Source organism: Clostridium sp. SGI.024, from assembly GCF_050315195.1.
GTDB lineage: Bacteria > Bacillota > Clostridia > Clostridiales > Clostridiaceae > Clostridium.
Genome location: NZ_JBNPON010000026.1, coordinates 1 through 40,790, shown reverse-complemented (window position 1 = coordinate 40,790; position 40,790 = coordinate 1). Strand labels below are relative to the sequence as shown.

Sequence of the window (40,790 nt, the reverse complement as noted above, 5' to 3'; positions counted from 1 at the left end):
CTTATAAATCTAATATACTATTTTCTTGATCTTAAAAAGCTTGGAATATTTACACTATCAGTTTCAATATCTAATAGTGGGTCCACCTTTCTTGATTGCTCTGTTGTTGATGTTTCAACAGTAGCTTTTTCTTCCTTTACTATCTTTTTTTCAAAAATAGGTTCATGATTTAACAATTTATTATTATCTTCTTCAAATCCAGTTGCAATTACAGTAATTCTGATTTCATCTGTTAAAGTTTCATCAATAACTGCACCAAATATAATGTTAGCATCTGGATCTGCTGATTCTCTTACTATATCAGCAGCTTCATATACTTCTATTGCACCTAAATCCACACCACCAGTAAAGTTAATAATAACACCAGTTGCTCCATCAATTGATGTTTCTAAAAGTGGAGATGATATTGCTTGCTTAACTGCATCTTGTGCCTTGTTATCTCCTGTACCATGTCCAACTCCCATGTGAGCTAAGCCCTTATTTAACATAACAGTTTCTATGTCTGCAAAGTCAGCATTAACAACCCCTGGAATAGTTATTAAATCTGATATAGCTTGAACACCTTGTCTTAATACATCATCTGCTAACTTAAATGAATCTAAAAGTGTTGTTTTCTTATCTGCCATAGATAATAATCTTTCATTTGGAATAATAACTAATGTATCTACAGCTTTCATAAGATTCTCTATACCCATTTCAGCATGTCTCATTCTTCTTTTACCTTCAAATGGGAATGGTTTAGTTACAACTCCAACTGTTAATATGTTCATAGATTTAGCTATTTCAGCTACTATAGGTGCTGCTCCAGTACCTGTTCCGCCTCCCATACCAGCAGTTATAAATACCATGTTAGCTCCCTTAATAGCTTCAGCTATTTCTTCTCTACTTTCTTCAGCAGCCTTTTTACCAATTTCAGGGTTTGCACCTGCACCAAGTCCCTTTGTTAATTTTTCTCCAATTTGTATTTTAACATTAGCATGTGATAACATTAACGCTTGTTTATCTGTATTAACAGCAATAAATTCAACATTTTTTAGCCCTTCAGCAATCATTCTATTTACGGCATTACCACCGCCGCCTCCACAACCAATTACCTTAATATTGGTTAATTCTTGCATATCTACTTCGAAATCTAACAAAATAATTCCTCCTTTAGAAAATAACTACTAGTAATTTTTCTACTTTGTCTCTTTTCATAATTTCAAACTCACTAACTATATACCGACTTATACATTAATTTTACATCATATTATACCTTTTTAACAATACTTTAATAAACAAATAATAAAATTTTTGTTATTATAAGTAAATGTTTGCATTATTTTGAATTTTTATATTGTTGATAAAATATTTCTTACCATTTTAAAATTTATGTAATATCCAGTAATATATACTTACTTCAGTAAAATTCCCAAAATTTCTTCAGTTATATTTAATATAATTCAATTACAATTTTATCATCTACAATAAAATAACTCAACCTTTTAATAAAATTATAATATTTTATTAAATAGCATTAGTATTTTAAAATAACTTATAATGATATATTCAACAAATAATTTAAATTTCCTTTCATTAGCAAATGATTATTTATTAAAAAAACAGAGTTACCTCTGTTTTTATAACATCATTATTCTTTTTATTGTCTCACTATCTACTGAATATGTTAATGCCGTTTCTTCTGTTATGCTACCCTTCTTAACTAGATCTGCTAAAGCCATATCCATAGTTTTCATTCCATATTTTCCACCAGTTTGAATTGCAGATTCAATTTGATGAGTTTTTCCCTCTCTAATTAAATTCTTAATTCCAGGGGTTGTTGTCATTATTTCCAGAGCAGCTATTCTTCCATCATTATTAACCAATGGTACTAATTGTTGAGAAATTACACCTTGTAATACCGCAGCTAATTGAACTCTAATTTGTTGCTGTTGATGAGGTGGAAAAACATCTATTATCCTATCTATAGTTTTAGCTGCACCAATTGTATGTAGTGTGGAGAATACTAAATGACCAGTTTCAGCAGCAGTTAGTGCAATTGAAATTGTCTCTAAATCTCTCATCTCCCCTACAAGTATTACATCTGGGTCTTCTCTTAAAATTGCTTTTAAAGCATTTTGATAGCTTTTACTATCTTTACCTATTTCTCTTTGATTAATAATGCATTTGTTATGCTTATGCAAGTATTCTATTGGATCTTCTAAAGTAATAATATGAGCTTCTCTATTATTATTTATTTCATTAATCATAGCTGCCAAAGTTGTACTTTTCCCACTTCCTGTTGGACCAGTTACAAGCACTAAACCTCTTTGCTTTTCAATTATACTCTTTATTATCTTTGGATGTTTTAATTCATCTAATGTAGGTATTTTTAATGCTATTACTCTTATTGCTATTGCATCACTATTTCTTTGTTTGAATATATTTACTCTAAACCTTCCAGTCCCTGCAACTGAATATGATGTATCAATTTCACCATTAATATCATACTCTTGATATTTGTCTTCTAATATTTCTTCTGCAAAACTTTTTAATGCTATTGGAGTTAACTTTTCTTCTCCAATTCTTAATAACTTACCATTAACTCTAATAGTTGGTGGTAATCCAACAGTTAAATGCAGATCTGATGCTCCTCTAGTTATTGTTTCTTTTAATAGTTCATTTAGCACATAAATCACTGTTTACCCCTCCATGTTGCTCTTTCTCATCTTCTTAGTTATAATTCGATATTTTTCTTTACATTCCTTCTTTTAAATATACATTATTTTTATTTATTTTATAATATTTATTTATATGACAATTCTTTCTTTAATTTCTTAAGAGCTTTTTTCTCTATTCTTGATACATAGGACCTTGATATTCCTAATAAAGCAGCTATTTCTCTTTGAGTTCTACACCTACCATCAATAAGCCCATATCTCATTTTTAATATTGCACCTTCTCTTTCAGTAAGTGAAATACCTATTTTATTGTATAATTGTTTAATTTGAATATTATTTTCTACTTTTTCTAATACAGAATCTTTATCACTACTTAACACATCGATTAAACAAATTTCATTTCCTTCTTTATCCACACCAATTGGATCTTGTAAAAAGACCTCATTCTTTTGTTTCTTATTATTTCTAAAAAGCATTAATATTTCATTTTCTATACATCTAGATGCATAGGTAGCAAGTCTAGTACCTTTGCCCACATCAAATGAATCTATAGCCTTTATGAGTCCAACTGTACCTATAGATATTAGTTCATCAATATCTTTATTTGGAAAATTATATTTCTTTACAATATGAGCTACTAATCTTAAATTTCTTTCTATTAATATACTCTTAGCTTCTTTATCTCCATTTTTTAATAATTTTAAATAACGTTCTTCCTCTTCTTCATCAAGTGGTTTCGGAAATGTATTATTGCCTGTAATGTAACCTGTTAAAAATATTGAATTACATAGTAGCTCAATTATATTAGATAAAAAAAACACAGAACTTCCTCCTAGTAGTGCTTATTATATAATATGATAAAATTCAAAAATATTGCTTTAGTTTTTAAATTTATTATTATATAAATATCACTATATAAGTTCTGATAGTAATTCTATGGTTTTATATACATCTATAAAAGTTTTTATAAAGTTTTCTATTGTTTAGTAAATTCAGTTACTATATCTCTAAAGATTGGTGCTCCAGTATTTCCTCCACCTAATTCTCTTCCATCTGGATGCTTATTACCAATATTAGGTGCAATAACAATTATAGTATATTTTTTATTATTTAGTTCAAAAAATCCAGCAAACCATCCATGATTTATCCCACCATGTCCAGTAGAAGTTCCTGTTTTTCCACCTATATTTACACCATCTACCTTTGCCTCAAATCCAGAACCTTCCCATATAACCTTAGACATAGTTTCTTGTGCTAACTTAGAAGCTGTATCACTAAAAATCCTTTTTCCACTTTCCGTTAAAGATTCTATTTGGTTATCATCATCATCAACAATTGATTCAACTATACTTGGTTTAAAATACACACCATTGTTTACCACTGTGTTATACAGACCTGCCATTTGAATAGGTGTAACCATTATTGTCTGTCCTATTGATATGTTATTCATACTATTTTCAAATGTAGGTTTTACACCTTTTGCTTCCTCTCTGTTCTCACCCTTTAGATTTAGTACTGGATTAAATAAGCCCATTTTGCTTAAGTAATCTATCATATCACTATAACCTATTTCTCCTCCAACTTTTGCAAAAACATCATTACATGAAACTTTTAAAGCATCCTCCACTGAAAGTAGTCCATGTGCATAAGGTTTTCCATCTTTAGAACATATTTCTCCAGTACATAAGAATTTATCTGTAGTACTAATAAGCCCTTTATCTAAAGCTATAGTTTCTGTAATAACTTTGAAAATTGAACCTGGTTCATATCCTAATTGTCCAATTCCTAAATTTACATTAGCTTGACTTTCATCTTTTTGAACCATAGCTCTTATTTTTCCTGTATCTACTTCTGAAACTACAACTCCTACATTTTTTAAAAATGAATATTCATCTTTGTTCAAAATATTTCTAATTTTATCTTCCCAAATAGAATCTATTGTTAATTTTATATTTTTGTTATTTAATAAAGTTACTTCCCCATCTCCATATATAGATTTGTCATTTAAGTAAAATTTAGCTACTGGATAATTATTCTCTTTTAAATATGAATTTAATGTATATTCTAATGAATTCTCTATAGTATTATCATCCTTAATATTAGATAAAATATTATTCGTTTTCCATGCCTCTTTTCTATCTACTTCATCATAAACATAAGTATAAATACCTTTTACATTACTTAATTTATTTATTTTATTATAGGTATCTTCACTAATTGTATAATATATTTTACCTTCTTTTTTCATAACATCTGAATAATTAAAATTCGAATCTTCACTCTTCATTATAAAATTTAAGGCCATTAAATCTTCTAAAGTCTCTTCATAATTATTAAGCATAAAAGGCTTTGTATCTAAAACTAAAATATATTTTTTGTCATATTTCATTAAATCTTTTCCATTAGTATCAAATATTCTGTATTTCATTTGGGATAAGTTTTCAGTCTGATAATTTTCTATTTCTCCTCCAACTATAAGAGATGGATGTACTTGTAAAAAAAATAATTTAATAATTAATGCAAGAACAACTATAGAATATATACTATTTATTATCCATATTCTATTTAATGAAATATTATTTTTTATTTTCATAAAAAAACACCTCCCTCGGCTAAATTCTAGCCTCAAAAGGTGTCTTTTATACAATTATTCTATTTTAAAATATCCTTAATTTTTGATACAAGGATATCTATTGCCACTTTATTTTGTCCGCCTTCTGGAACTATAATATCTGCATATCTTTTTGTTGGCTCAGTAAACTGTAAGTGCATTGGCCTTACCACTTCTAAATATTGATTAACTACTGAATCTACAGTTCTTCCTCTTTCATTTATGTCTCTAACTAATCTTCTTAATATTCTTATATCTGCATCTGTATCTACATAAACTTTAATATCTAATAAATCTCTAAGTCTTTCATCTTCAAGAACTAAAATTCCTTCAACGATTATTATACTTCTTGGTTCAACTCTTACTGTTTCTTTTGCTCTATTATGACATGAAAAATCATAAATTGGTTTTTCAATTGCAATTCCATTAATTAAATCATTTAAATGCTTAATTAATAAATCATTATCGAAAGCCTTTGGATGATCGTAATTTGTTTTAATTCTTTCCTCCATAGATAAATGGCTTTGATCTTTATAATACATATCTTGTTGTATCATAGCAATACACTCATTTGAAAAACTTGAATATATCGCATCAGCAATACTACTCTTACCTGACCCAGTACCACCAGTAATTCCAATTAGTATTGGCTTATTCATTATAGTTCCTCCTTCTTATGTCTAAAGCTCTAAAACTTTCTTACCTTTTATTAACATATCTTTTTCCTTTAATGGAGTATCAACTTTTGCTTTAAATATCATATGTGCTCTATTAGCTACATTTGTATTTGTTTTTTTCTCCACATCAAACATCTCGTTAAGCTTAACATTAAAGTATGGTGTATGCGCTCTTAAAACTTCTACCTCATCACCTTCAAAAACTCTATTTTTTTGTAGGATAGTCGCTTCCTTCGTTTCTTCATCATAGCTTTGAACTATACCAACAATATCATAATCTCTTATATATGATGAAACATCATAAGTTTGTTCTCCCATTTTTCCAAAGAAGAATCCTGTGTGATATTGTCTATGACTTATTTTTAATACAGTATCTAGCCATTCTTGTTTAAATTCATATCCTTCTGGATTATCACAGTATGCATCAACAGCTTCTCTATATGCTTTTACTGTTGAAGCAACATAAAATTCATTTTTCATTCTTCCTTCTATTTTTAATGAATGAACTCCACTTTTAACTATTTCTGGTATATGTTCAATCATACATAAGTCTTTTGAATTCATTATATATGTTCCGTTATCATCTTCTATTATAGGATAATATTCATTAGGTCTTGTTTCTTCAACTATATAATATTTATATCTACATGCATTAGAACAAATACCTTTATTTGCATCTCTACCTAACATATAATTAGATATTAAGCATCTTCCAGAATAAGCTACACACATTGAACCATGTATAAACACTTCAAGTTCACAACCTTCTGGAGTATTTTCATTTATTTCAGTAATTTCTTTTAATGTAAGTTCTCTCGCTAATACGATTCTCTTAACACCTTGTTCATACCAGAACTTTGTTGCCATCCAGTTTGTAATATTAGCTTGTGTACTTAAATGTATTTCTAAATTTGGTGCTGCAGTTTTAGCTGCTGCTACTATTGATGGATCTGCTACTATTATTGCATCTACACCTAAATCATATAATCCTTTTATGTATTCTTCTACACCTTTTAAATCATGATTTCTTGGAAATACATTCATAGTTACATATAATTTTTTTCCTCTATCGTGGCAGTATTTTATACCTTCAGCCATTTCTTCATTAGTAAAATTATCAGAAAAGGCTCTTAAATTTAATCTTCCTCCACCTATATATACAGCATCTGCTCCAAAATCTATTGCTATTTTTAACCTATCTAGACTTCCTGCTGGTGCTAAAACCTCTGGTTTTTTCATGTATTTACCTCCTTTTAGTCACTGCAATTCCATCCCCCATTGGTATTACAGAAGTAATTAAATTTTCATCCTTAGATACTAATTCTAAGTATTTTCTCATTCTCTTTACTATAGTTATTTTTCTCCTCTTTATTAAGTCATCACATGCAACCATTCCTCTAAAAAGAACATTATCTGCAACAATAATGCCCTCTTCATCTAATAACCTAAGACAATTAGGCAAAAAATGATTATAATGCCCCTTACCAGCATCCATAAAAATTAAATCATATTTCCCATGTAAATTTTCTAGAACTTCAAGGCAATCCCCTTCTATGATTTCTATTTTATCTTCTAATTTATATTTTTTAAAGTTTTCTCTAGCATATGTTATCATATTTTCATCTCGTTCAACAGTTGTAATACTTGCTTTATTTCCTGTTGCCTCACACATTAATATAGCTGAATACCCAATTGCTGTACCAAGCTCTAGTATTCTTAATGGTTTTTTCATACTAACTATAAACTCTAAAAATTTTGCAGTTTCTTTTTGTGCAATAGGAACCTTATTTTCCTTTGCAAAGTCTTCTAATTCCTTAAACTTATCAGTTCCTTCAGGAATTAAATTCCTAATATATTCTTCCATATAATCATAAGTTATTCCACTCATGCTAATCCTCCAAATACTAAGTTAATAAATTAATATCCAAGTTCCTCTAATTTATTCATAAAGTCAACATCACTATTAGTAAAATAATGAGTTTGTTCATCTTGAAGTACATAAAATAAATAATTTGTCTTTTCTGGTTTTAATGCTGCTTTAATTGATTCTAAACCTGGATTAGATATAGGTCCTATAGGTAAACCATAGTTTATATATGTATTGTATGGAGAATCTACTTCTAAATGTTTTTCTAAAACTGTTTCTACATGTTCACCTAAAGCATAAATAACTGTTGCATCTATTTGCAGCCTCATACCATCATTTAATCTATTAACTATTACAGATGAAATTAAAGGTCTTTCACTATCTACTCTTGCTTCCTTTTCTATAACCGAAGCTATAGTAACAACAGTTTCGATATCATCTGAATTAATTTTCGTATTAGTATCTTCACTAGCTTTTTTTAACATTTCTTCAAATCTTGAAACCATTTTAGTTAATATTTCTTTAGGTTTTTCTCCAACTTTTAATAAATATGTATCAGGAAATAAATATCCTTCTAAGTTATATTTCTTGCTACTATCAATCTTAACATAACTTGGTAACTCATATTCTTTAATTGCTAAAAGAAAATCATTCTTACTACAAATACCTTCTCTTTCAAGTTTTTCTGCTATGTCTTCTATTGTATATCCTTCAGGAATAGTAAACTTAACAATATTTATTGAAGACTCATTAGTTAATGTTTCTATTAACTCATCTAAAGAAACACTTTTATCTATTACATATTCCCCTTGCTTAATATCTATATTTTTACCTAAAACCTTAACATATAGTTTTATAAATGGTACTCCTTTAATCTTTCCTTCTTCAGATAAAGAATTTATAATACTATAAAAACTATCTCCTTCATTAACTCTTATTACTATGTTCGAATCATTCTTTAAAGGCTTATTAATTATAATGGCAAAAGTTAATAAAAAGCTTATAAATATAACTAAAATTATTATTATGGGAATTATTTTTAAACCTAGTTTTCTCATAAAAACCCCCTACATAGAAAGTAAATAGCCTGTTTAGACTATTTACCTTATTATAATACTTTTTTTTTAACTTATAAAGAATTTTATCTATTTTTTGCTTCTGCTTGCAATTCTTCTTCTTTCAGCTGAGTCTAATACTCTTTTTCTCATTCTAATATTTTCTGGTGTAACTTCAACTAATTCATCTGCATTAATAAATTCTAGACATTGTTCTAATGTCATTTGTCTTGGTGGAGTTAGTTTTAAAGCATCATCAGAACCTGATGCTCTTGTATTAGTAAGTTTTTTACCTTTACATATATTTATATCTATATCCTCTGCTCTTGAACACTCTCCTACTATCATACCTTGATATACTGGAATTCCTGCTCCTATAAATAAGGTACCTCTTTCTTGAGCATTGAATAAGCCATAAGTTATAGCATCTCCATCTTCAAATGAACATATTGATCCTCTGCTTCTTCCTGGAATTTCTCCTTTAAACTTATCATATCCATGGAATACATGGTTCATTATTCCATTTCCCTTTGTATCAGTCATAAATTCATTTCTAAATCCTATTAATCCTCTTGCAGGTACAATAAACTCAAGTCTAGTATATCCATTAACAGCAGAAGTCATATTTACCATTTCAGCTTTTCTTGGTCCTAACTTTTCCATAACAGGTCCCATAAATTCTTCTGGAACATCTATAGTTAAATATTCCATAGGCTCTAACTTCTTACCATTTTCTTCTCTGAATATAACATTTGCTTTTGAAACTTGGAATTCATATCCTTCTCTTCTCATAGTTTCAATTAGTATAGATAAATGTAGTTCACCTCTACCTGAAACTTCAAAGCAATCTGATGAAATTTCATTTACTCTCAAACTTACATTTGTTTCTAATTCCTTTAATAATCTATCTCTTAAATGTCTTGAAGTAACAAATTCACCTTCTTTTCCAGCAAAAGGAGAATCATTTACCATGAAATTCATACTTAATGTTGGCTCGTCAATTTCTACAAATGGTAATGCTTCAGGATTTGTAGCATCAGCAATAGTTTCTCCAATATTACAATCTGGAATACCACTTAAAGCAATTATGTCCCCTAAAGATGCTTCTTGTACATCTTCTCTATTTAGTCCGTTATATGTAAATATGCTGGATACTCTATAATTACTTGTACTTCCATCTTTTCTTACTAAAGCAACTTGTTGGTTTTTCTTTACTGTTCCTCTGTGTATTTTACCAATTGCTATTCTTCCTACATATTCGCTTGTATCTAAAGTAGTTACAAGCATTTGTAATGGTCCCTCTATATCCCCTTTTGGAGGTTCAACATTTTCTAGTATTGTCTCAAATAGTGGTGCCATATTTTCATTTGTATCTTCAACATTATATCTTGCAAATCCTTCTCTTGCAGAAGCATAAATTATTTTGAAATCTAATTGTTCATCATTTGCTCCAAGTTCAATAAATAATTCAAATACTTCATCTATTACTTCTTCTGGTCTTGCATTTGGTTTGTCTATTTTATTTATAACTACTATTGGTTTTAATCCTAATTCTAAAGCCTTCTTTAACACAAATTTTGTTTGTGGCATTGGTCCTTCATAAGAGTCTACTACTAATAATACTGAATCAACCATTTTAAGAACACGTTCAACTTCTCCACCGAAATCAGCATGCCCTGGAGTATCTACAACATTAATTTTTACTCCATTATATGTTATTGCTGTATTTTTAGAAAGAATTGTAATTCCTCTTTCTTTTTCTAAGTCATTTGAGTCCATAACTCTTTCTTCAACTTTTTCATTGCTTCTAAAAACATGACTTTCCTTAAATAAGGCATCAACTAAGGTTGTCTTACCATGGTCAACGTGAGCTATAATAGCAATATTTCTAATATCGTCTCTACTAATTAAATTCATTTATTTTCCTCCGCTATGTTTTTTATATAATGTAAACCTATAAATTATTTTTTCCAAAATAAAATTGGATACGCAAGTATCCAATTTTCAAAAAAATTATTTAAACTATACTTATTCTAAGGTTATTATTAAGAAATGTCAACCTCTAGATTATATTTCCATTATAATTGGTAATATCATAGGTTTTCTCTTAGTTTTTTCATAAAGATAAGATCTTAGCTCATCTCTTACTTTAGACTTTAAACTAGCCCAGTCTGTTATATTACTTTCTTCACATTCTCTTAAAACATCTCTAACAATATCTTTAGCCTCGTCCATCAAACCTTCTGACTCTCTCACATATACAAAGCCTCTAGAAATTATATCTGGTCCTGCTATTATTGAATTATTTTCCTTTGATAATGTTACGACTACTGTCAATATACCATCTTGAGATAAATGTTTTCTATCTCTTAATACTATATTTCCAACATCACCTACACCTAATCCATCAACAAAAACTTGACCAGCATTTACTGTGCCATTTTTTCTTATAGAATTTCTATTAACTTCTATTACTCCACCATTTTCAGGTATTAATATATTTTCTTCTGGCAATCCTAAAGCTACTGCTAGTTCACCATGTTGCTTTAAGTGTCTATATTCACCATGAACTGGAATAAAGAACTTAGGTCTTACTAAACTTTGCATAAGTTTTAATTCTTCTTGACAAGCATGGCCAGAAACGTGTATTTCTGCTAATGACTTGTATATAACTTCTGCTCCTTTTTGGAATAATTGATTTATAACTCTTGAAACCAACTTTTCATTACCAGGTATTGGTGTTGCAGAAATAATAACTGTATCTCCTTCAACTATATTAACCTTTCTGTGTTCAGAGTTTGCCATTCTTGTAAGTGCTGACATTGGTTCCCCTTGGCTTCCTGTAGTTATTATAACAACTTTTTCATTAGGATATTTATTAATTTGATCTATACTTACTAGTATATCTTTTTCAAATTCTAAATATCCAAGTTCAGTAGCTACAGTCACTATATTTTCCATACTTCTTCCTGATACAGCCACCTTTCTATCATATAAGCGTGCTGCATCTATTATTTGTTGTATTCTGTGGACATTGGAAGCAAAAGTAGCTATTATAATTCTTCCCTTTGCTTTAGAAAATAATTTTGCAAAACTTTCTCCTACAACTTTTTCTGACATAGTATATCCTGGCTTTTCAACATTAGTTGAATCTGCCATCATGGCTAATACTCCTCTTTTACCTATTTCTGCGAATCTTCCAAAGTCCATAGGTTCTCCATCTATAGGAGTATAATCTATTTTGAAATCTCCTGTGTGTAATACAACTCCTAATGGAGTGTGTATTGCAATTGCAACTGAATCAGCTATGGAGTGATTAGTTTTAATAAACTCTACAGAAACTGAATTCAATTTAATAACATCTCTTGGTTTTACTCTTATAAGTTCTGTTGAACTTAATAATCCGTGTTCCTTTAGCTTTGTTTCAACAATCCCAAGAGTTAATTTTGTTCCATATACTGGCACGTTTAATTGTCTTAATACATATGGTAGTGCCCCTATATGGTCTTCATGACCGTGTGTTAAAAATATCCCTCTTATCTTATCTTTATTTTTTAATAAATAACTTATATCTGGTATTACTAAATCAATACCGAACATATCTTCATCTGGAAATTTAAGTCCACAATCTATAACTATTATATCTTCTTTATATTCTATAACAGTTATATTCTTGCCTATTTCGTTAATTCCACCTAAAGGAATAATTCTAACTTTTGCCTTTTCGTTTTTCAATATGTCCCCTCCTTCTTCCTAAATTATGTAACTTAAAGATATCTTATTGCAAGCTATCTCTTCATCCACTATTTTTTATTTTCTTCCATTTTACTTTGACACTTTCTACAAATACCAAAGAATTTAACACTATGGTCTATTATTTTAAATCCATAAGACCTTTCAACTTCTTCTTCAAGTTCATCTAAAAGATCATCTTGAACTTCAATTACACTTTTACATTCATTACATACTAAGTGATGATGTCTATGCCCCTCATTTTTACGAGCTAATTCATATCTACTACATCCATCATCTAAGTCAAGTTTACATACAACTCCCAACTCTTCTAATAAAATTATAGTTCTATATACAGTTGCAAGACCTATTTCAGGGCAATTTTTCTTTACTTCATCGTATATTTCCTCTGCTGTTAAGTGCTCGCCTTCTTTATCTATTATAGTATCTACAATAGCTCTTCTTTGAGGAGTTAGTTTATATCCCTTTTGCTTTAAATCTTCCTTTAAAACATTAAAATCTATAGTGTTTGAATGTTCCACAGACAACATACCCCCTTTTACATTATTTTTAATATATTTCAAAAACTACTCTTCGTCTGAAAAAATAGTATCATATGCTTCTTGAACTGCAGCAAGTTCCACTTCATCATCAATAGGAATTAATAAATCATCTCCGTCTTCATCTACTCCTACTTTTAATGCAAATATATCTTCTTCAGTATAATTATCATCATATACTATAACATATTCACTTTTTTCTTCTGTATCTGGATTTACCATATCAAAAAATGCTACAACATTTAATTTAACTAAATTGCCATCTTCATCATATAATTCTAATTGTTTTAAATCTTTATTCATAAAAATCTCCTTTTTTTATAATTGTAATTTTCACCTTAACAGTTGTCAATAATAATTTTCAATTGATATTTAAGTATTATTTCATACTTAATCTATCTAAATATCCTTGAAGGATATAAGTAGCAGCTATTTTATCTACTTTTTTTTTTCTTTTATTCCTTGATAAATCCGCCTCTAGCATAGCTTTATGAGCTGCAACTGTGGTTAATCTTTCATCCCACATTTCAACTTTTAAACCAGTATATTCTTTTATTTGATTTGAAAATTCAAGAACTCTTTCTCCTGACTCTCCAATACTTCCATTCATATTCTTAGGTAATCCTATAACTATAGTCTCAACAGAATACTCTTTACATATTTTTTTTACTTCTTCAAGGTCACTTTCTTTCTTAGTTCTTCTAATTGTAGATATTCCTTGAGCAGTCCATCCTAATGGATCACTTATTGCAACTCCAATAGTTTTTGATCCAATATCTAAACCTAATATTCTCATGTATTACTCCTTAAAAATTAAAGAGTGCCCGAATAAACGGGCACTCTTTATTTTATTTCTAAATAAGATTTTATAACTTCCTCAAGAATTTCATCTCTTTCAAGTTTTCTTAGTAAAGCTCTTGCTCCGTTGTAGCTTGTAATGTAAGAAGGGTCTCCTGAAATGAGATATCCAACTAGTTGGTTAACTGGATTATAACCTTTCTCTTGTAATGCATTATAAACATCTGTTAATATTGATTTTGTTAAATCACCTTTGTTGATGTTTAAGTTAAATTGCATTGTTGCATCTAAGTTATTATTCATATAACTGCTGCTAATTGCAGCCCACCCCCTTACTTATATTTAGTTAATTTCTTCTAATAATAGTATATCATTTATTTGAAATTATATTCAACCTTTATATCTATTAAATATATTATAAACTATATTTTCTTAAAAGTACACTATTTTACCAAAGATTCTATTACAGAATAAGTTTTTTCTATTGCACTATTTATATTTTCAGGATTCTTTCCACCAGCTTGAGCCATATCTGGTCTTCCTCCTCCTCCGCCGCCAACTACAGCTGCTACTTCTTTAATTATCTTACCACAATGTATACCTTTGTCTAAAACATCTTTTGTTGACATTGCTATTAAGTTTACTTTTCCACCTACATTACTAAATAGCACAACTACTCCGCTTGAAAGTTTATTTCTAACCTTATCAGCAAGATCTCTTAAGGAATTTCCATCTATATCTGCCACTTCATATACAGCAACCTTTACTCCTTTAACTTCCTTTACAGAAGCTATAATTTCATCTTCTACTCCTGATGCTAATTTATTCTTAAGTTCTAGTATTTCTTTTTCTTTCTCTTTAATTTCTGATCCTTGAGATGCTATCTTCTTAATTACATCTTTTTCACTACACTTAAGAACACTACATGCTTCTTTTAATAATCTTTGCTTTTCTTCCATATATTTTATTGCATTAATACCAGTTACAGCTTCTATTCTTCTAACTCCTGCTGCTACACCTGCTTCAGATATTATTTTGAATAATCCTATTTCTCCAGAATTATGAACGTGCGTACCTCCACAAAGTTCCTTTGAGAATTCTCCTACACTAACAACTCTAACTTTATCGCCATATTTATCATCAAATAAAGCCATAGCTCCTGAATTTCTTGCTTCATCTAAAGTCATTAAATCAGTATTAACATTAAATACTTCCATGATTTTAATATTAACTAGATCTTCTATTTTTTGTATTTCTTCTTCTGATAATGCTTTAAAGTGTGCAAAGTCAAATCTTAATCTTTCATCATCTACATATGAACCAGCTTGATTTACATGTTTACCTACTATTTGCTTTAAAGCTTCGTGTAACATATGTGTTGCAGTATGATTTTTTGCAATATTACTTCTTCTTAATATATCTATTTTAAGGTTTGCATCTTCATTTATTTTTATATTTCCTTCAGTAACTTTTACATAATGTATAGTTTTTCCACCAACATTTTTCTTAGTGTCATATACATATGCTTCCCCACTAGCAGTCTTAATAGTACCTTTATCTCCTACTTGACCACCCATTTCAGCATAGAAAGGTGTCTTTTCAGTTACTATATAACCTTTATCACCTTTTGATAATTCATTTACAAAATCATTATCATTTGCTAAAACAATAATCTTTGAATTCACTTCAATATTAGAATACCCTATAAATTCAGTATTTATTGAAGCTTCTATCTTATTTATTGGGCTTTCATCACTTCCCATATAAGAAGATTCTCCTCTAGCATTTCTAGCTCTTTGTCTTTGTTCTTCCATTTCTTTTTTGAAAGAATCATGATCAACCTGCATGCCTTTTTCTTCTAATATTTCTTCAGTTAATTCAATTGGGAATCCATAAGTATCATATAATTTAAAGGCCTTTTCTCCTTTTAATATTTTTTCCTTTGCAGCTTCCATTTCTTGAATATAATCATTTAATATAACCATTCCCGAATCTATAGTTTCATTAAATCTTTCTTCTTCTAAAGAAACGATCTTTTCAATATACTCTTTATTTTCTTTAAGATTTGGATAAGCAGTTCCATAATTTTCAACTACAGATTCAACTATTTCAGTTAAGAATAAGCCTTTAATTCCAAGTAACCTTCCATGTCTAGCTGCTCTTCTTAAAAGCCTTCTAAGAACATATCCTCTTCCTTCATTACTTGGCTGAACTCCATCTGAAATAAGCATAGTTACAGATTTAACATGATCTGTAATTATTCTTAAAGATATATCCTTTTGAGGGTTTTCTCCATATTTTACTCCAGAAAGTTCTGAAACCTTATTTAAGATATTTTTAACGGTATCTATTTCGAATATATTATCTACACCTTGCATAATTGTAGCAATTCTTTCAAGTCCCATTCCTGTATCAATATTAGGGTTTGATAATTTATTATAGTTTCCTTCTTCATCTTTATCAAACTGAGTAAATACTAAATTCCAGAATTCAACTATTCTGTCTTCATCAGAAGCTTTTATAAAATCATCAACATTTGTGATAACTCCTTCTCCTCTATCAAAGTGAATTTCAGTACATGGTCCACAAGGTCCAACACCTATTTCCCAGAAGTTATCATCTTTACCTAATCTAAATATTCTTTTCGGATCTACATCAGTTTTTTTGCACCATATATCAAAGGCTTCATCATCATCCAAATAAATAGTTACATATAATTTATCCTTTGGAATTTGTAAAGTTTCAGTAATAAACTCCCATGCCCAAGGAATTATTTCTTCTTTAAAATAATCTCCAAAAGAAAAATTACCAAGCATTTCAAAAAAAGTACCATGTCTTGATGTTTTACCTACATTTTCAATGTCACCAGTTCTAATACACTTTTGACAAGTTGTAATTCTTTTTCTTGGTGGTTCTTGTAATCCCGTAAAATATGGCTTAAGAGGTGCCATACCTGCATTTATTAATAATAATGATTTATCATTTTTAGGCACTAGAGGAAAACTCTCTAATCTTAAGTGCTCTTTTGATTCAAAAAATTTTAAATAAGCTTCTCTAAGCTCATTAGTTCCAATGAATTTCATAATTTTTACCTCCATTTATAAGCTTTGTATAATAAAAAAAGTTTCCATCCCTATAAAGAAAGGGACGAAAACATATATTCCGCGGTACCACCCTAATTATGCATAAAATGCATCGCTTAGATAAATATAGCTCCAAGATAGCTTCAATATATTATGTAAGAAGTTTTCACCAACCACTTCTTCTCTGAATACATAGGGTATATTTACTCATTCTCTTCAACGCTAAATATTAATTTTTCATATATTTCAATGAAATTATAGTTTATTTATTAAAATATGTCAATTATTTTATTTTAGAACAAATAATCATTAATATCCTCATAAATTACTTTTATAATAACTCCTAAAGGCACTATTAATATCATTCCTATAAATCCTCCTAATTTATCACCAATCAAGAGTAGTATTATAATTATAATTGGATGCATGTCAGTACTATCTCCTGTTATTTTAGGAGACAATATATTACCCTCTATCTGTTGGATAATGAATATAATTATTAATGTCCATAAGGCTTTATTTGGAGATTCCATAAGTGCTATAAAAACAGCTGGTAAACCTCCAATTATAGGTCCAAAATAAGGAACTATATTTAATACTCCATTAAACACACCTAGTAATATAGAAAATTTAACATTTAAAATAAAAAGTGCTATAGTTGTTAAGACACCAATAATTAGTGATAATAGTAGTTGGCTAATTATATATCTAGATAAAACCTTATCAATATGATTTATAACCTTTTTAGCTATAACTCTTTTTTCAGTTGGGAGTATTAATAATAGCTTATTAAATATTAATTCTCCATCTACTAAGAAATAATATGTTACTATAGGAACTATGGCTAAAGAAATAATGCTTTCTAAAGAAGATATTAAGTTATACACAAAAGAATTAGAGAAATTTCTTAAAAACAAATTAGTTTCATCATTTATTCTTCTATATATGCTATCAAAAAAAGACGTATTGTTAATGTTCAGTTTTTTAGCTAGAGTTTCTATGTAAACATCAATATTATCCAATATATTTCCTAAATTATAACTTTCTTTTAGTATTGAGGGGATCAATATATAAATAAATACTGATATAGAAAAAATAATACTTAGGGTTATAACTATTGAAGCTGTTTTTTTCTTTATCTTAATCTTTTCACACAATATATTTCGTAAAGGTTTTAAAGTATATGCAAATATAAAACTTATCAATATTATATTAACTATACTCTGTAATGTTTTCACTTTTAAATATAATATTATAATAAAAATTAAAAATAATATTAATAAACCATAATAAATCTTTTTTTTCATTTTATTATTAATTAGCATGTTTTCCTCTTTCTTGGAATACTTTTAAATATCACTTTATCAAGTCCATAATATAAAATAAAGTCTTCCCCTAATATACATTCCTTTAAAAGTAATATTTCCTTTCCTTTTATTATTCTATCAAATATTCCCGAGCTTATAACTAACCCCTTTATAGATAAGTCTCTTTTATCTATAACTAAGTCTTCTAGTATGCCTTTAATAATATTATTTTTATCTTTAACATCCATATCCTTAATACTTCTAAAGGATATCCCTTCTTTCCTATTTAATGCTTTAATAATCATCACATCTTCTATATAAATAATATCTTCTACCTTAATAAAATTCCTTTTACTAAAAAGTAAGTAATTAGAAACTAAAAACCCTTTTATTTTTCCATTGTGAAAATCTATATATATATCATCTATAATTCCTAGATACTTCCCCCTAAAATCAAAAACCTTCAGTAAATAAAAATCCTTTGTTTTTAACAAGATATTATCACACCCTTCTATAAACCATAGCCTTATTTTTTCCAAAAAGCAAAAAAAAATTCCTATATAATTAAATATAGGAATTTCTATTTTTATATTATTTTTTCTATTATTCCACCACCAACTACGATGTTTCCATCATAAAAAACAACTGATTGTCCTTTAGTTATGGCTCTTTGCTTATCCTTAAATGAAACCTTAATTTTACCATCCTCTAAAGGATATATTATAGCTTCACAAGGCTTTGCTGAATATCTTACTTTAGCTTGAACTGTCATTTCTTTTTCAAGTTTATCAAAAGGAATAAAATTAATATCCTTTGCAACTAAATCTGTCTTAAAAATATCTTCTTCTGGTCCAAGGACAACTTCATTAGTATTAGGATTTATATCTGTAACAAAAACTGGTCTTCCTAAGGCTATACCTAATCCTTTTCTTTGACCTATGGTGTAATATACTATCCCCTTATGTTTTCCTAATATATTTCCATTCTTATCAACGAAATTTCCTTCATTTACTTCATTAGGCCTAACTAGTGTAATGAATTTACCATGATTATTATCTGGTATAAAACATATTTCTTCACTATCTTTCTTATTATGAACTGCTAAACCAATTTCTTTTGCTATTTCTCTTATTTTATCCTTTGTGTAATCTCCACAAGGCATTAAAGTCTCACTTAATTGTTCTTGAGTAAAATTATATAGTGCATAAGTTTGATCTTTTCTATCATCATCAGCCTTAATTAAAAGATATCTACCATCATCATTTTTGTCAATTTTAGCATAATGTCCTGTAGCAACATAATCTGCTCCAATACCTTTGGCTCTTCTTAAGAATTCATCAAACTTTATATGTTTATTACAAGCTATACATGGGTTAGGTGTTTTGCCTTCAATATACTCTTGAACAAAATAATCAATTACTTTTTCTTTAAAAGATTCCTTAAAGTTAAGAACATAAAAAGGAATTCCTATTTTATCAGCAACCCTTCTAGCGTCCTCTACTGATGAAAGTGAACAACATCCACCTTCTCTTTCAACATAATCTTCATCTTCATCATCAAAGTGTTTCATAGTTACGCCTATTACATCATAACCTTGTTCTTTTAAAAGATAGGCAGCAACAGAGCTATCAACTCCGCCACTCATACCTATAACAACTTTCTTTTTCATATTAATCTCTACTCATCTCCATGTACATGATCGTGAATGTCATCATGTTCTTCGAAATCCCAAAGCTCTAATCCTGCATTTTTTCTATAATCATTTATTGCTTTATGTATTGCTTCTTCAGCTAAAACAGAACAGTGCATTTTTACAGGTGGAAGTCCATCTAAAGCTTCTGCAACTGCCTTATTTGATAATTCCCAAGCTTCTTCTACTGTTTTACCTATTATTAGTTCTGTTGCCATTGATGAAGATGCAATGGCAGAACCACAACCGAAGGTTTTAAATTTAGCATCTTTTATTATATTGTCTTCTATTTTTAAATAAACCTTCATTATATCTCCGCATTTGGCATTTCCAACTTCTCCAACACCACTTGCATTTTCAATTTCTCCCACATTTCTTGGATTTCTAAAATGATCCATTACCTTATCGCTGTACATCATAGTATTTTTCTCCCTTCTTAATAAAGTCTTCCCATAAAGGTGACATATTTCTTAATCTTTCTATAATAGGTGGTACTACATCTAAGACATAATCAACATCTTCTTCTGTAGAACCATCACCTAATGTTAATCTTAATGATCCATGTGCTAGTTCATGAGGTAGCCCTATTGCTAATAAAACATGAGATGGATCTAAGGATCCAGAAGTACAAGCACTACCACTTGAAGCACATACTCCTTCAAAGTCTAATGATAAAAGAATAGATTCCCCTTCAATAAATTCAAAGGTTATATTAACATTACCTGGTAATCTCTTGTCTCCTCTAGGACCATTTAGTCTAGTATGAGGTACCTTTAATAATCCATCTATTAATTTATCTCTAAGAACAACTAATTTTTTATTGTGTTCTTCTAAATTTTCTGTAGCAAGTTCAATGGCTTTTCCAAGACCTACTACTGATGGTGTGTTTTCAGTTCCAGCTCTTCTTGCTCTCTCTTGACCACCACCATGAATTAAGTTATCAATTCTTACTCCTTTTCTTATATAAAGAGCACCAATTCCTTTAGGTCCATATATTTTATGTCCTGCTAAAGATAATAAATCTATATTCATTTCTTTAACATCTATCGGTATATTTCCTACTACTTGAACTGCATCTGTATGGAAAAAAACCTTTCTTTCTCTACAAATCTTTCCTATTTCCTTTATAGGCTGAATAGTTCCAATTTCATTATTTGCAAACATAATTGATACTAATATAGTCTTATCTGTTATGGCATTTTTTAGTTCTTCTAAATCTATAAAGCCCTCTTTATCAACATTTAAGTAAGTTACTTCAAAGCCTTGTTTTTCTAAATATTCACAAGTATGAAGAACAGCATGGTGTTCGATTTTAGTAGTTATTATATGATTTCCTTTTTTTCTATGAGCTGAAGCAATTCCTTTAATTGCCCAGTTATCTGCTTCTGAACCACCACCAGTAAAATAAACTTCATTTAAATCACAATTTAAAGCTTTAGCAACTCTGTTTCTAGCTTTGTCTATAGCCATTTTAGTTTCTCTGGAAATACCATAGAAAGACGATGGATTACCATACTTTTCTGTAAAAAAAGGCATCATTTCTTCTAAAACTTCTGGTTTAACATAAGTAGTTGCTGCATAGTCCATATACACGTTTTTCATCTTTACTCGCTCCTCTTTAAAAACTTAATAGATTCACTTTCCTGTTTTAATCTATTATAATCATCAACTATATCTTGAAGTGTTATACTTTCCATTACTTCATCAATGCTGTTTTTAATTTTTTCCCATAACAATCTAGTAGCACAAAAATCTATATTATCACATTCAGTTCCTTCAATGCACTGAGCTATTTCTACAGGTCCTTCAAGAACATACATAATATCTGCTACTGTTATATCTTTGGGTGCACTATTTAAAACATATCCCCCTTGAGCTCCTCTTATACTTTTTATAAGTTTTGCTCTCCTTAAAGGTGAAAATAATTGTTCTAAATAATATTCAGATATATTTTGTCTTTGAGAGATTGTTTTTATTGAAACAGGGGTATCTCCATAGTGCATAGCAAGGTCTACCATAGCCTTGACCCCGTACCTTCCTTTAGTAGAAAGTTTCATTATTCTTCCCCCTTTTAATGTTGACCATTTTACTTGTATTTACTTCATATATATTATCAAACACCTTAATTCTTGTCAATAATAACACTGCTTTCTAATTTGCTTTAAATGATAAATATTTTACTTATCCTATGATATTATTTTTTTATATTATCCCAGTAATTTTTTATACTATTTTCATATTTATTATTTTGTGGATTATAATATTTTATTCCTTGTAAATTATCTGGTAAATATTTTTGATTTACATAATTATTTTCATAATCATGAGGATATTTATATCCTCCTACCCCTAAGCTTTTTGCTCCAGAATAATGAGCATCCTTTAAATGTTTTGGAACATCTCCTATATTTTTATTTTCTAAATCTTCCATTGCCTTAGATATTGCTATATAAGAACTGTTGGACTTAGGTAATGTTGCTAAGTAAATTACTAATTCAGATAATATCAATGAAGCCTCTGGAAGACCAACCTTTAGAGCTAGTTCAACTCCAGAATTTATTACAGTTAATGCATTAGGATGAGCAAGACCTATATCTTCTGCTGCAATTACTGAAATTCTTCTTATTATAGCTTGTAAGTTTCCTGACTTAATTAGTCTTGCTAAATAATGAACTGCAGCATCTGGATCGCTTCCCCTTATACTCTTTTGAAGTGCACTTAAAAAATTATAATATTCATCTCCACTTGCATCAGCTCTTATATGAGATTGATTTAATTCTTCTATATATTCCACATTTATATTTTTAACCTTAGTTAACTGAGAGTTAATAGCAAGCTCTAATATATTATATGCCTTTCTATAATCACCTTGAGAAATCTCTGAGATGTATTTTAATGCCTCTTTAGTATATTCTACTTCTATTCCCTCATTTATTAACCTTTTTATTGCTCTTTCTAAGCCTTCAATTATTTCTTCTATATTAAGAGATTGAAATTGAAATATATTACATCTACTTAAGATTGCTTTATGAATAGCAAAATAAGGATTTTCAGTAGTACTTGCTATTAATGTAACTCTTCCATTTTCAATAAATTCTAAAAGTGCTTGTTGTTGTTTCTTACTAAAGTGTTGAAGTTCATCTATATAGATAACTACTCCATTATAATTAAGTAAACTATCTAGACTTTCAGTTATTTCTTGAATATCCTTAACCGATGCAGTTGTGGCATTTAATTTATAAAATTTTCTGTCGCTATAATTAGCCATTATATTTGCCAGTGTAGTTTTTCCAGTACCAGGTGGTCCATAAAGAATACAATTAGGAATTTTTTTACTTATTATTAAATTATATAATGGCTTTCCTTTTCCAAGTATGTTTTTTTGACCTATAAAATCCTCTAACTTTTGAGGTCTCATCGCTTCTGCTAATGGTTTCATAAAATTCACTCTTTCTATAGTTTTTTACTTAAAGCCTTCATTTAATTCCTTAGCTTTTTCAAGATTTTCATACTCTGTAAAACCTTCTATATATAATTCGCCATTTCTTTCCCTTAAAATTACTTCAATTGGAACATCTTCTCCAATAGCCTCGTCACTTCCTTCCTCATGAATACTACCATCGTCATGTTCATGTACTTCTAATGATACCGCTCTAAGATTTAATGTCATACAAACTATATACCTTCCTTGATCTTCTCTTAAGCTTATAATTTCACTTCCATAATCTTTAATATCTACTTCACCAATATATTTAGAATAAAATTCTGGATAATTACATACATAAAAGTTTTTCTCACTAATATGTTTTTTCATAGTATCATCATATCCTTTTTCATATGACAATACTAAATCTATAGTATCCTTAATCTTATTTTCATCTTTGCTTTTTAATTCTTTCGAAATTACTCCACATCCTGTAATAACTACACTTATAATTATAATCACCATACTTAATAATAGATTTTTTTTCATTTATTCCTCCATAAAGTAAATTTTTATTTTTATAAATACATATATAAATAATATCATAAAAAAGCTATTGCTATGCTTGTAAAATCAAAAAAATAGGACACTATTTAGTATCCTATTTTTATATCTATAAACTATTTATTCTTTTTTGTTGCTTTTTTAGTTTCTTTTTCCTTAGATCCTTCATAAGCATTTATATACATTTCTTTTAATTCACTCATTAATGGATATCTTGGGTTAGCACCTGTACATTGATCATCAAATGCTTGCTCAACCATTTCATCAAGACTTGCATAGAACTTGCTTTCTGAAACTCCTGCTTCTTTTATTGTCTTAGGCATATTTAATTTAGCTTGTAACTCTTTAACAGCCTTTATTAATAATTCAACTTTTTCTTCTTCACTATTTCCGCCTAAGCCAAGATGATCAGCAATTCTTGCATATCTCCATGCTGCATTTGGATATTTATATTGAGCAAATGCTGCTTGCTTAGTAGGTGCATCTGTAGCATTAAATCTTATAACCTCATTCATTAATAATGAATTAGCCATACCATGTGGTAAGTGATGGAATGCTCCTAATTTATGAGCCATTGAATGAGTAATTCCTAAGAAAGCATTTGAGAATGCCATACCAGCCATACATGATGCATGAGCCATTTTTTCTCTTGCTTTTACATTAGTTGTTCCTTCATTATATGCATCTGGTAAATATTTAAATACTAATCTAATAGCTTCTAAAGCTAATCCATTTGTATATTCTGAAGCCATTATTGAAACATATGCTTCAATTGAGTGAACTAATACATCTAAACCTGCACAAGCAGTTAATCCTTTAGGAGATGTCATCATAAGTTCAGCATCTACTATTGCCATATCTGGAGTTAATTCATAATCTGCAAGAGGGTATTTAACTCCTGTAGTTTCATCTGTAATAACAGCAAATGGAGTTACTTCTGAACCTGTACCTGCTGATGTTGCTATTGAAACCATCATAGCTTTATTACCCATAGTAGGGAATTTATATATTCTCTTTCTTATATCCATAAATGTCATAGCTAAATCATGGAAGTTAACTTCTGGATGTTCATACATAACCCACATAATCTTAGCAGCATCCATTGCAGATCCACCACCTAAAGCTATTATTACATCAGGATTGAAATCTAACATTTCCTTAGCACCAGCTTTTGCACATCTAAGTGTTGGGTCTGGTTCTACATCTGAGAATATTTTAAATTGTATTCCATTGTTTTCTAAAACTTCTGTTACCTTATTAGTATATCCCATATCAAATAGTACTTTATCAGTTACTATAAATGCTTTCTTTTTATCCATATCCTTTAACTCTCCAAGAGCTACAGGTAAACAACCATATTTAAAGTAAACTTTTTCTGGAACTCTAAACCAAAGCATATTTTCTCTCCTTTCAGCTATACTCTTGATGTTAATTAAGTGCTTAGGTCCAACATTTTCTGAAACTGAGTTTCCTCCCCATGATCCACATCCAAGAGTTAGTGATGGTGCTAATCTAAAGTTAAATATATCTCCTATAGCTCCTTGTGATGCTGGCATATTTATTAGAGTTCTAGCTGTTTTCATTTTTTCGCCAAATTGTAATATTCTATCTCTACACTTAATTTGATCAGTATAAAGAATTGAAGTATGGCCCATACCACCTAATTCAATTAATCTCGCTGCTTTTTCTAAAGCTTCTTCATAAGATTTTACTTTATACATAGCTAAAATTGGTGATAATTTTTCATGTGAAAATGGCTCTTCTAATTCTACTGATTCTACTTCCCCTATTAAGACCTTAGCTGATTCTGGGACATTAACTCCTGCCATTTCTGCAATTTTATAAGCTGATTGACCAACTATATTAGCATTTAAGCCACCTTTTTCATTTAATATAACTTTTCTTACCTTATCTACTTCTTCACCCTTTAAAATATAAGCTCCTCTTTCACTTAATTCTTTTTTAACTTCATCATATACTTGCTCTAATACTACTAATGATTGTTCTGATGCACAAATAACTCCATTATCAAAAGTTTTAGAAAGAAGTATTGAGTTTACAGCCATTTTTATATGAGCAGTTTCATCTATGATAGCTGGTGTATTACCTGCTCCAACTCCTAATGCTGGTCTTCCTGATGAATAAGCAGCCTTAACCATAGCTGGACCACCTGTTGCTAATATTATATCTGATTCTCTCATAACATTTTGAGATAATTCTACTGATGGTTCATCTATCCATCCTATAATTCCTTCTGGAGCTCCTGCTTTAACTGCAGCTTCTAAAACTATCTTAGCAGCTTCTATTGTAGCTTTTTTTGCTCTTGGATGTGGAGAAATTATAATTGCATTTCTAGTTTTTAAAGCTATTAATGTTTTAAATATTGCTGTTGATGTTGGATTTGTTGTTGGAACTATTGCTGCTATAACTCCTATTGGTTCAGCAACCTTAGTAATTCCGTAAGTTTTATCTTCTTCTAAAACTCCACAAGTTTTCATATCTTTATATTGATTATATATATATTCTGCTGCAAAATGGTTCTTTATAACTTTATCTTCCACTATACCCATTCCAGTTTCTGCAACTGCCATTTTAGCTAATTTGATTCTGTTATCATTTGCTGCTATTGCTGCTTGTCTAAAAATTTCATCAACTTGTTCTTGAGTATAAGTTGCAAAAATTCTTTGAGCCTCTCTTAATTTATTAATTCTTTGAGTTAATTCTTGTGCATTTGTTACAACCATTTTATATCCTCCTAAATGATGCGATTTATATTTTTAAATAATTTATTTTATTACTAAAATTTATTTAACTTACTGACAATATTATTGTATTTTATTGTTTAATTTTTGTCAATCTTTTTTGTTAAATTTTTATCATATTTTTTCTATTTTTTTCTCATTTTATAAAAATGATAATCAAAAGTAATAATTAAGTATTATTTTGTATATTTTTATTATATTTTTGAGGTAATTTAAATTTTTAATTTGAATCTTTATATTTTTTTTAATAATTTAATTATTCTGATAATATTAACTCCTTCTTATAATAAGTTTAAAACTTAATTTATTTAATAAATATTGTTATTAAAATAACAAAGATTTATTATTTTATTTTTTTATCTACTATTACTTTTCCATTAAATCTTATAAAATATACCTAAAAAAATGTATTTTCTATACTATGAATTTTACTACTTACATAAAGTTATTTACAGATTTAAAAAATATAAATTCTTCAAAACTAAAAAAGAACTGTAGAAAACCACAGTTCCTTTTTTATAGTCTAATTTACTAATAACTATAAATCTTTGTTATACTTTTATGCTAATAAACTTCTATCACTTAAATCATCATTAATATTAGCATCTTTAAATAAATTCATTAATTTTTCTGTTGTCAATTCTTCCTTTTCTTTACCTTTAACATCTATTAATATTTTACCTCTATGCATCATTATCAGTCTATTACCTGTTTTTATTGCTTGCTTTAAATTATGAGTTACCATCATTGTTGTAATATTAGTATCTTTTACAATTTTTTCTGTTATCTCCATTATTTTTAATGAAGTTTTTGGATCTAAAGCTGCTGTATGCTCATCTAATAATAATAATTTAGGTTTAGACATAACCGCAATTAACATACTCAAAGCTTGTCTTTGGCCTCCTGACAATAAATTAACTTTATTATACAACTTATCTTCAAGTCCTAAATCTAGCTCCTTAAGAAGTTCTTCATAATATGGAATTCTTTTTTTATTAACTCCAGAACTTAAACCAAACCTCTTTCCTTTATTGTCTGCTAATGATAAATTTTCTAATATTGTCATATTAGGTGCTACACCTAAGGATGGATTTTGGAAGACTCTACCTATCATTTTCGATCTTTTATATTCATCCTTATAAGAAACATCTTCGCCATTTAATTCAATTATACCTTCATCGCATTGAATATTTCCTGATATAATATTTAGTAATGTTGATTTTCCAGCTCCATTAGATCCTATTATGCTAATGAAGTCTCCTTCATTTACTTCTAAAGAAAAATCTGTAAATACCTTGTTTTCATTTATAGTATTTTCATTAAAGACTTTGTGCAATGCTTGAATCTTTAGCATTAACATCACCGCCTTCTCTTTTTATTTCAGTACTTTTAGCTTTTCTTCTTTTCCCTTTAAATTTAAATACTCCTGAATTTAAACTTAAAGCTATGATAACTATAACTGCTGTCATAAGCTTTAAATAATTTGGATTTAAACCAAATTTTAAAGCTAATGCTATAGCTAATTTATAAATTATAGCTCCAAATATTGAAATAGTTGTATATTTCATAAAGCTCATTTTCTTAAAAATTGAAGCACCTATAATAACAGCTGCTAGACCCATAACAACCACTCCAGTTCCCATGCTAGCATCTGAAAATCCTTGATATTGAGCTGTTAAAGCACCACTTAAAGCAACTAATCCATTACTTATCATCAGTCCAAGTATCTTTATATTATTTTTATTTATTCCCAATGAGGTGACTAATTGTTCATTATCTCCAACTGCTATAAGTAAATTACCAAGCTTTGTTTTTAAAAAGAAATCAAATGATATCTTTATTATTAAAACCACTACAATAATTGTAATTATATTAAATTTTCCAGTAAAAACATTTTTAGTATTAAATAATGGTATATTTGATTGCCCCATAACCATTAAATTAACTGAATATAAACCTATCATAACTAATATTCCAGACATTAAATTAGTTATTTTAAGTTTTACATTTAAAAGTGCTGTTACTAATCCAGCTAAAGCTCCTCCTATAGTGGCAACCAAAACTGCTAACCAAGGATTTACATCTTTAACTAACAAAGCTGCACATATAGCTGCACCTAATGGGTAAGTCCCATCTACAGAAAGATCTGGAAAGTCTAAAATCTTATACGTAATATAAACCCCTATAGCAACTACTCCAAAAAGTAACCCTTGTTCTAATACATTTATTATTAAATCCATTAGTTAACGCCCCCAGTTATAGCCTTTGCATTTTCTTTAAGATCACTAGGAATGCTAATATTTAATTTATTAGCTACATCAGTATTTATTACAATAGTCATATCACTTAATGTAGTAATTTCTATTTCCTCTGGTTTCTTTCCCTCTAATATTTCAGCTGCTTTATATCCTGTTTCTTTTCCAAGTTTAAAATAATCTATTCCGATTGAACATAAACCACCTTTAGATACAATAGCTTCTTCTGCTCCTAAAATCGCTACATTATTTTTTACAGCAATTTGTCCAACTAAATCATAAGCAGAGGCTACAGTATTATCAGTTGGTGTATATAATGCATCTATATCTTTGATAACTGCACTTAAATTTTGATTTATTTCATTTACATTTGTAATTCCAATTTCTTTAACACTTATATTTAATTTACTAGCTTCCTTCTTTAATTCTTCAACTTGTACTACTGAATTGGTTTCAGAAGTGTTATAAATTACTCCTATATTTTTAATTTCAGGCTTAAGTTTAAGCAATAATTCAAGTTGCTTATCTATAGGCACCATATCTGAAACTCCTGTCATATTAGTTCCTGAACTTTTCCAATCCTTAGCTATACCAGCTGAAACTGGATCAGTAACTGCAGTAAAAACTGTTGGTATTTCTTTAGTTGAATTATATACTGCTTGTGCTGATGTAGTTGCAATAGCCAAAATTAAATCTTTCTTTTCTGATGTAAACTTTTGTGCTATTGTTTGAGAAGTTGGATTATCTCCTTGAGCATTTTGATAGTCAATTTTTATATTTTTCCCTTCTTCATATCCCTTTTCTTTTAACCCTTCAATAAATCCTTCTCTTGCTGAATCTAAAGCTGGATGTTGGACTAATTGACTAATTCCAATATTATATTCTGTTTTTTTAGTTGAAGATGTTTTATCACCTTCGTTACAGCCAACAAAAGCACTCGCTACAATTAACGATAATAATACCATTGAAATTTTCTTTTTTCCTACCATCTTTACCATCCTCCTAATATAACTAAACATATTTAGCTTTAATAAAATCCTAATCCCTACAATTCTACGCTTATAATTTACTATAAATATTATATAAAATATAATACTTTACTATTATTATTAAGATTTTATTGATATTTTTATATTTATCATATAATATCACAATTAGTTTTTTTTGTAAATATATAAACAGTTAGAAATCATTATATAAAGAAAAAAAAGACACTCTAGTGCCTTTTAATATTATACTATCTAAAATTACCTTTAATTAGGAATAGCTCTATGCCCTATACCTATAACTACTTCATCTAAATGCAAAAGTCCAACACTTAAAAATATACAAACACTTAAATGTTCCCCGTGTTTTGCAATACCTATTTTACCTCCAACATTTTGTCCACTCGCTCTATTCCATACTTGCATTAAAGCATCCCTAGTAGCACCTATAACTCCACCTTCATGTAAATGCTCTTCTCTTATAAGACCATTTCTCTTAGATGCTACTAAAGCTCTTTCTAATATTTTGGAAGTTGACTCGTTAATATTTCCGCCTATATTAACTGCTGTAACGAAAATACCTTTTTTCTTAAGTTCATTTTTTAATTCCTCTTCTTCTTCTCTAGATGAAACAGCCATCCTTGTGGCATATTTTGCAACTTCCAAACTTGTATTTACCATAATATCCTCCTGTACTTCTATTTAATATTTATTATTTTATGGATTCACATTTTTCTTTAAAATAATTATTTAATTTTCCTAATGCTCCTATTAAAATATCTTTTTCACTTTCAGAAAGATCATCAATCATAGTTGTAACCATTTCGTTATGAAACCTTTCATGCAATCTATGTGCTACTTTTCCCTTTTGAGTTAGCTCAACAAGAACTACTCGTCTGTCCTCTTCTATTCTACTTCTTTCAACATATTCTTTTTTTATAAGCCTATTTATAGATGTAGTTAAAGTTCCAACTGTTATACCTAAATCCTGTGCAACTTCACTCATCATCCTCTTTTCTTTTCTTCCAATGGCTTCAATAGTATGCATTTCTCTTACAGATAAATCAGAAAAATGTCCATTTTTTAATGTCTTTTCTTCTATCTGAAGTATTTCGTTAAATATTTTTACCAACAGTTCATTAACTACACTTATGTCTTTTTTCATAATGAATTATCCCATCCTTTTTTCAATTGTACCTTAATTAAATAATAATCTAAAGTAATGTAAAATTCAACGAAATATATTATTTAATCTCAAAATAATTTGATATTCAAATAACTTTATTTTATTTATTAATTATACTTACTTTAATTATTTTAAATTTTTCTTTTAATTCTTCTAATACTTTTTCAATCCTAACTTTTTTTGGTTTTATTATAATATATAATGCATAAACTTTATTTCCATTATCATTATTATAATTATACTCTATTTTTTTAATTTTTATTTTTTTTCTTTCTAGAAACTGTTCTATTTCACTTTCTATTTCTCCTTCTTTAAAATATTCTAATTTAATTTTTTCCATTGTATTTTTAGAAATAAATTTATCTTCTATCCTTTTTAAAAATACTAATATTATGAAAATTATAATAGTAGAAAAAATACTAATAAAGTATCCACCCATTCCTATAGTTAAACCTAAACATGCTACTACCCACAAAGTTGCTGCAGTAGTTAATCCTTTTATATTCCCTCTATTATGAATTATTGCACCTGCTCCTATAAATCCTACTCCAGTAATTACTTGAGCTCCAAGTCTACCATAATCTATTTTAATAACTTCATATAATTTTTCATTTGAATATATAATTTCTATTGCTTTATTACTCATTTCTATTTGTAGTAAAGAAATTATAGTAGCTCCTAAACAAACTAAAATATGCGTCCTAAGGCCTGCAGCTCTATTTTGTAATTCCCTTTCATACCCAATTAGACCTCCTATAATTAATGCCATTAGTATTCTTATAATTATTTGATTTATAGTAAGTTTCATTATATCTCTCCTCAATTAGTCATTATTTTAAGTTATGAATTAATAATAAAAAAATTGACAAAAAAAGAGCTGTTAAAAACAGCCCCAATAGCTAAATAATAAATATTAAGATAAAGAACATATATAATTTAAATTATTCTTATTGACAATATTGTTATTAATAATCCCATTATTAACACTAAATAATAAAAATTGTATATTTTATCTCTACTATATATTTTTACCTTTTCTAACCTTCCCTTAGGATAAACAACTTCTATTTCATCTCCACTTTCTAAATTGCATTTCTTTTCAAATATTGAAATTGCAATTTTCACATACTTATTTTCATCTTCCACTTCTATAATTGGATATAGCTTTGTATTGTGTACTGTATTGCACTCAATTCCAGGTATTGAATAGGTATATGCTTCAAAGCCTATAACTTTAGCTTTTTTTATAACAAACCCCTTGTTTAATATTGTTCTTTTAAGTAAGGTAATACCAGCAACAAAACTTAATATAATACCAATAATTGAAAATAATGTTCCCATTTTTATCCCCCAAATCAATTTATTTCTCTCAATAATATATTATGCTTAATAACATCAAAAGATATATTTAGTCTAAACTTTCCTAGTTTTTAAGTAATTTACTTATTTTTATGATATTATTTTTCATTTATTTTATCTTTTGTAATAAATTATTAGTTTTTTTAAGGAATTTTATTACTTTTTAAAATTGAATTTTTATTCTCATTAGACATTTATCTTGTTTACTATTTTATGGCAATAGTCTAATATTAAATTATAGTTATTAATAGGAGGTAATTCTATGAATTATACTAAAGTTAAGTTTGAAATATATGTTCCATTTAGTCATGTTAATAAATTAAGAGAAGCAATTAACAATACAGGAGCCTTAATTATAGGAAAATATGATAACTGCATTTCAATAACTGAAGTAACTGGATATTTTAGACCTTTGAAATCTTCTAATCCATACCTAGGTAAGGAAAACGAGTTAAGTATTGAAAAAGAAGCGAAAATGGAGTTTAGATGTGACAAAGATTTAGCTATAGAAGTAATCAACGTAATAAAAGCTATTCACCCTTATGAAGAACCTGTATATCACATAATACCTATTATAAATTAGAAGTTGTAATGGTAGCAAATCTTAAGTATTAGAATATTTTATTATAAATACTAATATTTGAGGTATTAAGAATGAAAGTAATTATAATCGGTGGCGGCTTTGCTGGATGTCAAGCTGCCATACAAGCAAGAAAAATGAAGGCGGAAGTTCATGTTATAGAAAGAACAGATATGTTACTTGGTGTTGGAAATGTTGGCGGAATTATGAGAAATAACGGAAGATTTACAGCTTCAGAAGAATTATCATATTTAGGTGCTAATGAAATAATTGATATTATGGATAGCCTTGCCCTCCATAGAAATATTAACTTTACTGGACATAATCATGCAAGTCTAACAGATATAGGTAAGGCTGAGCCTAAAATAAGGAAATATCTTGTTTCTCTTGGCATTAATATTCACTTTAATAGTAGAGCTATAAATGTATCTTTAAATAATAATTCAATTACAGAAATAAAATTAACTAATGGAACTTTTATTAAAGGTGATGTATTTATAGAAACTACTGGTTCAACTGGTCCTATGACAAATTGTAATAGATATGGCAATGGATGTTCGATGTGTATATTAAGGTGCCCTACTTTTGGTGGTAGAGAAAGCTTAAGTGCAAAAGCTGGAATAAGTGATATTATAGGAGAAAGAAATAATGGTATACCTGGCGCAATGAGTGGTTCATGTGAATTACCTCGTGAATCATTATCTAAGAAATTATTAGAAGAAGTTACAACTAAAGGTGTAGCAAGTATTCCTATTCCTCATGAAGATATTAATTTAGATAAATTAAGTCAAAAAGTATGCCAACAATATGCTTTAAAAGAATTTGCTGAAAATGTTATTTTATTAGACACTGGCCATATAAAACTTATGACTTCCTATTATCCTATAGAAAAACTTCGTAAGATTCCAGGTCTAGAAAATGCTAGATATATTGACCCTTTATCAGGTGGAACCTCTAACTCCATTAGATATTTAGCATCTAGTCCTAGGGATAATACCATGAAAATTAAAGGATTAAATAATATGTTTTGTGCTGGAGAAAAATCTGGCTTCTTTGTGGGCCATACTGAAGCTATGGCTACAGGAGCTTTAGCAGGTTACAATGCAATAAAGTACCTTCTTGGTGAAGAACTTTTAGAGTTACCTAGAGAACTTTCTATAGGGGATATTATTGCCTTTGCAAATGAAACCTTAGATATGGAAAATGGAAAAAGCCTTCGACATACCTTTTCAGGTGGAGAATACTTTGAAAGGATGAAAAAACTAAATCTATACACAACAGATAGAGAGATGATAAAACACAGAGTTAGTTCCTTATCTTTGTTAGGAATATTTAATAAATAAAGGAGCTGTTTCAACAGCTCCGAATTAAAAATTTAGAATGTAAAATATATTTATTCTAAAAACTCATCAAGGAGTTTCATCTTTAATTTTACATTTTTCATTATTCATTTTACATTGGTGCGATAGCACCTTTTTTCTATGCTAAAAATATATTTTTTATTGCTCCTGTAGGACACTTTTTAGTACAAAGTTGACAATTTACACACTTATCATAATCGACTTTTGCTAAATTATTTACTACATGAACTGCATCCTTCGGACAGTTTCTCTCACATAATTTACATCCTATACATGCAGATGAGCAATTTTCTTTAACGTGTCTACCAATTTCTGTATTATTACACTCAACTCTTACCTTTTTAGAAGCAGGTACTGATTCAATAAGTCCTTTTGGACAAATATTAATACATGCGCCACAGTTTGTACATTTTTCTACATTAACCTTAGCAATACCATTAACTATATCTAAAGCTCCAAATTCACAAACGCTAACACAACTTCCTAGTCCCAAGCAACCATATGAACATGCCTTTGAACCACCATTAACCATAAGTGAAGCAGTTAAACAATCAGTAACACCTTCTAGATCATATTTAATTTTAGCCGAATCACAATTACCGTTACATTTAACAAAAGCAGTCATCTTTTCAGAAGCATCTACTTTAATTCCTAAAACTTCTCCAATATCTTCAGCTGTTTTCGCTCCTCCTACTGAGCATAAATTAGGTTTTGCACCTTCCATTACTACAGCTTCTGCATAAGCATCACAACCTGCAAAACCACATCCTCCACAGTTTGCTCCTGGAAGGCATTCTCTCAATTTTGGTATTTTAGGATCTACTTTAACTTCAAAAGCTTTTGATGCAAAACCTAAAAGCACTCCAAAAAGTAACCCTAAAAGCCCTAAACTTAAAGTTGCAAATAAAATATTCATACTATACCTCCCCTAGTGAATTAATCCTTGGAATCCTAAAAAGGCAATTGACATTAAAGCAGCAGTAAATAATGTAATTGGTAATCCTCTTAGAACAACAGGTATATTTTCATTATTATCTATTCTTTCTCTAATGAATGATAGTAAAACTATTGATAACATATATCCTGATGCAGCACCTAATCCATTTACCACAGATTCTATAAAGTTATAACTTTCTTGTATATTTAATGTTGCCATTCCTAAAACAGCACAGTTTGTAGTAATAAGCGGTAAGTATATTCCTAAAGCCTTATGAAGGGCAGGTGATAATTTTTTAATAGCCATTTCTACAAATTGAACTAATGCTGCAATAACTAAAACATTTGCTATAGTTTTTAAATATTCAAGCTCAAATCTAACTAATATTTGAGTATATACAAGCCATGACATAATTGAAGCTAAAGTCATAACAAAGGTAACAGCTAATCCTATTCCTATAGCTGCATCTTTTTTCTTTGAAACTCCAAGGAATGAACAAATTCCTAAGAATTTTGAAAGTACAAAGTTATTTACAAGCATTGCTGCTATAAAAATCATAAATAATTCCATCAGTTCCACCCCTCTTAGTTTTTATTAGTATCTTTTATTTCTATTCCTGAAGTAGTACCACAAGATCCAGTTCCACATCCAGAACAACTTCCGCAATTATGTTCTAAAGGCTTAACTTCTTCACCAGTTCTAACCGCTTTTTTCATATTATAAGCATTTAAAACTACCATAAGTCCACCTAAAGTAAAGAAGGCACCTGGTGCTAATATCATAATAGAAGCAGGTTTTATAGTTTCAGGAATAACTTGAATTCCTAAAAATTGTCCAGCACCTAATATTTCTCTAAATGTACCTATTAAAAATAATGCTATTGTAAATCCTAATCCCATTCCAATTGCATCAAATATAGATGGTAAAATTTGATTCTTTGAAGCATAAGCTTCTGCTCTTCCTAATATTATACAGTTAACAACAATTAAAGGAATAAATATTCCAAGTGAAGAATAAAGACTTGGTAAGTATCCTTGCATAAGCATATCAATTATAGTAACAAAAGATGCTATAACTACTATATACGCTGGTATTCTTATTTCATCAGGAACTAGTTTTCTTATTGCTGAAATTATCATATTAGAAAATATTAAAACTACAGTTGATGCTAATCCCATTCCTAAAGCATTTTCTGCACTTGTTGTAACAGCTAGAGTTGGACACATAGCTAAAACTTGTACAAAAATTGGATTTTCAGTAATTATTCCATTTTTTAATCTTTCAATTAACTTATTCATTGCCTTCCTCCTAATTTAATATTAATTTGAACTAGCCCCTGTATTTGCATCAGTATCTTCCATGTGCTCTACTGTTTCACCTTTTATTTTTTCTAAATAGAAGGTAATTGCTTCATTAACTGCACTTACAGATGCTTTACTTGAAGTTGTAGCTCCTGATATAGCTTCTACTTCATTATCCTTATTAGGAGTAATCTTTACTGCTTCTAAATAATCAGTTGCAGGTTTATCTTTAAATCTTTCAGTAAACTTATCTTCTGTTATTTTTGCACCTAGACCAGGTGTTTCATTATGTGATAAAACTTTCATCCCAGTAACTTTATCATCTTTAGAAATCCCAATAACAAAATCAATAGGCCCATGGAAACCTTTTTTATTTACTTTCATAACATAACCTATAGTATCATTTCCACTAACAGCTTCATATACTTCTTTAATGCTACTTTCTGCATCTAATTCAATTGTTGTATCTTGAATCTTTTCTGCTGCTGGCATTATATAATTTAAATCATCTTTACTAATTTTAGAGTTTTCTAAAATCGCTTCTTTAGTTAAGTCATTTGCAAATCCAAGTAATAAACCCGAAATCATAGTTATTATTAGAAGGATTCCTCCTAGCTTAAAATTTCTTTTCATATACTTAAGCCTCCTTCTTGACCTTAATTTTTTTAGTTGTTAAATATTCAATTAAAGGAGTACATAAATTCATAATAATAATAGCGTAATATGGTCCTTCTGGATTAAATCCTTTTACAGCAATAATTGAAGCACAAATACCTGCAATTATTCCAAATATGTATTGTCCTATTCTAGTCATTGGGGTTGTTCCATAATCAGTTGTCATAAAGATTGCAGCAACAAAAAATGCACCTGGTAATAATAACTCTTTATCAAAAATATTATACATAACCATTGCTGATAAAATAAATGTAATTGGCCCTCTTAAACTAATTCTTCCTCTAAATGCTAAGTAAAGTCCACCTAAACATAAAGCCAAAATAGATACTTCCCCTATACTTCCTGAAGCTTGCCCTATAATTTTATCTACTAATGATACAGTTACTTCTGTTGCACCTGATGCTGCAGAAGTTGCGTCTGCTACTGGTTTTGCCATAACCCCTGCCCATGAAGCTATTAAAAATGCCTTAGTAGCTGCTGCTGGATTCATAAAGTTTTGTCCATATCCACCAAAGAATTGTTTTACAACAATAGTTGCAAAAATTGATCCTATAATTGGTATCCATAATGGAACGTATGTTGGCATTATTAATCCTAAGATTATACCTAATACTACTGGACTTAAGTCTGTTAAAAATGAAGTTTTCTTAACATATTTATTCCAAAGCCCTTCTGCAATAATACTAGTTAAAATTGTAGTAATTAATATTTTAGCAGCATCTACCTTATAAAAGTAAATACCTGCAAATATAGCTGGAATTAATGCTATAATAAAATCAATTATTATCTTATTAATCTCTAGCCCTTTTTTAATATAAGGTGCTGGTGATACTTTAAGATTTCTATTTTCCACACTTTTCACTCCTGTTCAGATTCTTATTAATTAAATTCTTTTGAAGTTTTTATTATTTGTGAAACTTCTATATTTGAAGGACATATGAAACTGCATAATCCACAGTCTATACACTTCTTTCCTCCAAATTTAATAAATTCTTCTTTTTCATTTCTTTTTGATAGTTCCATAAGTTTTACAGGACTTAATCCTTCTGGACATACTCTTAAGCATTTAGCACAATTAATGCAGTTATATGTTTCATTTGATGGTAAATCTACATCACTTAAAAATAGTAAGCCTTTTGAATCATTACTTATTTTAGAGTCCAAATCATATATTGGAGTACCATTTAAACTTCCTCCATCTATAACTTTTAAAAGGATTTCTATTTTTCCATTTAATAAATCAAATACTTCTCTATATGTAGTATTGGTATTAATTGCAACCACTTTTTTTTCTTTAACTGCACTTCCATATACAGTAACATAATTTTCTATTTCTTTTCCTAGTAATGCCTGTCCTAGTTTAATAATGTCTAAAATATCATATATTATGACATTATTGTCTTCCCCATAAACTTTACTTATAAGCTTATTATTGTATATTTCTGTTAATGGATTAACCTTAACAACTTCACCAAATAATTTTAATTCTTCAAATAAATTTTTATCTTTTTTATTAACTACTAGCTTTACCTCATTTAAAGAATTAATTTTCTCTAAGCCTTTCTTTAATTCTTCTTTTTTTGCATTTACTATAATTTCATATCCATTTAGATTTGGTTGAAAACTAAATGCTTTAACTATTACTTTTTTTTCTTTATTTTTTTCGTAATATGAGATCAAGTTTTCATCAATTTCTTTAGTAGATAATTTTTCTAAGTTCTCTTTTTCTACTAAAGTTTGTGATAATGTAGAATCACTTAATGTAAATAGTTTATTCGAAACTTTTACATTATTAAAAATATTAATAAACACTACAAAAAACCTCCTATATTTATTCTTAACATTAAATACACTAATTTAACGCATATTTTGACTAACATTCTCATATTACCACAAATAAATCATCTCCACAACTTTTGTAATATTTTTAACAAAAAAATAAAGAGATTGCCGTAGCATCTCCATTTTAAAAATTCATAATATAGAATTGTTTTTAATAATAACAAATACTAAAATAGTTTATTTTATAAACTACATTTTAAGTTTATTATAAATCTATATTATTTGTATTTTTGCAGTGATCTTTTTATATAATCTTTATATTCTTCTATTTCTCTTAATTTATCTAGCTCTTCATCCTCTTTCATATACTCAAAAAATATATTATTTAGCTCTATGCTTCTTATTAAATCTTTAAAAGCTTGTTGAAGTTTATTAATATTTACATAGAAGCAACATCTGTTATAATATAAGAAACTAGAATTTGGATTATTATCTATCCCTTCACTTATTATATCAATAGCAGTTTCAAACTCTTTTTTTTCCTTATATATTATAGATAAATTTAAATAACTATATGGATACTTAGAATTCTCCTTTATTGACTTAATATAATACTCTTTTGCTTCCTCTTCTTTATTTAAACTATTAAGTAATACTCCCATATTAAACAAAATTCTAAAATTTCTTGAGTCTATTTTTAATGCTTCTTCCATATACTCAAGAGCCTTTTCATAATTTCCCATTTCTTCATATATACATCCTAAATTAGCATTTGCCCATAGATCTTTAGGAACTAATTTTAAAACCTCATTATAATACTTAATTGCGTTTGTTACATCTTTTAATTCATCATATGCATTAGCTAAAAAGAAATAAGCTCTATCATATTTAGGATCTAATTCTATTGCATTTTTATAAAATTCTATAGCTTCTTCTAAGAATCCATCTTCATCATATAAAACACCTAGTCCATAATAAGCTCTAGCATCTTTTTTATCAATCTTAATGGCAGCCTTATATTTTTCTTCCGCCTCATTTTTATAACCTAATTTATCATAAAGTAAGGCTATATCAAGGACAAGTTCTATATCATTCTTACCTTCATGAAATCTATATGCTTTATTATAAAATTTTAGTGCTTTAGAATACTCTTTTTCACTAACAAATCCTCTAGCTATATTTAAATAATTTTCAAAAATGTATCTTTTATCTGACATGGTTACCTCTTTATTCTCTTATAAAAGTTTTAATTCCTTTAATAATATTATTAAAAAATACTGTTTCAATTATAATAATAAAAATAACAACTATAATAATATTCATTTTAAAATATATAGCAGCAGAAGCAAGGAAAACATACAATGCTCCTTCAACTAAAATAGTTTCTCCAATCCATGTTGAAAAACTTCTAATATCATCTATTCTTTCAATATGGAATTCTCTATTTATATAAGAAAAACTTTCTATAATTATATTTAAAAATAATAATTTTTTCTTTGTAGCTACTACTCCACCTATTATAAGTTCTGTAGCTCCCCATATTAATAGTAGTATGTTTAATAGCATACTTTACCCCTC

At 28.5% G+C, this 40,790-nt stretch carries 41 protein-coding genes and 1 other annotated feature; of the genes, 2 read left to right on the top strand and 39 right to left on the bottom strand.

The genetic code is table 11. The annotated features are described in order from the left end of the window. Positions 1–17: 17 nt before the first annotated feature. From ftsZ to ACQRD5_RS09000, 31 genes are all read right to left on the bottom strand, one after another. Complete coding sequence (gene ftsZ, locus ACQRD5_RS09150; protein WP_291624959.1) at positions 18–1,139, bottom strand: cell division protein FtsZ; 1,122 nt, start codon at positions 1,137–1,139, stop codon at positions 18–20. Between the two features lie 480 nt (positions 1,140–1,619). Beyond that, the gene (locus ACQRD5_RS09145) at positions 1,620–2,675 is read right to left on the bottom strand and encodes a type IV pilus twitching motility protein PilT (protein ID WP_291625134.1); all 1,056 of its coding nucleotides are present in this window, start codon (positions 2,673–2,675) and stop codon (positions 1,620–1,622) included. A gap of 110 nt (positions 2,676–2,785) precedes the next feature. Next, positions 2,786–3,481, bottom strand: coding sequence for an RNA polymerase sporulation sigma factor SigK (sigK, locus tag ACQRD5_RS09140; RefSeq protein ID WP_291624961.1), 696 nt, complete (start codon positions 3,479–3,481; stop codon positions 2,786–2,788). A 155-nt stretch (positions 3,482–3,636) separates the two neighbouring features. After that, positions 3,637–5,253, bottom strand: coding sequence for a penicillin-binding transpeptidase domain-containing protein (locus ACQRD5_RS09135; RefSeq protein ID WP_291624962.1), 1,617 nt, complete (start codon positions 5,251–5,253; stop codon positions 3,637–3,639). A gap of 59 nt (positions 5,254–5,312) precedes the next feature. Beyond that, a complete protein-coding gene (udk, locus tag ACQRD5_RS09130) occupies positions 5,313–5,930 on the bottom strand; it encodes a uridine kinase (RefSeq protein WP_291624963.1) in 618 nt (205 codons plus the stop codon). A 21-nt stretch (positions 5,931–5,951) separates the two neighbouring features. Beyond that, entirely contained in the window at positions 5,952–7,187 is a 1,236-nt protein-coding gene (locus ACQRD5_RS09125; RefSeq protein ID WP_291624965.1) for a peptidase U32 family protein, read from the bottom strand. Between the two features lie 4 nt (positions 7,188–7,191). Further along, the gene (locus ACQRD5_RS09120) at positions 7,192–7,836 is read right to left on the bottom strand and encodes an O-methyltransferase (RefSeq protein ID WP_291624967.1); all 645 of its coding nucleotides are present in this window, start codon (positions 7,834–7,836) and stop codon (positions 7,192–7,194) included. A gap of 29 nt (positions 7,837–7,865) precedes the next feature. After that, a complete protein-coding gene (gene mltG / locus ACQRD5_RS09115; RefSeq protein ID WP_291624969.1) occupies positions 7,866–8,873 on the bottom strand; it encodes an endolytic transglycosylase MltG in 1,008 nt (335 codons plus the stop codon). Between the two features lie 87 nt (positions 8,874–8,960). Beyond that, entirely contained in the window at positions 8,961–10,787 is a 1,827-nt protein-coding gene (gene typA, locus ACQRD5_RS09110; RefSeq protein WP_291624971.1) for a translational GTPase TypA, read from the bottom strand. 150 nt (positions 10,788–10,937) lie between these two features. Next, positions 10,938–12,605, bottom strand: coding sequence for a ribonuclease J (locus tag ACQRD5_RS09105; RefSeq protein ID WP_291624973.1), 1,668 nt, complete (start codon positions 12,603–12,605; stop codon positions 10,938–10,940). 68 nt (positions 12,606–12,673) lie between these two features. After that, positions 12,674–13,153 (bottom strand): Fur family transcriptional regulator, encoded by a 480-nt coding sequence (locus tag ACQRD5_RS09100; protein WP_414437483.1) that lies wholly within the window; start codon positions 13,151–13,153, stop codon positions 12,674–12,676. Between the two features lie 36 nt (positions 13,154–13,189). Further along, on the bottom strand, positions 13,190–13,465 hold the full coding sequence (locus tag ACQRD5_RS09095; RefSeq protein ID WP_291624977.1) for a DUF1292 domain-containing protein: 276 nt from the start codon (positions 13,463–13,465) through the stop codon (positions 13,190–13,192). Positions 13,466–13,541: 76 nt separating this feature from the next. Then, positions 13,542–13,958: a Holliday junction resolvase RuvX gene (gene ruvX / locus ACQRD5_RS09090; protein ID WP_291624979.1), complete on the bottom strand. Its 417-nt coding sequence runs from the start codon at positions 13,956–13,958 to the stop codon at positions 13,542–13,544. Positions 13,959–14,005: 47 nt separating this feature from the next. Next, positions 14,006–14,263, bottom strand: a complete 258-nt coding sequence (locus tag ACQRD5_RS09085) for an IreB family regulatory phosphoprotein (protein WP_066893994.1) — start codon at positions 14,261–14,263, stop codon at positions 14,006–14,008. A gap of 140 nt (positions 14,264–14,403) precedes the next feature. Next, a complete protein-coding gene (gene alaS, locus ACQRD5_RS09080) occupies positions 14,404–17,043 on the bottom strand; it encodes an alanine--tRNA ligase (RefSeq protein WP_291624984.1) in 2,640 nt (879 codons plus the stop codon). Between the two features lie 57 nt (positions 17,044–17,100). After that, positions 17,101–17,272 (bottom strand) — a binding site (T-box leader). Between the two features lie 64 nt (positions 17,273–17,336). After that, a complete protein-coding gene (locus tag ACQRD5_RS09075) occupies positions 17,337–18,350 on the bottom strand; it encodes an AI-2E family transporter (RefSeq protein ID WP_427746736.1) in 1,014 nt (337 codons plus the stop codon). A gap of 11 nt (positions 18,351–18,361) precedes the next feature. Beyond that, on the bottom strand, positions 18,362–18,889 hold the full coding sequence (locus ACQRD5_RS09070) for a PRC-barrel domain-containing protein (protein WP_291624988.1): 528 nt from the start codon (positions 18,887–18,889) through the stop codon (positions 18,362–18,364). 47 nt (positions 18,890–18,936) lie between these two features. Next, positions 18,937–20,019, bottom strand: coding sequence for a tRNA 2-thiouridine(34) synthase MnmA (mnmA, locus tag ACQRD5_RS09065; RefSeq protein WP_374044476.1), 1,083 nt, complete (start codon positions 20,017–20,019; stop codon positions 18,937–18,939). 8 nt (positions 20,020–20,027) lie between these two features. Then, positions 20,028–20,459, bottom strand: a complete 432-nt coding sequence (gene nifU / locus ACQRD5_RS09060) for a Fe-S cluster assembly scaffold protein NifU (RefSeq protein WP_291624990.1) — start codon at positions 20,457–20,459, stop codon at positions 20,028–20,030. After that, entirely contained in the window at positions 20,443–21,642 is a 1,200-nt protein-coding gene (gene nifS / locus ACQRD5_RS09055) for a cysteine desulfurase NifS (RefSeq protein WP_320899978.1), read from the bottom strand. The genes nifU and nifS overlap by 17 nt, the downstream gene beginning before the upstream one ends. A gap of 2 nt (positions 21,643–21,644) precedes the next feature. Then, entirely contained in the window at positions 21,645–22,097 is a 453-nt protein-coding gene (locus ACQRD5_RS09050) for an RrF2 family transcriptional regulator (RefSeq protein ID WP_291624994.1), read from the bottom strand. Between the two features lie 137 nt (positions 22,098–22,234). After that, positions 22,235–23,479 carry a replication-associated recombination protein A gene (locus ACQRD5_RS09045; protein WP_291624996.1) on the bottom strand — a complete coding sequence of 415 codons (1,245 nt, stop codon included), beginning with the start codon at positions 23,477–23,479 and terminating at the stop codon, positions 22,235–22,237. 24 nt (positions 23,480–23,503) lie between these two features. Then, a complete protein-coding gene (locus ACQRD5_RS09040) occupies positions 23,504–24,013 on the bottom strand; it encodes a hypothetical protein (RefSeq protein ID WP_291624998.1) in 510 nt (169 codons plus the stop codon). A gap of 131 nt (positions 24,014–24,144) precedes the next feature. Next, the gene (adhE, locus tag ACQRD5_RS09035) at positions 24,145–26,772 is read right to left on the bottom strand and encodes a bifunctional acetaldehyde-CoA/alcohol dehydrogenase (RefSeq protein ID WP_291625000.1); all 2,628 of its coding nucleotides are present in this window, start codon (positions 26,770–26,772) and stop codon (positions 24,145–24,147) included. A gap of 577 nt (positions 26,773–27,349) precedes the next feature. Further along, a complete protein-coding gene (locus ACQRD5_RS09030; protein WP_291625002.1) occupies positions 27,350–28,144 on the bottom strand; it encodes an ABC transporter ATP-binding protein in 795 nt (264 codons plus the stop codon). Next, on the bottom strand, positions 28,110–29,030 hold the full coding sequence (locus ACQRD5_RS09025) for an ABC transporter permease (RefSeq protein WP_291625004.1): 921 nt from the start codon (positions 29,028–29,030) through the stop codon (positions 28,110–28,112). Before ACQRD5_RS09025 ends, ACQRD5_RS09030 begins: the two co-directional genes overlap by 35 nt. Further along, complete coding sequence (locus ACQRD5_RS09020) at positions 29,030–30,034, bottom strand: ABC transporter substrate-binding protein (protein WP_294168861.1); 1,005 nt, start codon at positions 30,032–30,034, stop codon at positions 29,030–29,032. Before ACQRD5_RS09020 ends, ACQRD5_RS09025 begins: the two co-directional genes overlap by 1 nt. A gap of 264 nt (positions 30,035–30,298) precedes the next feature. Then, on the bottom strand, positions 30,299–30,712 hold the full coding sequence (locus ACQRD5_RS09015; RefSeq protein ID WP_291625007.1) for a HutP family protein: 414 nt from the start codon (positions 30,710–30,712) through the stop codon (positions 30,299–30,301). A 31-nt stretch (positions 30,713–30,743) separates the two neighbouring features. Beyond that, a complete protein-coding gene (locus ACQRD5_RS09010; protein WP_291625009.1) occupies positions 30,744–31,196 on the bottom strand; it encodes a MarR family winged helix-turn-helix transcriptional regulator in 453 nt (150 codons plus the stop codon). Positions 31,197–31,317: 121 nt separating this feature from the next. Then, positions 31,318–32,025, bottom strand: a complete 708-nt coding sequence (locus ACQRD5_RS09005) for an MgtC/SapB family protein (RefSeq protein WP_320899972.1) — start codon at positions 32,023–32,025, stop codon at positions 31,318–31,320. A gap of 128 nt (positions 32,026–32,153) precedes the next feature. Then, positions 32,154–32,558: a hypothetical protein gene (locus tag ACQRD5_RS09000; protein ID WP_427746734.1), complete on the bottom strand. Its 405-nt coding sequence runs from the start codon at positions 32,556–32,558 to the stop codon at positions 32,154–32,156. A gap of 280 nt (positions 32,559–32,838) precedes the next feature. On the opposite strand from ACQRD5_RS09000, the gene ACQRD5_RS08995 reads away from it, so the two are divergent. Together ACQRD5_RS08995 and ACQRD5_RS08990 are read left to right on the top strand one after the other, a co-directional pair. Continuing rightward, positions 32,839–33,159: a cytochrome C biogenesis protein gene (locus ACQRD5_RS08995; RefSeq protein WP_291625015.1), complete on the top strand. Its 321-nt coding sequence runs from the start codon at positions 32,839–32,841 to the stop codon at positions 33,157–33,159. A 71-nt stretch (positions 33,160–33,230) separates the two neighbouring features. Then, positions 33,231–34,499, top strand: coding sequence for an FAD-dependent oxidoreductase (locus ACQRD5_RS08990; protein ID WP_291625017.1), 1,269 nt, complete (start codon positions 33,231–33,233; stop codon positions 34,497–34,499). 136 nt (positions 34,500–34,635) lie between these two features. Here ACQRD5_RS08990 and ACQRD5_RS08985 read toward each other — a convergent pair whose 3' ends face one another. The 8 genes from ACQRD5_RS08985 to ACQRD5_RS08950 all read right to left on the bottom strand — a co-directional run bounded on the left by ACQRD5_RS08985 (position 34,636) and on the right by ACQRD5_RS08950 (position 40,778). Next, the gene (locus ACQRD5_RS08985; protein WP_291625019.1) at positions 34,636–35,433 is read right to left on the bottom strand and encodes an RnfABCDGE type electron transport complex subunit B; all 798 of its coding nucleotides are present in this window, start codon (positions 35,431–35,433) and stop codon (positions 34,636–34,638) included. A 12-nt stretch (positions 35,434–35,445) separates the two neighbouring features. Beyond that, positions 35,446–36,024 (bottom strand): electron transport complex subunit RsxA, encoded by a 579-nt coding sequence (gene rsxA / locus ACQRD5_RS08980; RefSeq protein ID WP_320899969.1) that lies wholly within the window; start codon positions 36,022–36,024, stop codon positions 35,446–35,448. Between the two features lie 14 nt (positions 36,025–36,038). Further along, complete coding sequence (locus ACQRD5_RS08975) at positions 36,039–36,752, bottom strand: RnfABCDGE type electron transport complex subunit E (RefSeq protein ID WP_294170197.1); 714 nt, start codon at positions 36,750–36,752, stop codon at positions 36,039–36,041. Positions 36,753–36,773: 21 nt separating this feature from the next. Beyond that, a complete protein-coding gene (locus tag ACQRD5_RS08970; RefSeq protein ID WP_320899966.1) occupies positions 36,774–37,388 on the bottom strand; it encodes an RnfABCDGE type electron transport complex subunit G in 615 nt (204 codons plus the stop codon). A 4-nt stretch (positions 37,389–37,392) separates the two neighbouring features. After that, positions 37,393–38,283 (bottom strand): RnfABCDGE type electron transport complex subunit D, encoded by an 891-nt coding sequence (locus ACQRD5_RS08965; protein WP_320899964.1) that lies wholly within the window; start codon positions 38,281–38,283, stop codon positions 37,393–37,395. Positions 38,284–38,309: 26 nt separating this feature from the next. Then, positions 38,310–39,242, bottom strand: coding sequence for a 4Fe-4S dicluster domain-containing protein (locus ACQRD5_RS08960; RefSeq protein WP_291625029.1), 933 nt, complete (start codon positions 39,240–39,242; stop codon positions 38,310–38,312). A gap of 248 nt (positions 39,243–39,490) precedes the next feature. Then, positions 39,491–40,429, bottom strand: a complete 939-nt coding sequence (locus tag ACQRD5_RS08955) for a tetratricopeptide repeat protein (protein WP_291625030.1) — start codon at positions 40,427–40,429, stop codon at positions 39,491–39,493. Positions 40,430–40,439: 10 nt separating this feature from the next. Next, positions 40,440–40,778 carry a hypothetical protein gene (locus ACQRD5_RS08950; RefSeq protein ID WP_291625032.1) on the bottom strand — a complete coding sequence of 113 codons (339 nt, stop codon included), beginning with the start codon at positions 40,776–40,778 and terminating at the stop codon, positions 40,440–40,442. Positions 40,779–40,790 lie beyond the last annotated feature (12 nt).

Bases quoted from the DNA above. Each gene is read 5' to 3' on its own strand.
- ACQRD5_RS09135 (WP_291624962.1), bottom strand. From the start codon at position 5,253: ATGAAAATAAAAAATAATATTTCATTAAATAGAATATGGATAATAAAT.
- udk (WP_291624963.1), bottom strand. From the start codon at position 5,930: ATGAATAAGCCAATACTAATTGGAATTACTGGTGGTACTGGGTCAGGT.
- ACQRD5_RS09125 (WP_291624965.1), bottom strand. From the start codon at position 7,187: ATGAAAAAACCAGAGGTTTTAGCACCAGCAGGAAGTCTAGATAGGTTA.
- ACQRD5_RS09120 (WP_291624967.1), bottom strand. From the start codon at position 7,836: ATGAGTGGAATAACTTATGATTATATGGAAGAATATATTAGGAATTTA.
- mltG (WP_291624969.1), bottom strand. From the start codon at position 8,873: ATGAGAAAACTAGGTTTAAAAATAATTCCCATAATAATAATTTTAGTT.
- typA (WP_291624971.1), bottom strand. From the start codon at position 10,787: ATGAATTTAATTAGTAGAGACGATATTAGAAATATTGCTATTATAGCT.
- ACQRD5_RS09100 (WP_414437483.1), bottom strand. From the start codon at position 13,153: ATGTTGTCTGTGGAACATTCAAACACTATAGATTTTAATGTTTTAAAG.
- ACQRD5_RS09095 (WP_291624977.1), bottom strand. From the start codon at position 13,465: ATGAATAAAGATTTAAAACAATTAGAATTATATGATGAAGATGGCAAT.
- ruvX (WP_291624979.1), bottom strand. From the start codon at position 13,958: ATGAGAATATTAGGTTTAGATATTGGATCAAAAACTATTGGAGTTGCA.
- ACQRD5_RS09085 (WP_066893994.1), bottom strand. From the start codon at position 14,263: ATGAATAATAACTTAGATGCAACAATGCAATTTAACTTAAACATCAAC.
- alaS (WP_291624984.1), bottom strand. From the start codon at position 17,043: ATGAAATTCATTGGAACTAATGAGCTTAGAGAAGCTTATTTAAAATTT.
- ACQRD5_RS09075 (WP_427746736.1), bottom strand. From the start codon at position 18,350: ATGAAAAAAAAGATTTATTATGGTTTATTAATATTATTTTTAATTTTT.
- mnmA (WP_374044476.1), bottom strand. From the start codon at position 20,019: ATGAAAAAGAAAGTTGTTATAGGTATGAGTGGCGGAGTTGATAGCTCT.
- nifU (WP_291624990.1), bottom strand. From the start codon at position 20,459: ATGATGTACAGCGATAAGGTAATGGATCATTTTAGAAATCCAAGAAAT.
- nifS (WP_320899978.1), bottom strand. From the start codon at position 21,642: ATGAAAAACGTGTATATGGACTATGCAGCAACTACTTATGTTAAACCA.
- ACQRD5_RS09050 (WP_291624994.1), bottom strand. From the start codon at position 22,097: ATGAAACTTTCTACTAAAGGAAGGTACGGGGTCAAGGCTATGGTAGAC.
- ACQRD5_RS09045 (WP_291624996.1), bottom strand. From the start codon at position 23,479: ATGAAACCATTAGCAGAAGCGATGAGACCTCAAAAGTTAGAGGATTTT.
- ACQRD5_RS09040 (WP_291624998.1), bottom strand. From the start codon at position 24,013: ATGAAAAAAAATCTATTATTAAGTATGGTGATTATAATTATAAGTGTA.
- adhE (WP_291625000.1), bottom strand. From the start codon at position 26,772: ATGGTTGTAACAAATGCACAAGAATTAACTCAAAGAATTAATAAATTA.
- ACQRD5_RS09030 (WP_291625002.1), bottom strand. From the start codon at position 28,144: ATGCTAAAGATTCAAGCATTGCACAAAGTCTTTAATGAAAATACTATA.
- ACQRD5_RS09025 (WP_291625004.1), bottom strand. From the start codon at position 29,030: ATGGATTTAATAATAAATGTATTAGAACAAGGGTTACTTTTTGGAGTA.
- ACQRD5_RS09020 (WP_294168861.1), bottom strand. From the start codon at position 30,034: ATGGTAGGAAAAAAGAAAATTTCAATGGTATTATTATCGTTAATTGTA.
- ACQRD5_RS09015 (WP_291625007.1), bottom strand. From the start codon at position 30,712: ATGGTAAATACAAGTTTGGAAGTTGCAAAATATGCCACAAGGATGGCT.
- ACQRD5_RS09010 (WP_291625009.1), bottom strand. From the start codon at position 31,196: ATGAAAAAAGACATAAGTGTAGTTAATGAACTGTTGGTAAAAATATTT.
- ACQRD5_RS09005 (WP_320899972.1), bottom strand. From the start codon at position 32,025: ATGAAACTTACTATAAATCAAATAATTATAAGAATACTAATGGCATTA.
- ACQRD5_RS09000 (WP_427746734.1), bottom strand. From the start codon at position 32,558: ATGGGAACATTATTTTCAATTATTGGTATTATATTAAGTTTTGTTGCT.
- ACQRD5_RS08995 (WP_291625015.1), top strand. From the start codon at position 32,839: ATGAATTATACTAAAGTTAAGTTTGAAATATATGTTCCATTTAGTCAT.
- ACQRD5_RS08990 (WP_291625017.1), top strand. From the start codon at position 33,231: ATGAAAGTAATTATAATCGGTGGCGGCTTTGCTGGATGTCAAGCTGCC.
- ACQRD5_RS08985 (WP_291625019.1), bottom strand. From the start codon at position 35,433: ATGAATATTTTATTTGCAACTTTAAGTTTAGGGCTTTTAGGGTTACTT.
- rsxA (WP_320899969.1), bottom strand. From the start codon at position 36,024: ATGGAATTATTTATGATTTTTATAGCAGCAATGCTTGTAAATAACTTT.
- ACQRD5_RS08975 (WP_294170197.1), bottom strand. From the start codon at position 36,752: ATGAATAAGTTAATTGAAAGATTAAAAAATGGAATAATTACTGAAAAT.
- ACQRD5_RS08970 (WP_320899966.1), bottom strand. From the start codon at position 37,388: ATGAAAAGAAATTTTAAGCTAGGAGGAATCCTTCTAATAATAACTATG.
- ACQRD5_RS08955 (WP_291625030.1), bottom strand. From the start codon at position 40,429: ATGTCAGATAAAAGATACATTTTTGAAAATTATTTAAATATAGCTAGA.
- ACQRD5_RS08950 (WP_291625032.1), bottom strand. From the start codon at position 40,778: ATGCTATTAAACATACTACTATTAATATGGGGAGCTACAGAACTTATA.